The sequence below is a fragment of the Streptomyces sp. CNS606 genome (assembly GCF_000426325.1).
The window spans coordinates 399,545-456,274 of record NZ_KE384521.1 but is presented as its reverse complement, the minus strand read 5'-3'; the positions used below and the strand labels follow the sequence as shown (position 1 = coordinate 456,274).

Genomic DNA, 56,730 nt, shown 5'->3' with positions numbered 1-56,730 from the left:
GCTACACCTCCGTCACCGTCCCCGCCGCCGACGGGCACCCCGCCCGAACCCTGCGGTGGGGGACACAACTGGACGTCCGACCGGTCAAGGCGTTCGGGGACGGCTCGGAACTCACCGAGCAGGCGGTCGCCTCCTACGTCGCCAAGTACGCCACCAAAGCCGCCGAGACCACCGGCACCCTCGACCGCCGCATCGGCGAACTCGCCGAACTCGACCACCACCAGGTGCCCGAGCACACCCGCCGCCTCATCCGAGCCTGCAAGGACCTCGACCCCCTCTACCCGGACCGGCGGCTATGGGCCTGGGCCCACATGCTCGGCTTCCGCGGCCACTTCTCCACCAAGTCACGCCGCTACTCCACCACCCTCGGCGCCCTCCGGGGCGAGCGTGCCGACTACCGCGCCGCCGAACAGTTCGCCGCACTCGGCATCGAGGACCTGGAGCCGGACACCGTCCTCGTCCTCGCCGACTGGCAGTACGCCGGGCACGGCCACACCCCCGGCGAATCCGCCCTCGCCGCCGGCATCGCCAACGACATCCGAACCCACCGCGAAACAGCACGCGAAGCCCTGCAAGACCTACGCGCACAGGAAGGAGATGTTTCATGACCGCCGCCGTGATCGAACGGAAGTGGCACACCACCGCCGAGGTTGCCGAGATGCTCGGATTCGGCCTCTCGAAGACGAAGATGCTCGTTCTCACGGGTGAGATCCGCTCTGTCAAGGTCGGCCGCGCTCGTCGCATCCTCCCGGCTTGGGTCGACGAGTACGTGAATCGCGTCGCCTCGGAAGCTGGCGGGTGGGCGGCATGAGTGGCAAGCGGAGCAACGGCGAAGGTTCGATCTACCCGTACCGGACCGGCTACGCCGCGTACGCCTGGGTCACGAAGCCGGACGGCAAGCGGGCACGGAAGTACGTCTACGGGAAGACCCGCGAGGAAGTGCACGATAAGTGGATCAAGCTCCACGCTGAGGCAAAGCAGGGACCGGTGGCTACCCGACACAGGACGGTTGCGGCCTTCCTGTCGTACTGGCTCGAGTCGATCGTGAAGCCGAACCTCGCGCCTCTCTCGTACGTGTCGTACGAGGGGTACGTCCGGCTCTACATCGTGCCGCACCTCGGCACCAAGCGACTCGACAAGCTCGCGGTGCGTGACGTCCGCGAGTGGCTGACCAATCTGGCGAGCACCTGCCAGTGCTGTGCTCAGGGCAAGGACGCCAGGCGCCCGGCCGCTCGGCAGCGTTGCTGTGCGGTGGACGAATGCTGCGAGTCGTACACCTCTCGTCGGGTGATCCAGGCTGCCCGCGATGCTCTGCGCGCCGCACTGACGCATGCGGTTACGGAAGAGGAGATCACGAAGAACGTCGCCTCGCTGGTGAAGGTGCCAAAGCCTCGGCGTCGCCGGATCAAACCCTGGTCCGTGGCTGAGGCCGGCCAGTTCCTGACGGACGCTGCGGCTCGTGACGACAACCTGTTCGCCGCCTGGGTCCTGGTGCTCTCCCTCGGTCTCCGTCGTGGTGAGGTGCTGGGGCTGACCTGGAAGTCCATCGACTTCGAGGCGGGCGAGTTGTACGTGGATCACCAGATCCAACGAGCGGGCCGTCAGATCCTTCATCGGGAGACGAAGACGGAGGAATCCGAAGACTTCCTGCCGCTTCCCGCCCTGTGCCTCAAGGCGTTGCGGATGCGTCGGGCTCAGCAGGACGGGGACCGGAAGGCGGCCGGGGAACGCTGGCAGGACGACCGCGGCCTGGTCTTCACGACCAAGTACGGCACCGCCATCGAGCCGGGCAACCTGACTCGGATGTTCGCGCTGCGGGCTCGTCGTGCCGGCATTCGGGTGATCCCGTTGCGGAACACCCGGCACACCTGCAGTTCTCTCCTCGTCGCCCTGAAGGTGCACCCGAAGATCGCGCAGCGCATCCTGCGGCACTCGCAGATCGCGATGACGATGGAGGTCTACGCGGCGGCGAGTGACGAGGAGGTTCGGGCCGCGCTCGGCGAGCTGTCGGACGCGATGGGTGGTGCCGGCTGACGCGGTTGCTGTACTTCGCTGCTGTACGGCACCACAAAGCCCCCTCAGGGATGATCCCGAGGGGGCTTTGACCTGGGCGCGCTCGGCAGGATTCGAACCTGCAACCTTCTGATCCGTAGTCAGATGCTCTATCCGTTAAGCTACGAGCGCTTGACGTCCGGCCTCTTCCGTGCCGGTCGGCGTTGCGGGGACAACATTACATGACCGGCGCCGCCAGGCGAAATCCGATTACCGCACCCCTGCCGACCTGCGAAAACAGCCTTCCAGGGCACCTCTCGGGCGCCGTTCTCCCCGGCCCCGGAAACGCAGAAGCCCCGGCGGTCGCCGGGGCTCTTCGTGATCGCTGCGGATCGAGCGGAGGCTGAGGGATTTGAACCCTCGATGGGCTTTAAGACCCAAACCGCATTAGCAGTGCGGCGCCATAGACCAGACTAGGCGAAGCCTCCAGACACACCCGTGACCCACACACGGTGGTCGGGGTATGCGTGCAGATGATGACACAGCCGGGGCCGCGCTCACCAATCGCCCTCCACGGTACTAGGCCCGGGGGCTGCCGGGCAAAGCCTTTGCCCCAGGTCGGAGCGTGACGTTGCCCGCCACCTGAGCGAGATGCCGCCACTCGACGGGGCGATCCGCGTTGAACCGGGAAGAGACGGACATGGCGGTCCGGCCGACGGGTGCTCCGGCCCCCGCACGCCCGGGCCGTCCCTCCGCCCGCCTCGCGCACGCACCCGTGTGCGCGCACGCACGTCCCGGGAGTCCCGCCATGCCTCGCCGTACCGCCCCCACTCTGGCCGCGCTCGCCGGCGCCGCGGCCGTACTGACCACCCTGCTCGGAGCGGGAGCCGCCTCCGCCGCCGCGCCGCAGGAGACCGGCTTCTCGGCCATGCCCCCGGCGCAGGCCGACTACCTGAGCATCACCGTCTCCGGCACCGGCGACGCACGGCACGACGGCACGCGCTCCCTCTTCTGCCACCCCGCGGGCGGCACCCACCCTCGGGCGCAGGCCGCCTGCGAGGCGCTGGACGCCGCCGTCTCCGCCGCGCGTACGGCCGGCCGCGCCCCGGAGGGACCGGTCGGCCGGGCGGGCGACGCACAGCGCGCCCTCCGCGCACCGGCCGCCGGGCCGTTCGCCCCCGTACCGTCCGAGGCGGTGTGCACGATGGTGCACGGCGGCCCTGCTCACGCCCGGATCAAGGGTGTTTGGCACGGTAAGCCGGTGGATGCCCGGTTCGACCGCAGCAACGGATGTGAGATGTCCCGCTGGGACCGGCTCGTCCCCGCCCTTCCCGCGCTGGACTGACCATCCGGTCCGTCGTCCCAACTGGGGTTTCACCGGCAGGTGTTGACCTCACGCTCACGCTTCCCACCCGGCGCCCCCGCGCATCCGCCGCCTGAGGGGGCGCCGGTCCCCGTAGACTCTGCCTCTAGTGACGCCCCGGGGACTGCGGGCAGACTGACGGCCTCGAGCGGGCCGTTCGGCCCCGCCTCCGGTACCAGCGGCAACAGGGAGGAAGCACCGTCGTGAGCAGCAGGCCACCCCGAGGCGCTGCTCGTCTCGCCGCCATACTCGACGCGCTGCCCGATGCACTGCTCCTGGTGAACTGCAACGGCACCGTCGTCAACGCGAACAAGATCGCCCTGGAGGCCCTGGAGGCCCCGGGGACGGCACTGGTGGGCCGCGGGCTGCTCGACCTCCTCCCGGAGTTCGACCCCAACCGCATCCCCGGATCGATGCGCCGGCCGGGCGAGGACGAGGGCGAGGCCCGGACCAAGCCGACGCGCATGACCGCGCGCCGCACCGACGGCAGCGAGTTCCCGGTCGAGGTGACCAGCGCCAACCTGGAGGACGGCCGCAGCACCTACGCCTCCTCCTTCGAGGCCGCCTGGTCCGACCACGGCACCGGCGGCGGGCGCAACGCGCACTACACCGGCGACGAACTGCTGATGCTCGTCGTCCGCGACCTCACCGGCACCCTGGACACCGAGGCCGAGCTCGCCCGGCAGCAGCGGCAGACCGAGATGATCCTGCGCGCCGCCTCCGAGGGCGTCGTCGGCGTGGACACCTCGGGCCGTGTCGTCCTGGTCAACCCGGCGGCCGCGCAGATCCTCGGCTACCGCGCGGGCGACCTCGGCGGCCACGAACTCCACCCGCTGGTGCACCACTCCCGCCCGGACGGCTCGACGCTGCCCTACGAGGAGACCCCGCTCGCCGACACGCTGCGCTCCGGCCGCAAGCACCGCGTCCGCGCGGCGCAGGTGCTCTGGGCGAAGGACGGCAGCCCGGTGCCCGTCGACATGACGACGGCACCGGTACGCGACGGCGACCAGCTCGTCGGCGCGGTGCTGACCTTCACCGACCGGCGCCCGTACGTCGCCCTGCGGGAGCGGCACGAGCAGCTGCGCGCCGTGCTCGACGAGGCGCTGCGCGGGCCGCTGGACCAGCTCCGCGACGAACTCGGCGGCCTCGCCGCCGACCCCGCCGGCCAGCTGTGGCCGGAGGCCAACCAGATCCTGCACCACCTTTCCGCCGGCTACGCGCGCATGACCACGCTGGTCGACAACGTGCTCGCCTTCCAGCGCCTGCAGACCGGCAGGGAGAAGCTGAGCACCGCACGCGTCTCGCTGGACACCGTCGTGGCCGCGGGCGTGGACGGCGCGGTCGAGCTGATCGGCCCGGGGCGCGCGCAGTTCGCCGTGCACGCCCCGCCGATCGAGGCCGAGGTCGACGCGGCGCGGCTCTCCACCGCGCTGGCGCACCTGATCGCGGACGTGGCCGGGGTGGACGCCACCGGCAACCAGTCGCTGACGCCGCCGACCGGCGACTCCACGATCGTGGTCGCGGCCGCACAGCGCGGCGAGGTCGTGCGCATCGAGGTGCGCGGACCGCACCCGGGCGGCAGCCCGGTGCACCAGCCCGTCGTCAGCGGGATCGTGCGGCGGCACGGCGGCGTGCTGCAGACGCACGAGGTGCCGGGCGCGGGCGGCAGCGCATACGTGCTGGAGGTGCCGTGCGCGGCCACCGGCGGCAGCGGAGCGGCCGGCGCAGGCGCGAGCACGGACACGGACACGGGTACGGACGGCTCGGGCGGCTCGGACGGTTCGGCCGGCGCCGGGTTCGGCACCGCCGGAGCGCTCGGTGCCGGCGCGGCCGGTGCCCCGGGCACGGCCGGTGCCGGGGTCCCGGGTGCGGGGACCGACGGGGCGGCCGCGAGCGGCGTGACACAGACCGGGCAGACGGACAACGAGACCACCGTGATGCCCGTCCCGGCCCAGCCCATGCGCGGCACCGAGGCGGCGCCGCACGCCGCGGTACCGGCCGCCCGTACCCCCGAGCCACCGCAGACGGCGCCCCCGGCGGAGCGGGGCGGCGTCCCCGCGCAGGGCGGCCCGTACGTTCCGGAACAGCAGGGCGGGACCCCACCCGGGGGAGAGGGTCCGGCGCCCACCGGGCGCCGCCGGCGCGCACGCGCCGACCACCCCGAGGCCCCGCAGCCGCCGCCCGGCGCCCCGGCGCCCCCAGCGCCCCCGGCGGCCGCAGGCCCCTCACCGGCCGGCGCGCTGCCCGCGCTGCCCGGCCCCGCAGGCCCCGCACCGGCGCAGCCGCCGGGTGGCGGCCAGGCCGGTGGCCAGGGGGGCGGTACGCCCCCGCAGGGCACCGGCCGCCGGGCCCGCCGCACGCTGGCCACCCCGTCCGGGAACGGCCCGTCGGGGAACGGCCCGTCGGGGAACGGCAACGAGGCTGCCGCGGCGACGCACGTACCGGCGGGTCAGCGGGCGCCGGGAAGCATGCCGGCCCTCCCCCCTGCCGCGCCCTCCCCGGCCCCGCCGCAGCAGACGGCCGCAGCGGACGGCGGCACCGTCCCGCACCAGATCCCGCCCGGCACCGGGCGCCGCGGGCGCCGCCCCGCACCTCCCGCGTCCGGGCCCGGCGGCGAGCCGGCTCCCCACGCGGTACCGGAGGAGGCCCTGCCGGAGCACGTGCCGGCCGGCGCCGCCGAGGGCGGCCGCCGCGCCCGCCGCCTCGCCGCGGCCCGCGCACGCGCCGCGGAGCAGGCCGCCGGGCAGGCGCCCTCGCACGAGCCGTTCGCGCTGCCGCCGGCCGAGGCGGACCGCGCCCCCGCCCAGCCCACGTCGAAAGGCACGGGCACCGGCAACGGCTTCCACCCTCCCGGCAACGGTCCCGGCGCCGTCGCCGACCACGCCTCCGCCGCAGCGGGGCGGGCACCGGCCGCGGAGGAGGCACGGGCCGCGCAGCGCGCCGACCACTCCCGGGTCGCGGCCAGCCCGATACTGGGCGGCGGCCACACCCCCGAAGCGGCGAACCGCCCGGCCCGCCGGCCCGGCCTCCCCATGCCCGGAGGCGGCCAGGACGCCCACGCCGCCGAGCAGACCGGCGGCGGCATCAGCGTGCGCACCCTCGGGCAGGGGGTGCCGTTCGCCCAGCGCATCGCGGAGCACGGAAACGGGCAGGCCGCAGGCCACGCCGAGGCACCGCCGTCTCCCGCCCCGGCCATCCCGTCCACCCCCTCCACTCCCGCGCAGGCGACGGGCTCCGGGAGGCGGCGCAAACTGGCCACCCGCGAGGGCGACGCGGCACCCGGTCAGGCGGGCCGGCCCCAGGGGCAGGGACGCGAGTTCGCCATAGGAGCACCGGAAGCAGGAGCCGCCGAGGGCCCCGAACCGCTGGACGGCCCGAACGGCGCCGTCGAGATCACCGACGGCGGCGGCATGACGATGCCGCTGCGGGCCGTCGACGACGAGCTGCCGCCCGAACCGCTGGACAACCCGCGGCGGCTGCTGGTCTGGCCCGAGCCGGACGTCTCCACGCAGCAGGCGCTGTCCGACCGCGGCTACCGGCCGGTCATCGTCAACTCCCGCGAGGAGGTGGACGCCCAGATCGCGGCCTACCCCGCCGCGCTGTTCGTCGACCCCCTCACCGGTCCCATCACGCGCACGGCGCTCCAGTCGTTGCGGCAGGCCGCCGTCGCCGCCGAAGTACCCGTGCTCGTGACCGCGGGGCTCGGCCAGGCGACCCGCGACGCGGCGTACGGCGCCGACCCGGCCGTGCTGCTCAAGGCACTCGCCCCCCGCGACAGCGAGCAGCACCCGCCCCGGGTACTGCTCGTGGAGGAGAACGAGGTCGTCGCCCGCGCGCTCGCGCAGTCCCTGGAACGGCGCGGCATGCAGATCGCGCACGCCCCCTCGGACGCGGACGCCGTCAACGTCGCGGCGCAGATGCAGCCCAACCTCGTGGTGATGGATCTGATGCAGGTACGTCGCCGGCGGGCCGGGATCATCGACTGGCTGCGGGTGAGCGGGCTGCTGCACCGCACCCCGTTCGTCGTCTACACCTCGTCGGGCATCACCCCGGCGGGACTGCCGCACCTCGCCTCCGGCGAGAACCTGCTGTTCCTCGCCGAACGCTCCACCAGCGACGAGGTCCAGTCCCGCATCGTCGACCTCCTCACCAAGATCGGCGCCCACTGATCCCTGCCGAGGGCGGCGCTCCGACGACCGACAGCGCCCGCACGGGTTCGGGGCACCCTCCGTCGTGTGGGCTGCGGCGCGTGCGTCGCCGCAGCCCACGTCACCGCACCTGCCGGCACCGGGCATCGGCGCACGCGGCCTCCCGGAACCGGTGCCGACGGCATCGCCGTGGCGGCGAGGGGTGGGTGCGCGCCACCCCTCGCCCTCGCCGCTGACGGCGGGCGGCCACGAGGCGGCGGGGGCACGCGGCGCGAGGACCCGGCCCGACACACCACGCCCGCCGCCGCCTCCACCGGCCCGGCGCCCGTCCGTGCGCCTACGCGCCGACCGTCGTGATCTCCAGCTCGCGCGCCGCGTACTGCGCGCGCAGCACCTTCTTGTCGAACTTCCCCACGCTCGTCTTCGGCACCTCGCCGATCTGCGTCCACCTCTCCGGCAGCTGCCACCGCGCGATCCGGTCCGCGAGGAAGGCCCGCAGCTCGTCGTACGTCACGTCGGCGCCGCCCTCCGCGAGCACCACCACGGCCAGCGGGCGTTCGCCCCACCGTTCGTCCGGCACGGCCACGACCGCCGCCTCGGCGACCGCGTCGTGCGCCATCAGGTGGTTCTCCAGCTCCACGGAGGAGATCCATTCGCCGCCCGACTTGATGACGTCCTTCGCCCGGTCGGTCAGCGTCAGGTAGCCGTCGGGCGTGATCACCCCGACGTCACCGGTGCGCAGCCACCCGTCGGGGCTGAACTTGTCCTCGGGGCGCTCGGGCTCGCCGTCCGCGCCCCCGTAGTACGCCCCGGCGATCCACGGCCCGCGCACCTCCAGCTCACCGGCCGACTCGCCGTCCCACGGCTTGAAGTCGCCGTCGGGGCCCACCAGTCGTGCCTCGACGCCGGCCGGGAAGCGGCCCTGCGAGATGCGGTACGGCCACTCCTCCTCGGGCGTCAGCCCGCCCGGCGGGTGGGCGAGACTGCCCAGCGGCGAGGTCTCCGTCATGCCCCAGGCGTGGCAGACGCGGATGCCGTACTGGTCCTCGAAGGCACGCATCATCGCGGGCGGGCAGGCCGAGCCGCCGATGGTGACGGTCCGGAGCGAGGTGATGTCACGCGCCTTCTGGGCGAGTTCCGCGAGCAGCCCCTGCCAGATCGTCGGCACCGCGGCGGCGTGCGTGGGCCGTACGGTCTCGATCATCTCCGCGAGCGGCGCGGGCTGGAGGAAGCGGTCGGGCATCAGCATGCCGACGCCGGTCATGAACACCGCGTGCGGCAGCCCCCACGCGTTCACGTGGAACATCGGCACCACCGGCAGCGTGATGTCGGCGTCCGTGAGGCCCATCGACTCCGCCAGGTTGACCTGCATCGCGTGCAGGTAGATGGAACGGTGCGAGTAGACGACGCCCTTCGGGTCCCCGGTGGTGCCCGACGTGTAGCACATCGCGGCGGCCTCACGCTCGTCCAGCTCCGGCCAGTCGTACGTGGTCGGCTTGCCGGCGAGCAGGTCCTCGTACGCGTGCACGGCCGGCCGGCAGCCGTCCAGCACGGACGTGTCGCCGGGCCCGACGACGACCACGTGCTCGACGGTCTCCAGCCGCGGCAGCAGCGGGGCGAGCAGCGGCAGCAGCGTGCCGTTGACCAGCACGACCCGGTCGGCCGCGTGCCCGACGATCCACACCAGCTGCTCGGAGGGCAGGCGCAGGTTCAGCGTGTGCAGCACGGCGCCCATGCAGGGGGCGGCGAAGTACGCCTCGACGTGCTCGGCGTTGTTCCACATGAGCGTGGCCACGCGGTCCCCGCGGCCGACGCCCAGGTCGTCCCGCAGCGCGTGCGCCAGCTGCGCGCTCCGCTCCCCGATCTCGGCGAACGACCGCCTGTGCGGCTCGCCCTCCCCGGTCCACGTGACGACTTCAGACCTTCCGTGGACGGTCGCGCCGTGGCGCAGGATGCGCGTGACGGTCAGCGGTACGTCCTGCATCGTGCTCAGCACCGGGTGCCTCCCCGAGTTACGGCCGGGTAATGGTGCTGCGATTCTGGCCGCATACCGCTCGGTATGTCGACCCCCGCCACCCCGCTTCCTGCCACCGGCCCCCACCGGGGCCGGCCTCGGTCACGCCGCGGCGCGCTCCGTGGCCGGGGACGGGATGGGGACCGCAGCCGGGGTCGGGGTCGCGGCCGGGGTCGGCGAGGGCTCGCCGTGGATGTCGGCGGCGAGCCGGGGGTCCTCACGGAGTTTGGCCAGGGCCCGGGACACCGCGCTCTTGACCGTGCCGACCGACACCCCGAGCACGCGGGCGGTCTGCGCCTCGCTCAGGTCCTCGTAGTAGCGCAGCACGACCATCGCGCGCTGCCGCGCGGGCAGCGCGCACACCGCGCGCCACATCGCGTCGCGGACGGCCTGCTGTTCGGCCGGGTCGGGGCCGGGCACGGGCTCCGGCTCGGGCAGCTCGTCGACGGCGAACGTCTCGACCCGGCGCTTGCGCCACTCGGAGGTGCGGGTGTTGACCAGGGCGCGCCGCACGTAGCCGTCCAGCGCACGGTGGTCCTCGATGCGGTCCCACGCCAGATAGGTCTTGGTCAGCGCGGTCTGGAGCAGGTCCTCCGCGTCACAGGGGTCGGAGGTCAGCGAGCGCGCGGTGCGCAGCAGCACCGGACCGCGGCTGCGCACGTACGACGTGAACGTCGGCGGCGTCACGGTCGTGGCGGCGGCGGAGCCGGGGCGCCTCGCGCTCCGGACGGTCCCAGGCGTGGTCATGGCTCCACGCTAGGAGTGGGGCGGCGCCGGGGGATCGCCCGGAAGTCCCGAAGCGCCCTCCCCCTCAGGGAGTACGCCGCACGGCCGCAGCACTCCCCGGGGTGGAGGGCGGTCCGCCGGGCGTCAGGGTTCCAACCCGCCGGGTGGTGCCGCCGTGTCCGTACGGGCTCCGCTACGGCGTCCGCCGGGCGGCCCGTCGGGGCCGCCCGGCGGGCGGAAGAACGCGGGCGCAGCAGCGCCGGAACGCGGGAACGCCGACGCTAGCCGATCACGGCGACCGGCGCGTCGACCAGGTTGCGGTCGATGTTGACCGTGCGGCCGCCGTGCGTCTCCTTCACGTTGCCGCGGTACTGGTGGATGCGGCGGTGCGGCTGCCAGTCGCCGGCGGACAGCGTGGGCTCGCGGGCGACGTCGGGGCGGTCGTTCCAGCGTGCGAACCACATCACCTCGGGCAGGTCCCGCTCGCCCGCGTCGCGTGCCTGCTGGAGGTGCGTCACACCGGATCCGGCCGAGCTGTAGAAGCCGGGCAGGTAGCCGTGCCGGCTCACCTCGCGGTTCCAGCCCTGCACGAAGGTGAGGGTGACGTCGGCGCAGCGGGCGTCCTTGCGGTCGTACGCCTCCATGTCGAGGTAGAGCGGGCTCGCGGGCAGCATGCCCAGCTCCTCGGCCTGCCGTACGGCGTCCCGGCCCTCCGCGACGCCCATGCGCCACGCACGGTCGGGGTCGATGGCGTAGCGGCGCTTGCGGTCGGAGTGCACGCACGGGGACTGCGAGCCGACGTACAGCGGGAGCAGGTTCCAGCCCATGTCCGTCACGCCGCGCACCCAGTCCGGGGTGAGGTGGTGCTGGTCCGGACAGGCACGGCCGCGGCCCCCGATGTAGACGCCGACGGCCCGGTACGGCGAGTCGGTCCAGGCCGCCATGGTGCCCAGGGACGGCGCCTGGCACGTGTCGAAACCGCGCCCGGTGAAGATCTGCGCGCCGCCGAGGCGCGGGTCCTGGTCCGCGTGCGCCGGTGTCGTCGGGCCGACGACCAGCAGGGAGGCGAACGCGGAGAAGAAGACAACGAATCGTCGCATCATGTGTTTTTTGTGCCGCATGAGGCGAGTGAACGACCGGACTACCCGGCGGGGCCCACGACATGCCGAGCACCTGCTCAGGGCACCGCATACTTCATCCGATCGCAGCAACCGCCCGCCTCCGCGCGCACGCGCCCCCGCGTCCGCCCGTACGTCCACCGCGGGCGCGCCCGCCCGCACGAAGCGAACGCGCACGAACATCCGCGCGCCCGCACCGTCCTGTGCACGACGGTGCGGGCGCGGCGGACGACTACCCCTTCACTCCCCGGAAGACCCCGGTGCGGTGGTGCGGTGCACCCGGTCTCCCGGCCTCCCGGCCTACCAGAGCTCGGAGAAGTTGATGGACACGTTGTCCTGGTCGATCCAGGTCGGCCCGAGGCCGTTCACCCCGGCGTTGTTGGCCTGGTTGCCCGAACCGACCTGCGTGTTGACGATCGTGTTCGCACCGTTGTCGGCCTGTGCCACACCGCCCATCAGGGTGACCGCGAGCGGCAGGGAGGCCGCGGCGGCGATGAGGCGGGCGGTACGGATTCGTGCCATGTCTGTTCCCTCCCAGGAACCAGGTGTCTCGGTGGACTGCGACGTCGCGCCCCGATGCTGCCCGTGCGACACCCCACGAACCCACCCGACCAGCCGATTCCCCCGCAAGAATGACGATCCGCCGATAAACCCCTACGCGCCCCGCGCACGGTCGGGGCCCGGGGCGGCTCCGGCGCCCGGGCCCCCCTCCGGCACGCGCCCAGGCCCGGGTCCCGTGCCCGGCCCGCCGAACAGGCTGACCACCACCGCCAGCACCGCCGCCACCAGCAACGGCGCCGTCACCCCGACGTGCAGCAGCAGCGTCCCCGAGGCCGCGCCCGCGAAGATGCTCAGCACCGCACACAGGTAACGCCACCGGTGCACCGTCGGCGTGGCACCCGGACCGGCCGTGCGCGCGCGGCCGAACAGCAGCGCCAGCGCAGTGGTGACGAGGATCGTCGACATCCCCGGCACGGCGACCCGCTGCGCCGTGGCCGCACGCGCCCCCATGGCCAGCGCCAGCAGCGCCACCACCGCGTAGTGCCGGCCCGACAGCTGCGCCGACTCCTCGGCCGCCAGCCCCCACGAGAGCGCCGACGCCGCGGTCAGCGCCACCGCCTCCGCGCCGATCGCACCGCGGAACCACCGGCGCCCGCGCCGCTCCATACCGCTCAGCAGCAAGTGCCCCAGGCCCAGCCCGGTCGCGAACGACGCCAGCGCCGTCGCCGTGTTGCTCACCGCCAACTGCGGTTCACCGGCCACCGCCAGGCCGAGGAACAGCACGTTCCCGGTCGCGAGCGCGCAGAAGACGCGCCCCAGCGCGATGAAACCGACCGCGTCCACCATCCCCGAGGTGAACGTCAGCACCATCAGCCCGGCGATCTCCCGCGGGGACCGCTCCACGTCCACCCCGTCCGCCTTCCCTCGACACCGACACCTGCCGGTGCAACGGCACGGACGGCCGAGCCGTCACGGTCCCGCCGGCACGGACGGGTCTCACGCGGCGGGCGGCTTCACCGGCGGCGCGGCCGGAGTCAGGGCCCGACCTCCCGCAGCCGCACCGACAGGCACGTCACGCACCCCTCCAGCTTCTCGAACTCCCCGATGTCCACCGGCACCGGCTGGTACCCCATCTCCGCGAACAGTTCCGCGCTGCGCGGCGCACCGGCCGACATCAGCAGCCGGCTGCCGCCCAGCAGCACCACGTGCGCCCCCTCCGGCTCCGGCACCCCACGGAACCGCGGGAACGCCGACGGCGCGTCCACCGCCTCCGGGTGCCCGATCACCGTGCCGTCCGGCAGCGCCGTCACCGCCGACTTCAGGTGCAGCACGCTCGTCACCGGCACCCCGAACACCTGCGCGCCCGCCGGCTCGAACGCCGCCCGCAACTGCCGCAGGCCCTCGGCATTCGTACGACCGCCCTGGCCGACGTAGACGGTGTCGCCCACCTTCAGCACGTCCCCGCCGTCCAGCGTCCCCGGCGCCTCCACCCGCCGCACCGCGTACCCCAGTTCGCGGACGACCGCCTCGCAGCCCGGCACCTCACGACGCCGTTCCTCCGCTCCCGAACGCGCGAGCAGCGCCACGTCCCGGTAGACGACCACGGCGTCCTCCACGAACACCCCGTCCGGCGCCTCCTCCTCCGGCGGCACCTCGACCGTCTCCCAGCCGTTCTCCCGCAGCGCCGCGACGTACCCCTCCCACTGGCGCACCGCCCGTTCCGCATCCACGGGCGTGCGCTCGAGATGCGTGACGATCCCTTCCGCCACACGTCCGCTCGGCCGCCGTACCAACGCCTTCCCCTGCACCGCACTCGCCTCCGTTCGTCACCCCTGCACGCACCTGCCCGGCGGCCGTTTGACCGCCTTCCGGCCAGGGCAGATTGAGTACCCCGGCGGTCCCGCCCGACTCCCCCCATGCCGGATTCCCGACGACGAGGGGGAGTCCATGACCTTAGGCGCCGCCGTCCTGTCGGTTCTGCTCAGCCTGCTGAGCAGTGCCCTCTGGGCGCTCATCGTCTCCGGCGTGAAACGCCTGCGGAACCGCGAGACGACCCCGGCACCCCCACGCGACCCCGTCCCCTTCGCCCCGATCCCCGGAACGCACCCGGGCCTGCGCCGACGGCCCTCCCCCGGCGGGCGCTCCGGCGACGTCGTCCTCTTCCTGTGGCTGACAGGGCTGTGCGTCACCGTCCTCGTGCCGTTCCTCCTGGGCGGCACACTCCTCGCCCTCCTCGACGGCACCGGGGCCGCCCCCGGCTTCATCACCGAGCGCATGCGCGCCGAGGGCGGTCTCGGCTACGTCCAGTACTGGCTGGGCGTCGCCGTCCTCCAGACCCTCGCCGTCGCCCTGCTCTGGCTCCGCCCCTGGCGCGGCCGCACCTTCGGCGTCGCGGCCGGCCTCCCGCTCCTCCTCTGCGTGCTCCTCATGTCCTGGCCCGCCTCCCGCGGCTACGACCTCTTCGACCTCACCCTCTACACCTGACGTCCCCTCGCGACGGCGCAGCGCGGCCACCGCGCGCCCAGGTCGAAGCACAACACGACGCGCGACTTCCGGCGGTCGTCCATAGTCCTTTCGTAGGCACGCGCTTGCGACTTCCTGCGGCGTTCACCGGCACGGCCCCGGGGTACCACACCGCACAGGTGCCGAACCGAACTCCGTTTCCGCGCCGGACCTGAGAAGACCGACCCCACGGCCAGGCACTCACCGCCCGGCCGTCGCCCTCCGAGGAGCCGACTGATGGACATCATCATCCCGATCGTCGTCGCCATGATCATCGCTATCGCCATCACGTCGTCCAGGCGGCGCCGTCGCAAGTGACGCCCCCTGACGGGCCGGGCGGCCACTCCACCTCGTGACCCGCGCGTCCGGCCCGGTGACGTGCCGGACCGAGTACCCGCGCTCACGCGCCACCGCGCCGCCGCGCCGCCGGACCTACGCTGCGGCGACACACGACGAACGGGGTGGGGCATGCGACGTCCGTTCACGGAGCGCCTCCGGAGCCGGCACGCTGCTCGCCCTGATCGCGAAGGCCCGCGTCCTCCTCACCGGCCGCCACCGGCGGTGGGCGGGGAGGGCCGCCGACCGCGTGCACCCGGCGCTGCTCCACCCCTTCGAGGCCACCACGGCCTTCCCCGCGTCCCTCGGCTCGAGAGTCCGGTTCGCCGTCGAGGACGACCCCGACGCGGAGGTGATCCTCGGCTTCGAGCCCCGGGTGATGAAACGCGACCCCGCCTGCTTCGCACGGGAGTTGACGCGGGCCCTCAACTCGGCGCGCGAGCCCTCGCCGACGACTGCGCCATCTGGGATGCCGCCGGGAAGAAGACACCGGCGCCAGGGGAGGGGATGGACGCCGCTGGCCGACGTCCCGTACCCCCTGCGACATGCATGCATCCATCTCTCGGCGCCCATCCTGGCCCGTAGCTGGCCCACAAGCACTGGTCGCAGGCGGGACACCGGCAGCCCAAGGTGAGGCAGGCATGCAGGTCAGCAGGGGTGCCACCGGGCCGGTGGCACCCCTGCTGACCTGCATTGTTGACTACGTGGGCGGAGGCGGTGGGATTTGAACCCACGGTGACATCGCTGCCACGACGGTTTTCAAGACCGTTCCCTTAGGCCGCTCGGGCACACCTCCCGGTGCCGACGCCGGGGCGTCGGCACCGGGACAGCGTAGCCGTTCGGGCCGGGGCGCGGGTGGGCGGGACGATCAGCTGTCGCCCTTGCGGGACCCGAGCGTGATGTCCGTGGTCTGCCGTTCGCCGTCGCGGACGTAGGTGATCTCGACGGTCTCGCCCGGCTCGTGCGCCCAGATGGTCGCGATGAGGGTCGGGCTGCTGTCGATCCGGGTGTCGTCGAACTTGGTGATCACGTCTCCCGGTTCGATGCCGGCCTTGTCGGCGGGGCCGTCGGGGGTGACGGGTTCGCCGTCGCTGACGCGTTCGGCGATGACGGCGCCCTGGCCCTGCTGGCCGGTGGCGACGCGGACGCCGATGACCGGGTAGACGGGGACGCCGGTCTCGATCAGCTGGGTGGCGACGCGTTCGGCCTGGTCGATCGGGATGGCGAAGCCGAGGCCGATGCTGCCGGCCGAGCCGCTGCCCAGGCCGCCGCCACCGCCGGACTGGATCGCGGAGTTGACGCCGATCACGGCGCCGTTGCCGTCGAGCAGCGGGCCGCCGGAATTGCCGGGGTTGATGGAGGCGTCGGTCTGGAGGGCGTTCATGTAGGACGCTTCGCTGCCCTGGCCGTCGCTGGAGGCGACGGGGCGGTTCTTGGCGCTGACGATGCCGGTGGTGACGGTTCCGGAGAGGCCGTACGGGGCACCGATGGCGAGGGTGGTGTCACCGACCTTGATCTTCTCGGAGTTGCCGAGCGGCAGCGGGTTGAGCTCGCGGTCGCCCGCGTCCTCGAGTTTGATCACCGCGATGTCGTAGCCCTCCGCACGGCCGACGATCTCGGCGTCGTACTGCTTGCCGTCGGAGAAGGTGGCGGTGAGGCGTCCGCCGTCGGCGGCGCTGGCGACGACGTGGTTGTTGGTGAGGATGTGGCCCTGTTCGTCGAAGACGAAGCCGGTTCCGGTGCCGCTCTCGCCGCCGCCGGAGGTCTCGATGGTGACGACGCTGGGCAGCGTCTTCTGGGCGATGCCCGCGACGGAGTCGGGGTCGCGGCTCTCCGAGCCGGCTTCGGCGGAGATGGTGGTGGAGGACGGGGAGCTGTCGCTGCTCTCCGCCGCCCAGAAGCCGATGCCGCCGCCGATGCCGCCCGCGACGAGAGCGGCTGCCAGCACGGCGGCGATCACCAGGCCGGGGCCGCGTCGCTTGCCGCCGTGCGGCGGCGGGGCCGGGGGTGCTCCCCACGGGCCCTGCGGGCCGCCGGGCCCGCCGTGGGCTCCGTGAGCGCCGGGACCGGAACCTGCCGCGCCCGCCGGTCCGGGCGGACCGGGCGGGGTGCTGCCGCCGTAGCCACCGCCCGGCGGGGGCGGCGGAGGCGGGGTGCCGTGGCCGGCCGCGGCGTGTGCGGCGGGTGCACCGGCGCCCGGCGCGGCCGGAGGAGCCGCGTGGGGCGGGACGGGCGGGAGCTGCGTGGTGTCGGCGTCGCGCGCCGGGGCCCCCTTGGACAGCGGGTCGGCCGGGGTGCCGCCGGGGGCGGGAGCGGCCGTCGACGCCGGCGGAGGGGCGTCGGGGTCGATGCGCGGCAGGCGCGTGGTGTGCTCGGCGGGTGCGCCGGTTCCGGCGGGGGGCGCCTCCGGGGTGTCGGGGCGGGCCAGCGCGAAGTCCTCGTCCTCGCCGGGAGCGGGGCCCGGGGCGGCGGAAGCACCCGAGGCGGCCGAGGGCTCCGGCGCCGGGGTACCGGCCGGGGTGCCGGGCGCGGCCGCGTCCTGCGTGGGTGGCCCCTCCGCCGGCGTGGCGGCGGCGCCCTCGTTCTCGGTGCTCACAGCTCTCTCCTCAGGTACACGACATCGCCGAGTCGGACGTTCCTGCTCATCGGGTTTCCCCGAAAGCCTCCCCCATGAGCCGTAGGCGGGGCGTAAATCGCGGCGTGTGGCTCGGTCCGCAACACTTACAGCGGGCATTTCCGGCCCCTCGGGCGGCGACGCCGCCCGACGGCGCGCGGTCGGTGGCACGATATCCCGGTGAGGCATGAGATCCGCCGGGCGGTGCGGCCCCTGGCCGCACGTACGGCCGACCGTATCGCCGTCGTGGCCCACCGCGGCTCCTCCGAGGACGCGCCGGAGCACACTCTGGCGGCGTACCGGAAGGCCATCGAGGACGGCGCCGACGCGCTGGAGTGCGACGTGCGGCTCACCGCGGACGGCCACCTGGTGTGCGTGCACGACCGGCGCATCAACCGGACGTCCAACGGCCGGGGCGCGGTCTCCCGTCTCGAACTGGCCGATCTGGCCGAACTCGACTTCGGCTCCTGGAAGCTGCGGCACGGCGGTGCGCGGGCGGGGGAGGAGCCGGGCACCGACCCGTACGAGTCCCCGGACACCGACAGCGGGCCGGACGCGCGCGCCGAGCGCACCGCGGTGCTGACGCTGGAGCGCCTGCTGCAACTGGTCGCGGACGCCGGCCGTCCGGTGGGGCTCGCGGTCGAGACCAAGCACCCCACGCGCTGGGCGGGCCAGGTCGAGGAACGCCTGCTCGATCTTCTCGACCGGTACCGGCTCGACTCGCCGGTGCGGGTGATGAGTTTCTCCGCGCGCTCGCTGCACCGCGTGCGGCTGGCCGCGCCGGAACTGCCCACCGTCTACCTGATGCAGCTCCTGCTGCCGCGGCTCCGCGACGGGCGGCTGCCGGCGGGGGTGCGGATCGCCGGGCCGAGCGTGCGCATCCTGCGCGCGCACCCCGAGTACGTGGAACGGGCCCACCTCGCGGGCAACGAGGTACACGTGTGGACGGTGGACGAGCCCGCGGACGTCGCCCTGTGCGCACGCCTCGGAGTGGACGCGATCATCACCAACCGCCCGCAGCAGGTACGGGAGCAGCTCGCCGCGCTCCGGTGACCCGCCCCCGGGCAACTGCCGGGCGCGCGCAGCGGGTTGCGTACGGCGGGGCGTGCACCGGCGCACTGAGGATGTAGTGGATCACCACGAAAACGTCAAGAGAGGAAGAACGTCCGGTTTCCTGCCGCCCGGCCTTGGGCATCCATCCCTCTGGCATGGCAAAGGAGGTCTCGGGGGTGGCGTTGGTGGTGGCACAGGAGGTGCCTACTTCGTCGTCGACCATGGCCGTGCCTCATGGTCCGGCCGGTGTGGGCACGGCACGGCGCCAGATGCGCGCCGAACTGCGTGCGTACGGGGCACCGGAAGGTCTGGTCGACGACGCCGTTCTGATCCTTTCCGAACTTCTCAGCAACGCGTGCAGACACGCCCGTCCGCTGCGCGCGGGGAGGGCCGAGGAGACCGAGGAGTACGTGCGCGCGGCGTGGAGCTGCGCGCCCGGCGGTGAGCTGACCATAGCGGTCACGGACGGGGGCGGGCCGACACGGCCGATGCCGTCGAAGCCGTCGGTCACGGCACGCGGCGGGCGAGGGCTGGCGATCATCACTTCCCTCGCGCGGGACTGGGGGGTCGACGAGCACCTGAACGTCGCCGCCAGACGGGCTCCCCGTACGGACGGCGTGCTGGGCGCGCGGCCTGCGGGGGTCACGGTGTGGGCGGTGCTCTCGGCCGGGGGCGAGGGGTTCGGCGGGGCCCTGGCAGGGCTGGATCTCACGGACCTGGACGAGGAACTCGGAGAGCTGGGCGGCCTCGGCACGGCGTGAGGCGGACCCGGCACGGCGAACCCGGCGCGGGAGACGGCTCAACGCCGGCCGGCCGCGCGCCGGGAGGACCGGCACGGACCCGGCGCCCGCTGCCGGGTGCGGTTTCGGCCCGGTCCGGCCGCGCGACGTGACGGCCGTCCCTCCCACGGGTGACACGCGCCTTCCCCCGGGAGGGACGCCCTCGCCCCCGAGGGCCGAAACCCGGGGCGCACGCCGTCCGGCGGTACGGCTGGGGCGCGGCGGGGGCTAGGCTCGCGGCGGAAGAGTGACCGTCCGCAGACCGGGAGTACCGCACGCCATGGCCAAGAAGCGCCGCCCCCAGACGAAAGCCGGCACACCGCAGCGCGTGAACGGGGAGATCCCCGTCGTCGGTGCGCGCGAGCCGTGCCCGTGCGGCTCCGGCCGCCGGTACAAGGCGTGCCACGGCCGCGCCGCCGCGCAGGCCGCGACGGAACTGGTCCAGCGTCCGTTCGAAGGGCTGCCCGGCGAGGCGGACTGGGTCGCGCTGCGCGAACTGGTGCCGGCCGCGACGGTGGAGCTGACCCTCAAGGACGGGCTGCCGGAGGGCGTCCCGGCCGTGCGGCTGGCGACCGTGCTGCCGATGGCCTGGCCCGCGCTGCGGCGGGACGACGGCGAGGTGCTGCTCGGCCTGCAGAACGACACCGCCTCCGGCGACCTCAGCCGCGACCTGGCGGACGTGCTGACGCGGGCGCTGGAGGCGGACCCGGGTACGCCGGTGAGTGCGGCGCGGGGGGCGACCGACGGGCCGCGTCTCCAGGACCTCCTCGACGACGAGGCGCCGTTCGTGCCGCAGGTGCACATGGGCTTCGAGTTCTGGATCGACGACGCGGAGAAGGCGACGGGCGAGGTCGCGGCCTCCCTGGAGCGTGCCAACGCCGCGGCCATTCCCACCGCGCGGCTCTCGGGGGTCGAGGGCGCGTACTGGTGCGAGACGCCGGACAAGAACCACCTGCGCTGGGTGATGGCGCACCCGGAGGAGGAGCTGCTCGACGCGCTGGCGCGTCTGCACGCGGCCGGTACGTCCTCGCTGGGTGCGGACACCCGCCTGGTCGGCTCGTTCCGGGCGCACGGGCTGACCGTGCCGGTGTGGGACCTGCCGAGCGCGATGACGGCGGAGGACTGCGAGAAGCCGGCGGAGGAGTTCGCGGAGCGACTGGCCGTGGCGCTCAAGGCGGCGGAGCCGCTGACCGCGCAGGAGCGCAAGGCGCGGAGCGGTCTCACCAACCGCCAGGTCACCCTGAGCTGAGAGCGCCGCACGGCTGGTCGGCCCCGCTCTCCCTGCTCAGGACGCCGCCAAGCGGAATCCGCCCGCCCGCTCGTGGCGGTTCCGTGGCGGCCGCGTGCGGGTTTCGTACGAACCCGGTGGGTGTGCGGCGACCTTCCGTCGCGCCCACCGGCCGTGTACCAGCGAGTAGTTCGCCGTGCGGAGCCGGGGGAGGCGAGTTTGCGTATGGCCGATCTCTTGTTACCGTTCTAAGTGCCCGGTCGCTGGTGCATCCCCCGTCGCCAGCGACCGGGCTCTTTGATGTCCGCGTCACGTAAGCGCTTCCGCGCCGGACGCCCGGCACCCGTACACCGCGACGCCCGGCATCCGTACAGCGCACGGCCGTCCTCCGGTCCGACGCCGCCGGACGTGCCGCCCCCGCACGCCGAGCGCCGGCGGCGGCCCGCGGCCCCCGCCGGTACGCGGCACACGGGCCCGATCCTCAGTACGCCAGTCGGCTGCCGGTGTCCGGCGTCTCGGTGCTCGCCTCGACGAGCGTCTCGACCAGGGTCTCCATCCGCGGCAGCCACGGGGCGGTGCCGTCCGGCTTCCCGCCAGGCGTGCCCGGCTCCGTACCGGGTCGCGCACCGGGCTCCGCGAGGGCTGCCACGGGTTCGGCCTCGGGCGGTCGCACCCAGTGGACGCCGCCGGTGGCCGCCGGTGTCGGCGGCAGCGCCGCATAGCCGCCGTCGCCGTGGAAGCGCAGCGAACTGGGCACCCGGTCCTGGGCGTAGAGGAGTTCGCCGAGTTCTGCGAGGTCGTACGGGCGGACCAGCAGCGCGTACCGGGTGGGCATGGCGATCACCGGTCCGACGCGGACGCCGAGCCGGTCGAACTCCGCGAGCGCGACGCGGGCGGCCGCCGCGGGCAGGCTCAGGGCACACGGGGCACGCCCCGCGCGGGTGGCCGCGCCGGTGGCGAGCAGCAGTGAGGCGTCGGGGCGACGCGTCCACCACCAGTCGACCATCCGGGCGTCGGTGGTCGCGGCCAGCAGCACGGGGTCGAGGGGATGCGCCCCGGGCACCACGCACTCCGGGTCGCCGCAGGAGCAGCCCGCCGTGAGGTCGGCCGTGACGTCGGTGGCGACGTCGGTCGTGAGGTCGGTCGTGAGGTCGGTGGGAGTGGTTTCCGGGGAGCCGGGCGTGGGGGAGCCGGGCGCGAGCGAGGGGGCCGTCGGCCCGTGTCCGCCGTTCAGGCGGATCGACGCGCCGGGGAGCACAGGCCAGTGCCAGCGGGTGGCACAGGTGAGCGCTGCGTTCCGCAGCGATGACCGGGTCATGCGTCGCCTTCCGAGGATCTCGCGCATGAGCGCTCGTTCCTTTCCGTTAACGCCGGATCTTCTCGGTACTTCGGATCGTCGAACCCATCGTTGGCGCGTGGTTCTGGCATCGCTTCACACCCGCATGCGTACGACGGGCGAAAGCGCTGCTTCGGGCGATCACGGGATCATGTCGCCGGACAAGCGTGGTACCTGGCGGGGGGTGGCGCGCACGGGGCGCTCTCCACATCGTGGCTGCCCGCCGCTTCGATGGGGCACGGCCGTCGCGGACTGGGACGCGCGGGCTTCCTCTTGAGTTCCGTACCCGCAACGGACGGGGTGACTCTCCACCCGGGCCGCTCCGCCGCCTCTTTCGGGCCGCGGCGGGAGCCGGGTTGTACTGCTCCGCCCAGTCGACCGTAAAACCTCCGAGCGGGGGTGGTTTTTCAGCCAATCTGAAACGATCTCGGCCTGCCCCCTGTGAGCGAGGGCGTCACAGGGACACCATCGAACCCCTGGGGACAATGCTGGACATCGTCACATCGGTGCGTGTACATCTGGATGCATTCATAGCGGAGCACCATGACATGGGGGTTTGCGATGCTATCGAGAAGAGTGAACTCGGCTGAAAGCCACCACCCATGAGCACCCCACATCTCCCGAAAGTGGCCGGTTTCAGCTCTACACTTTCGCCTCCCTCGCAAACTTCCCCGGTCGACCGCCTCGCCGCGGTCCAGGACCGCCTGGCCGGCTGGATCTCCGACCTCACCACTCTTCACGACCTCACCGAACGCCTCGCCCGCACCGACGAACTCGACGCCGCGCTGCGCGAGACCCTGGCCGCCGGTGCCACGCTGGTGGGCGCCCGCCGCGGCCTGGTCACGCTGGCCCCCGCCGACGGCCTGGGCACCGAGCACACCGTCGGGCTCGGCCTGGCGGCGGCCGATCTCGGCCAGATCGAGACGGTGCCGCGCGCGTCGGCCTCCCGCACCCGGCTGCTCGACGGCCTGGAGGACGGTCTCCCCGGCGGCCTGCGGACCGGACTCGCGAACGACATCCCCCACGGCAGCACCCACAGCAGCCCGAACGACCTGCCGACCGGCCTCGCCGTCGAGGGCCGGCCCGGTACCCGTACCACCGCGGACCTGGGCGGCCACGGGCCGGACACCCCCACCGGCCACGACACCCCCACCGCTCCCGGGGCACCCGCCACCGGCGAGGCCGGCGCTGCGGACGACGTCGAGCCGGAGCCGCAGGCCGACCTCGGCATCGTGCACCCCGACATCCCCGGCGACGAGACCCTCGACCCACGGCACCGCGAGGTCGCGGCCCGCCTCGGCTTCGGCGCCAGCTACGCGCTCCCCCTGAACACGCACGACGGCACCCGGCTGGGCGTGGCCGTCTGGCTGTACGACGAGCCGGCCGAGCCCACCCGCCGCCAGCGCCACCTGCTGGAGCTCTACGCGCGCTGCGCCACCGAGCACCTGGCCCGCAGGCTGGAGCTGGCCCGTGCCCGGGAGGAGGTCGCGACCGTCCGCGAGGAGCTGCTGCCCAGCCGGCTCCCCCGGGTGCCCGGCGTACGGATGGCGGTGCGGCACCGGACCGGGCCGCGCGGCGGCGGCGACTGGTACGACGCGTTGCCGCTGCCCGAGGGAGCCCTCGGCCTCGCCGTCGGCGGCGTCACGGGCGCCGGACCGGGTGCGATGGCGGCGATGGGACGGCTGCGCGCCTCGCTGCGCGCGTACGCGGTGATGGAGGGCGAGGACCCGGTCGCCGTCCTCTCCGACCTGGAGCTGCTGCTCCGCCTCACCGAGCCGGCACGTACGGCCACCGCGCTGTTCGCCTACGCCGAGCCCGCCGCGCGCAGAATCGTTCTCGCAGGTGCCGGGCACTGCCCGCCGCTGATCGTCGGCCCGGACCGCACGGAGTGGGTGGAGACCTCCCTCTCCGCCCCGCTCGGCATGCTGGCCTGCTGGGAGGCGCCGAGCGTGGAGCTGACGGTTCGCGGCGGGGAGACGCTGCTGCTCTACAGCGACGGCCTGCTGCGGCGGACCGGCGAGTCCACCGACCGGGCGTACGCGCGGCTGCACGCGGTGGTGTCCGCGGCGCCGGCCGGCGTCCGCGACGACCCCGAGCTGCTCGCCGACCACGTGCTGCACACGATGCTGCCCGACGGCCGGGACCGTCTGGACGATCCGGAGGACGTCGTCCTGCTCGTGGCACGCTTCTGACCTGGGCGGACATTCCACCGGCCGTCCCGTCCCCGCGGCGCCGGGCCGCTGCCGCCCGCCCGCCGCCCGCCCGCCGCGTGCCCCCGCCGGCCCCGCTGACAGAAACGTCACAGGCTTTTGCCCCTGTACGGCGCGGGCGGCCGCCATACGATGGAGGACGGTCCGGACACCCGCACGAGGAGGAGCGACGTGGCAGCCGCCGAGGAGCACACGGCCGACGAGCACACCACCGACGAGCAGACGGCCGAGGAGCAGCCGGTCAAGCAGCGGAAGAACGGCCTGTACCCGGGCGTCTCCGACGAGCTCGCCGAGAACATGCGCACCGGCTGGGCCGACACCGAGCGCACCGACCTCTCCCCGGTCCCGCAGGCAGGGCGGACCGCCGCCCGCCGCGCCGCGCTGTCGGAGCGTTTCCCCGGCGAGCGGCTGGTGGTCCCCGCGGGCAACCTCAAGGTCCGCTCCAACGACACCGACTACCCCTTCCGCGCCTCCGTCGAGTACGCCTGGCTGACCGGCAACCAGACCGAGGACGGCGTGCTGGTCATGGAGCCGAAGGCGTCCGGCGGCCACGACGCCGCGCTCTACCTGCTCCCCCGCTCCGACCGGGACAACGGCGAGTTCTGGCTCGGCGGCCAGGGCGAGCTGTGGGTCGGCCGGCGCAACAGCCTCACCGAGAGCGAGCGGCTGTACGGCCTGCCCTGCAAGGACGTCCGCAAGGTCGCCGAGGAACTGCGCGAAGCCACCGGCCCGGTCCGCGTGGTGCGCGGACACGACGCGGCCGTCGAGGCGGCGCTCACCGACAAGGTGACCAGGGAGCGCGACGACGAGCTGCGCACCTATCTGTCCGAGGCCCGCCTGGTCAAGGACGACTTCGAGGTCGGCGAGCTGCAGAAGGCGGTGGACTCCACGGTCCGCGGCTTCGAGGACGTGGTGAAGGTCCTGGACCGCGCCGAGGCGACCTCCGAGCGCTACATCGAGGGCACGTTCTTCCTCCGCGCCCGCGTCGAGGGCAACGACGTCGGCTACGGCTCGATCTGCGCCTCCGGCCCGCACGCGACCACCCTGCACTGGGTGCGCAACGACGGCCCCGTCCGCTCCGGGGACCTGCTGCTGCTGGACGCCGGCGTGGAGACGCACACCTACTACACCGCCGACGTGACCCGCACGCTGCCGGTCGACGGCCGTTTCAGCGACCTCCAGCGGAAGATCTACGACGCGGTGTACGAGGCCCAGGAGGCCGGTATCGCCGCGGTGAAGCCGGGTGCGAAGTACCTCGACTTCCACGAGGCCGCACAGCGCGTGCTGGCGACCCGCCTCGTCGAGTGGGGCCTGCTGGAGGGCCCGGTCGGCAAGGTGCTGGAGCTCGGGCTCCAGCGCCGCTGGACGCTGCACGGCACGGGTCACATGCTGGGCATGGACGTCCACGACTGCGCAGCCGCCCGTCGCGAGGCGTACGCGGAGGGCACGCTGGAGCCGGGCATGTGCCTGACCGTCGAGCCGGGCCTGTACTTCCAGCCGGACGACCTGACGGTGCCGGAGGAGTACCGCGGCATCGGGGTCCGCATCGAGGACGACCTCCTGGTGACCGAGGACGGCAACCGGAACCTGTCGGCCGGGCTGCCGCGCACCAGCGGCGACGTCGAGGAGTGGATGGCCCGCCTGAAGAGCTGACCCCGCCTCGGGAGCAGATGCGGCAGCCGCCCGTCCCACCGGCCCGGTGGGACGGGCGGCTGTTCCGCTTTCTGCGTGCCTCCTACAGCCAACTTCGGCCCGCCCGGACGGACTTTCGCCCCACCGCATCCGTAAAAGATGCCTTATGGGAACAATGCCGTCGGGTAATGTGTTGGTCAAAAGTCACCCTCAGGCGGCCCGTGAAGGGGAACGCACCACCGCCTCGTGTCCCGACCCGGGCGGCGTCATACTCGTCCACCGCGGCCACCGGTCCGTACCGCACGGGCGCCGGTGCCGCGCCACGACCGGCACACCGTCACCTGGAGCCCGCCCATGGAGCCCACCGCCCACTCCCGCAAGACCGTTCTCCCCGGGGTCGGCGCCCGGTACGACCTGAACACCGACGCCGGACACCACCTGTCCGTCGTCGCCCATCAGGACGGCCGCCGCATCCTGGCCTTCCACGACCCGGAGGACGACGACGCCTGCAAGGACGCGGCGCCGCTCGAACCCAACGAGGCCACCGCGCTCGCCCAGCTGCTCGTCCCCGACCCCGTCGCCCACATCCACCAGCATCTCGAGCTCGACCTGGTCACCGAACACATCGAGGTGACCAACCGGTCGCCGTACAGCGGCCGCACGCTCGGGGACACCCAGGTCCGCTCCCGGACCGGCGCGTCCATCGTCGCCGTGCTGCGCCGGACCGCCGCAGAGCCCTCGCCCACCCCCGACTTCCGTTTCGCCGCCGGCGACGTCCTCGTCGTCGTCGGCACCCGCGAAGGCGTCGACGCCGTCGCCGAACTGATCGCCGGAGGATGACCCGCCCGTGCACGACACCACCGCCATGCTCATCGAACTGGGCGCCATCATCCTCGGCCTGGGCATCCTCGGCCGGCTCGCGGGTCGCATCGGCTTCTCGCCGATCCCGCTCTACCTGCTGGCCGGCCTGGCCTTCGGCCACGGCGGTGTACTGCCCCTCGGCGCCAGCGAGGAGTTCGTCGCGACCGGCGCCGAGATCGGCGTCATCCTGCTCCTGCTCCTGCTCGGGCTGGAGTACACGGCCAGCGAGCTGGTCACCAACCTGCGCACGCAGTATCCGTCCGGCGTCGTCGACTTCGTGCTCAACGCGCTGCCCGGAGCCGCGGCCGCGCTGATTCTCGGCTGGGGCCCGGTGGCCGCCGTCGCCCTGGCCGGCGTCACCTGGATCTCCTCCTCCGGCGTGATCGCCAAGGTGCTCGGCGACCTCGGACGTCTCGGCAACCGCGAGACCCCGGTCGTCCTCGGCGTGCTCGTCATCGAGGACCTGGCCATGGCGGTCTACCTGCCGATCCTGACCGCCCTGCTGGCCGGTGTCAGTCTGGCCGGCGGCAGCATCACCCTGCTCATCTCGCTGGGCACCGTCGGCGCGGTCCTCTACCTGGCGCTGCGGCACGGCCGCCACATCAGCAAGGCCGTCTCCTCCGACAACCCGGAGATGCTGCTCCTCGTCGTGCTCGGGCTGACGCTCCTGGTCGCGGGCGTCGCGCAGGAGCTCCAGGTCTCGGCCGCGGTCGGTGCCTTCCTCGTCGGCATCGCGCTGTCCGGCGAGGTGGCGGAGGGCGCGCACAACCTCCTCACCCCGCTGCGCGACCTGTTCGCCGCCGTCTTCTTCGTCTTCTTCGGCCTCCACACCGACCCGTCCAAGATCCCGGGCGTGCTGCTGCCCGCGCTGGTCCTGGCCGTGGTGACCGCCTGCACCAAGATCGCCACCGGCTGGTACGCCGCCCGGCGCGCGAACATCAAGACGGCCGGTCGCTGGCGTGCGGGCGGCACCCTGGTGGCCCGCGGCGAGTTCTCCATCGTCATCGCCGGACTGGCGGTGAGCGTGGAGCCGCGGATCGGTCCGCTGGCCACGGCGTACGTGCTGCTGCTGGTCGTCATCGGCCCGCTCGCCGCACGCTGGACGGAGCCGCTGGCCCGCCGTCTGACCGGCGGCGGGAAGCCCGGCAGCGGGAAGCCCGGCCCCACCGAGCCCGCCGGCGCCGCTCCGGTGAAGACCGAGCCGGCGGACGCGACGGCCACGCAGGGCTGACGGTGCGGCGCGGGCGCGGGGTGCGGCGCGCGGGTCAGTGCTTGAGCGCCACCCCGGCCCACAGGCTGACGGCCGCGTCGTCCAGGCTGCCGATGTCCACCAGGCGCTCGGTGTCCGCGTCCGGGTGCCAGCGGTGCGGCACCTCCACGCCCGGCTCGACCAGCTCCAGGCCGTCGAAGAACCGCTCGATCTCGGCGCGGCTGCGCACCTGCGCGTTGCCGCCGTCCGCCTTGTAGACCTGGATGGCGCTCTTCCACTCCTCCGGCGCGAAGTCCGGCGTGCAGTGGGAGAAGACCAGGTACGAGCCGGGGGCGAGCTCGTCCACCAGCGCGCGCACCAGGTCGTAGGGCTGCTGGTCGTCGGTGAGGTAGTGGAAGAGGCCGACCAGGCTCAGCGCCACCGGCTGCGCCATGTCGAGGGTCTCGCGGAGCTGCGGCGAGTCCAGGATGTCGCGCGGCTTCATGATGTCCGCGTCGACATACGCGGTGCGGCCCTCGGGGGCGCTGGTGAGCAGGGCCCGCGCGTGCGCCAGGACGATCGGGTCGTTGTCCGCGTAGACCACCCTGCTGTCGGGGGCGACAGCCTGCACCACCTCGTGCAGGTTGGGGCTGGTGGGGATGCCGGTGCCGATGTCGAGGAACTGGCGGATGCCCCGCTCGGCGAGGTGGCGGGCGGCCCGGTGCATGAAGGCGCGGTTGGTGCGCGCCGCGGTACGGAAGCCCGGGAAGGCGGCGAGCAGCTTCTCCCCGACCTCGCGGTCCGGCGGGTAGTTGGTCTTGCCGCCGAGGAAGTAGTCGTAGATCCGCGCGGAGTGGTGCGTGTCCAGCCCCAGGTCGCGTTCTTCCGCGGCAGGCCCGGCCGCCGGTTCGTGGTCGAGGTTGCCGCCCATGTGTGCCCCTGTCAGGTCGCCGTGGTCACCGTCCGATGCGCGGAATCGTAGTCCCCCGGACCGCGCGGCTTCCGGTCATTCTGCAACGTCAACTTCTCTGCCGGAAAGGGACGTTGAACGATCAGTACAGGTCTCTGCCTCCGAACTCTGGCCGTGCAAGCACGAATGCAATTACAGTTGTGCGCACATCGGTAAGAACACCTGCACTTGCAGCCGCAGTTGCAGCACGGACGTACGGACGCCGTACGCCGGCCCCCTCTGCGAAGGAGACGTCGGGATGCAGATCGACAACGGAGTCCGCGCGGACCGGATCGCCGGAGCCGTGTGGCGCAAGAGCGGACGGAGCGCCCCCGGCGGCAACTGCGTCGAACTCGCGGCCCTCCCCGGCGGCCGGGTCGCCGTCCGCAACTCCCGCTTCCCGTCCGGGCCCGCGCTGGTTCACAGCCGCGAGGAGATCGCCGCGCTGCTGGGAGACATCAAGGACGGCGAGTTCGACGGAATGGTCACCGAGGGCGCCCTCGGCTGAAACGGACGAACCCGTCCGGAAAGCTGTACCTGACACCCCCACAGGTGCGACACTGTGCTATCCACCGGCCACACCTGGGGAGTTGGACATGTCCGCGATGCCGCGGCCGATCGGCGCACCGTCCGGAGGCGACCTTCCCCCGCAGGACGAGGTCGGTCCCACCGCTCTGCGCATTCTGCTCGGCGCGCGGCTGCGCAGGCTCCGTCAGGACCTCGACATCACCCGTGAGGACGCCGGCAGGCACATCCGCGGCTCGCACGCCAAGATCAGTCGGCTGGAACGCGGCCAGGTCGCCTCCAAGCACCGCGACCTGGCCGACCTCCTCACCCTCTACCACGTGCTCGACGAGGACACGCGCACCGAGTACTTCGAGCTCGCCCGCAAGGCCAACGCGCCCGGCTGGTGGCACCAGTACAGCGACGTGCTGGAGGAGTGGTTCGAGCTCCACATCGGTCTCGAGGAGGCCGCGTCCCTCATCCGCACCTACGAGGTGCAGTTCCTGCCCGGCCTGCTCCAGACCGAGGCGTACGCGTACGCCGTCAGCCGGCTCGGCTACCCGAACGCCTCCCCGCGCAAGATCGACCGGCTGGTCGACCTGCGGATGCGCCGCCAGCTGCTGCTGCACCGCGCAGGCGGACCGAAGCTGTGGGCCGTGGTCGACGAGGCCGTCCTGCGCCGTCCGTTCGGCGGCCAAGCCGTCATGCGCGCCCAGCTCGAACACCTGCTGGAGGTCGGCGAACTGCCGCACGTCACCCTCCAGATCGCGCCGTTCGAGGTGAGCGCCGCGGCAGCGGGCTCCCCGATCACCATCCTGCGCTTCCACGAGCCGACGCTGCCGGACAAGGTGTACCTGGAGCACTTGACCAGCGCGGTCTACCTGGACCGGCAGGCGGAGATCGACCAGTACTCGATGATCATGACGCGGCTGCAGGCGCAGGCGTACACCCCGGAGCAGTCGGCGGACTTCCTCCGCGACCAGCTGGGCTGACCCGGCCCCTGCCGACGGGGGCGGGCCCCACGGACCTCCGGACGTCTACGCTGGACGCGCGGCACCCGTACCGTCGCGTCCCCCGCGTCGTCGTGCGGCGGCCGCACCCGTCACGACGCGCCCGCAGCGTCGCCGCACACCGCCGGAGTCCCTGGTCCGCCATGCCCCCTTCCGCCCGCCCCGGAAACGCGCTTCCCTTCCTCCTCCTGTCGGCGTTCCGCGCCCTCATCGACGAACTGCACGTGCGGCTCGCCGAGGCCGGCCACGAAGACCTGCGCCCCGCCCACGGCATGGCGATGCAGATGATCAGCAGGGGCGGCGGCGTCTCCGACCTCGCCCGGCGGCTCGGCGTCTCGAAGCAGGCCGCCAGCAAGACCGTCACCGCGCTCGAACGGCTGGGCTACGCCGAACGCAGACCGGACCCGCGCGACCAGCGCCAGCGCGCGGTCGCCCTGACGGCCCGGGGCGTGGAAGCACTGGCCCTCTCCGGCGACATCCTCAACCGTCTCCGCGACGAGTGGGCCGCGGTGGTGGGACCGGGCGAGATGGACGGGATGGAGGACGCCCTGGCCCGGCTGGGCAAACACGGCGGACACGGCGGACACGGCGGCCTCGACGGGATCGGGGACTGGCTGGGCGCGTGACCTCTGCGCCGGTCGCGGGCCGGCCTCAGTGCTGCGGGTGCCAGGCGAAGGCCCGGAAGGGCTCGTCGACCGGCGCCTCCGTCATGCGGTTCGCGTAGGTCGAGAGGGTGTAGACGCCCAGGCCGAGCACGACCTCCAGGGCGTTCCGGCGCGTGTACCCGGCATCCAGGAAGCCCTGCATGAGGTCCGGCCGGACGCTGCCGCAGCCGGCCATGACGGCGAGGGTGAAGACGCGGAGTGCCTCGAGCCGCGCGTCCTCCAGTGGCCGGCGTTCCCGCAGCGCGTCGACGAGGGAGACGTCCGTGCCCGACCGGGTGAGCATCGCGGAGTGCATCGCCACGCAGTAGTGGCATTCCACCGAGCCGGCCATCGTGAGGATCAGCACCTCGCGTTCGAGCGGGGTGAGCGACGTCGTGTCGAACAGCTTGTTGCCGGTCAGGAACCCTTCGAGCAGTTCCGGCGACTCGGCCATCATCGCGACCGGCGCGGGGACGAAGCCGAAGCCCCGGGCCGTGCTCTCGAGGTGCGGGCGTGCCCCCTCCGGGGCGGACGCGACGTCATGGTGAACGAACATCGTGGTCGGTTCCTCTCTTCAGCCGTGGGCCCGGGTGACGGAGTCGCCTCCCGGTCGGTCGCTCTGTCGGAGGCCTGTGCCAACGCCGTGCAGCACGGCAGCGGCGGCGCGACGGGTGCCGGAGCGCCTCGGGCGGGTGGTCCCGCGCGACGCGCCCGGCACCCGCCCTCCTCCGCCCTTCGACCACGGCCGCGCAGCTCCCCCTCCATTTGGTCAACCAGGTTGACTATATCGGAGGTTCACTCGGTCGCGCAGGGTGTTCTCGGAGACGTGGAGCAGTCAGGCCCCACCCCACGGGCCGGCACGAGGGGCTGCGGCGCGTCTCAGCCGGCGCGGACCAGGGCGTCGTCGCGCCACTTGAGGATCTTGTCGAAGCTCACCACGGCCCCGCCCTGCTGCGGCCTGTTGGCGAAGCGGACGTGGTCCGCGAGCGTCTCGATCAGGTACAGGCCGCGCCCGTCCTCGGCGTCCGCGGCCGCCGCTCCGGGCGGCGGGGGCGCGACCGGACGGCCGGCGCTCGCCGCGGGGAAACCCGGGCCGCCGTCCGTCACCTCGATGTGGCAGGTGTCGCCGTCGATGCACGCCGTCACCCGGTACCCGTCCGCGCCGCCGCTGCCGTGCTCCACGGCGTTGGCACAGGCCTCCGACAGAGCGACCGCGAGGTCGTACGAGATCTCCGGGTCCACCCCGGCCGAGTCCATCGCGCCGAGCAGCATCCGCCGGGCGAGGGGCACCGTGGCCGCCTCGCGACGCAGGTGCAGAGACCACCAGATGCTCATGCTCAGCCTCCAGGCCGCGGCTCGACGTCGGACCACGAGGGTCCGTCCGGCCATACCCGTACCTATTGCCAAGGGGGTCGCCGGATAAGCCCCGACCCTGCGGTACCCCCCGATCGGCGGACGCGCCCGGCCCCCCGCCCGGTGTACGGCCACCCGCACACGCCCCCGCGGCTCGGCGCACGTTCCCCGCCGCGCGCACCGCTCCCGGGCCCTGCCGGGGGCGGGAGGAGGAGCCGGTGAGATGATGACGCCGCCATGACTGCCGGTGCGGATCTCAGACTGCTGCGGGCCGCGGTGTTCACCGCGGTCTGCGTGCTGCTGTCCGCCGCCGGACACTCCGCGGCCGCCGGTACCCCCGTGCCACTGTGGACGCTCGGCGCCGGCTGCGCCGTCGTCCTCGCCGCCGCCGCACCGCTCGCCGGGCGGGAGCGTGCGCTGCCCGGCATCGCCGCCGCGCTCGCCGCGGGGCAGGTCGTGCTGCACGTCCTCTTCTCCGCCGGGCACACCCCGGCCTCGGCCCCGCCCGCCCGGCCGGACGACCACGGTGTGACCGCGCTGGCCCGCACGCTGCTCTGCGGCGACGGCGGACAGGCCCTCAGCGAGGACGAGGCGCGGCGGATCGTCGCCGACGCCGGGCTCCCCAGCGGGCCCGCCGCGCCAGGGGCAGGCGGAGCCCACCCGCACGCGGGCGCCGCGGACGCCGTACCGAACGCCCTGGACGCGGCGCTCGCCCAGCTGTCCCTCCCCATGCTGCTCGGCCACCTCCTCGCCGCCGTCGCGCTCGGCTGGCTGCTGCGCCGCGGCGAAGCCGCCCTGTGGCGGCTGGTGCGCCTGTCCGCCACCACCGCCCGCGCGGCGGAGGAGCTGCTGACCGTACGGGCGCTGCGCGCGGCCGTACGGCTGCTGGGCGCGCTGCGCCGCGGCCTGACCGCCGACGGCGGCCACGGCCCGGACGCCGTACGCCGCGCCGACCGGGACCGGACGCCCGACGGGCCGACCGCGCCGCTGACCGGGGCCGTGACCCGGCGCGGCCCGCCGCGGGCGAAGGACGACCTGCACCTGGCGGCCTGACACCCGCACCCCGGACGGGGGCGCCCGCGCGCAGCTGCGCGCTCCGGCGCAACCGGACGCGCCCGCGCACCGACGCGCCCGGCGGTCCGAAGGCGGTGTCGCACGCTGCCGACCCCCTTCCCCGCCCCCAGCGCCTTCGCGCGCCGGTCCGCGCCTCCGATGCGCCGGACCGTATCCGGCCACGCCCCGCGTGCCCGGGAGTGGGCTCCTTCGCGAGAGGAAAGAACGCCCGTCATGACCACTGCCCCGAACGCCAGTCGCTTCCCCGCCCTCCTCGGCCGCCGCGCCGCCGCCACCGGCGCCCTCACGGCCGCCGCCGTACTGCTCTGCGCCGGCCCGGCCGCCGCGCACGTCACCGTCGACCCCGACCAGGCCGAGCAGGGCGGCTACAGCGTCGTCAACTTCAAGGTCCCCAACGAGCGGGACGACGCCGGCACCGTCAAGCTCGAGGTCAGCCTGCCGCCGGAGCACCCGCTGACGTCCGTGCAGCCGCAGGCCGTGCCCGGCTGGGACGTCGAAGTCACCAAGTCCGAGTTGGACGAGCCGATCGAGCAGCACGGCAAGCAGATCACCGAAGCCGTCACCAAGATCACCTGGAGCGGCGGCGAGATCGAGCCGGGCCGCTTCCAGCAGTTCCCCGTCTCCATGGGCCGGTTGCCTCAGGACGCCGACCAGCTCGCCTTCAAGGCCCTGCAGGCCTACGAGGGCGGCGAGGTCGTGCGCTGGATCGAGGTGCCCGGGGAGGGCGCCGACGAGCCGGAGCACCCCGCCCCCGTCCTCCAGCTCGCACCCGCCGACGAGGCCGGCCACAGCCACGGCGGCGCCGACGAGGCCGCCGACGCGGACGCCCCGAAGGCCGGGGCCGACGGCACGGAGGAGACCGCCGCCGACACCTCCGGCGGCACCGACACCACCGCCCGCGTCCTCGCCGTCGCCGGCATCGTCGTCGGCATCGCCGGAGTCGCGTTCGGCATCCTCGCCGGCCGCCGTCGCGGCGCCTGACCCAGAGAAGGAAGCCAGGTAAGACCGAGTCATGCGCACCACCCGAGTACTGAGCGCGGCCGCCGTCGTCCTGACGGCGGCCCTCGCCCTGACCGCCTGCGGCGGCGACACCTCGACCGGCGGCACGTCCGACGTCGCCTCCGTCGAGGGTGCCGACCAGGCGCGCGGCGGCGTCACCCTCGACACGCCCTTCCCGAAGCCCGACCTCACCCTCACCAGCGACGAGGGCGAGGAGTTCGACCTGATCGAGGAGACGAAGGGCGCCCCGACGCTCCTCTTCTTCGGCTACACCAACTGCCCCGACGTGTGTCCGCTGACGATGAGCAACATCGCCGTGGCCAAGGCCAGGCTCAGCGAGGAGCAGCAGCGGAAGCTGCGCGTCGTCTTCGTCACCACCGACCCCGAACGCGACACCCCGAAGCGCCTCGACGCCTGGCTGGGCATGCACGATCCGTCCTTCGTCGGGCTGACCGGCGACTTCGACACCATCCAGGCCGCCGCCCGCGGCGTCGGCGTCCACGTCGAGGAGTCCTACGAGAAGAAGAACGGCGACGTCGTCTCCACCCACGGCGGCCAGGTCCTCGCCTTCTCGCCGAAGGACGACAAGGGCCACGTGCTGTACACCGAGGGCTCGGCCACCCCGCAGATCCTCGGGAAGGAACTGCCGAAGATCATCAAGGGGGAGACGCCGTGAACGCGACCCGCGCCCGCGACCCGCACCGCCACCACCGCCGTACGGCCGCCGCCGCGTCCCTCGCGCTGACCGGCGCCCTCGCCCTCGGCGCCTGCTCCACCGGCACGTCGGCGCAGGCGGCACACGGGGACGACGCCCGGCACGAGCAGGGCCTCCGGGTCACCGGCGCGTACATGCCGGCGCCGCTCATGACCGACATGGCAGGCGGCTACTTCGTCGTCCGGAACCACGGCGCGAAGGACGACCGGCTGACCGGGGTCACCAGCGGCCTGGCCGAGTCGGTCGACATGCACCGGACCGTCGAAGGGCAGATGCAGCGGGTCGACTCGCTGCCCGTGCCCGCCGACGGGAAGCTCGAACTGCGCCGCGGCGGCAATCACCTGATGTTCCGCGACCTGGACCGGAAGCCCGCCGAGGGCGACACGGTGCGGATCAAGCTGCACTTCGCGCACCACGACCCGGTCGCCGTCGAGGTCCCCGTCAAGGCCACCCACCACGATCCGTCCGCCGCAGACCCCGGTGAATCCGGCGACTCCGGCAGCCACGAGGACGACGGCGGACACGAGGACCACCACTGAGACAGGTCGTGACCATGCCGTCCACCACCGCCCACCGCGGCCGGCGCCGCCGCACCGCGACGCACGGCACGCTCGGCGTGCTCGCCGTCCTCGCGACGCTCTGCGCGTACCTGCTCGGCGCCGCGCCGCCCGCAGCCGCGCACGCCGTCCTCACCGGCAGCACCCCCGCGGCCGGGGCGGTGGTGGACGCGCAGCCCGAGGACGTCGTCCTCACCTTCTCCGAAGCCGTCCAGCTCTCCGACGACTCGGTACGCGTCCTCGCCCCCGACGGCGGCCGCGCCGACACCGGCGAGACGCGCGAGCGCAGCGGCGCGTCCGGCGGCGAGGCCCGGTACGCCACCCCGCTGCGCGACGGCCTGGCCGACGGCACCTACACCGTCGCCTGGCAGGTCGTCTCCGCCGACAGCCACCCCATCTCCGGTGCCTTCACCTTCTCCGTCGGCGCCCCCTCGAAGACCACCGTCGCCCTCCCCGACCAGGAGGCGGGCGGCGGCGCGGTCGGCGTCCTCTACGACCTCGCCCGCTACGTCGCCTACGCCGGGCTCCTGCTGCTCGTCGGCGGCGCCGGATTCGTCCTCGTCTGCTGGCCGCAGGGAACGCGGGTGCGTGCCGTGCAGCGCCTGGTCACCGGCGGCTGGGCCGCCGTGACCGCCGCCACCCTGGCCATGCTGCTGCTGCGCACGCCGTACACCGGCTCCGGCCGGCTCGCCGACGCCTTCGACCTCGGCGGGCTCGCGGACGTCGTCGGCACCGGGACCGGCACCGCGCTGGTCTCCCGGCTGCTGCTGCTCGCCGCGGCCGCCCTGTTCACCGCCGTGCTGTTCGGCACGTACGCCCGGACGGCCGCCGACGGCGACCGCGGGAACGACGACGACCCGGCGCGGCGACGGGACCTGATGATCGGCCTGAGCCTCGGCGGCGGTGTGGTCTCCACCGGCCTGGCCGTCACCTGGGCGGCCTCCGAGCACGCCTCCAGCGGCATCCAGACGGCCGTCGCCATGCCCGTGGACGTCGTCCACCTGCTCGCCGCCGCGGCCTGGCTCGGCGGCCTCGCCACGCTCGCCGTCGCCCTCCGCTCCGGCACCGGCGCCGTCCCCGCGACCGCCGCACGCCGCTTCTCCCGCATCGCACCGGCCTCCGTCGTGGTGCTGGCGCTCACCGGGACGTACCAGTCGTGGCGCCAGGTCGGCTCCTGGTCCGCCCTGACCGGCACCGACTACGGGCGCCTGCTCCTGCTCAAGCTCGCCCTCATCGCGCTCCTCCTCGTCGCGGCATACGGCTCCCGCCGCTGGGTCACCCGCCTGACGGCACCGGACCGCACGACGGCACCGGCACCGGCGGCCGGTAGCCACCGCGCCCAGCCGGACCCGTCGGTGTCGCCAGCGGCGCGGACCGGCGCGAACCGCGCCGTGCACCCCGCCCCGGCAGGCACGTCGGGGGCGGCGCCCGCCACCGCGCCGCCCCCCGGGGCACCGGCTGCCGCACCGGACACCGGCTCGGCACACCCGCCCGGGGAGGCGGTGACCCCACCGCACCAGGCCCCCGCCGACCCCGCGCGGGCGGCGCAACTCGCCCGGCAGCGCGCGGCCGTGGAGGCGGCGCGGCGCCGCCGCGCGCGCGACGCGGACCCGGACCGGCGCGGCCTGCGCCGCACGGTGCTGGTCGAGACCGGCCTCGCGGTCGCCGTGCTGGCCGCCACCACTCTGCTCACCGGCACCGAGCCCGCCCGCACCGCGCAGGCGGCGGACACCGGCGCCGGGCCCCCGGCGACCGCACCGGCCGGGCCGCGCGAGCTGACCGTGCCCTTCGACACCGGGGGCCCGCAGGGGAAGGGGAAGGCGAAGGTGACCCTCGACCCCGGCGGCACCGGCCGCAACACGCTCGACCTGCGACTCACCGACCCGTCCGGGAAGCCGCTGGACGTCCCGGAGGTGCGGGTATCGTTCACGCTCCCCGCCCAGGACATCGGCCCGCTGCGCGTCGCCCCGCGCGAGGACCGCCCGGGCCGCTGGCGCACGACCGGCCTCCGGCTTCCCGTCCCCGGCGCCTGGGAGCTGGCCCTCACCGTCCGGACCTCCGACATCGACCAGATCACCGAGACCCGTACCGTCCGCATCGGCTGACCCACGACAGGCACCGCATCCATGCCCAAGAAAGCCCAGCCCACCGCCTCCGCACCGGCCTCCGCACCGGCCCCCGCCACGAGGGCCGCGCCCGCGCTCTCCCGCCGCCGCATGCTCGGCGCGGCCGGAGCCGCCGGGGCCACCGGCCTCGCCCTCGGCGGCACCACCGGCGCCCTCGCTCACGCCGCCACCTCGGACACCCCACCCACCGCGCTGAACAGCGTCGGCACCGGCCGGGTGGCCTTCCGCGGCACCCACCAGTGCGGCATCACCACGCCGCTCCAGGCGCACGGCCGCCTCGTCGCCTTCGACCTCGCCCCCACCGCGGGACGGGCGGAGGCCGCCGCGCTGCTGCGCCGCTGGTCGGACACCGCCGAACGGCTGATGGACGCCGTCGGCACCGACAGCCCGGCGGACGGCCCGGCGTCCGGGATCGCGCTGGACGCCGGACCGTGCTCGCTCACCGTCACCTTCGGCTTCGGCCGCAGCCTCTTCGTCCGCACGGGTCTCACCGACCGGATGCCGGACGCGCTGCGCCCGCTGCCCCGTTTCACCGCGGACGCGCTCGACCCGGACCGGTCCGACGGCGATCTGTGGGTGCAGATCGGCGCGGACGACCCGCTGGTCACCCTCCACGCGCTGCGCGTGCTCCGCGCCGAGGCCGGTGAGGCGGCCCGGCCCCGCTGGGAGATGGCCGGCTTCAACCGCACCCCCGGCGCCACCGCCCGGCCCATGACGCCCCGCAACCTGATGGGCCAGGTCGACGGCACCAACAACCCCGAGCCCGCCGACGACGACTTCGCGGACCGGATCTTCGTCCCGCGCGGCGGCGAGCCGGACTGGATGGCGGGCGGTTCGTACGCGGTCGTGCGCCGCATCCGCATGCTGCTGGACGACTGGGACGGCACACCGCTGCAGGAGCAGGAGCAGGTGATCGGCCGCCGCAAGTCCGACGGCGCCCCGCTCTCCGGCGGCCCGGACGCCACCGAGGACACCGCGGTGGACCTGGAGGCCCGCGACTCCTCCGGCAGGCCCGCGATCGCCGCCGACGCCCACGTACGGGTGGCCGCGCCGGAGACCAACGGCGGGGCGGCGATGCTGCGGCGCCCCTTCTCCTACCACGACGGGCTGCGCGAGGACGGTGCGCCGGACGCCGGGCTGCTCTTCGTGGCCTGGCAGGCTGACCCGCTGACCGGCTTCGTGCCGGTGCAGCGGAAGCTGGACAGCGGGGACGCGCTGTCCCGGTTCCTCCGGCATGAGGCGAGCGGTCTGTTCGCCGTGCCGGGCGGGCCGGCGCCGGGCGAGTACGTGGGTCAGCGGCTGCTCGAGGGCTGAGACGCGGCAGGTCGCCCCTTTTCGCCGCACTACGCTGTGCTGCATGTCACCGTCACCCGCGAGCCGTTTCACCTATCTCGGTCCCGAGGGGACCTTCACCGAGGCGGCCCTGCGCACGCTTCCCGAAGCCGCGACGCGCGAACTCGTGCCGATGGTCTCGGTCCCGGCCGCACTGGACGCCGTACGCGCGGGTGAGGCGGCGGCGGCGCTGGTGCCGATCGAGAACTCGGTGGAGGGCGGGGTGACCGCCACCCTGGACGAGCTGGCGAGCGGCGAGCCGCTGATGATCTACCGCGAGGTGCTGCTGCCCATCGCGTTCGCGCTGCTGGTCCGGCCCGGCACCACGCTGGACGCGGTGAAGACGGTGACCGGGCACCCGGTGGCGCAGCCGCAGGTGCGGAAGTGGATGGCGCGCCATCTGCCGGAGGCCCAGTGGGAGTCGGCCGCCTCCAACGCAGACGGTGCCCGGCTGGTGCAGGAGGGGCGGTTCGACGGGGCGTTCGCCGGGGAGTTCGCCGCGGCGACGTACGGGCTGGAGCCGCTGGTCACGGACATCCACGACGCGGAGAACGCGCAGACGCGGTTCGTGCTGGTCGGCCGCCCGGCGCGGCCGTCGGCGCCGACCGGGTCCGACAAGACGTCGGTGGTGATGTGGCTGCGCGAGGACCACCCGGGTGCGTTGCTGGAGCTGCTCCAGGAGTACGCGGCGCGCGGAGTCAACATGATGCGCATCGAGTCGCGTCCGACCGGGGAGGGCATCGGCCGGTACTGCTTCTCGGTCGACTGCGAGGGGCACGTGGCGGACCGCCGGGTCGGGGACGTGCTGATGGGGCTCAAGCGGGCCTGTCAGCAGGTGCGGTTCCTCGGCTCGTACCCGCGCGCGGACGAGGTGCGGCCGACGCTGCGGCCGGGGACGACGGACGAGGAGTTCGTGGCCGCCGCCGACTGGCTGACGAGGTGCCTCGACGGCCGTCCGTAGCCGCCCCGGCGCTGCGGCCTGGGACGCGCTGACTTGTCCACAGAGTTATCCACAGGCGGAGTCCGATGCTCCGTTCCGCCTGTGCACAAGTCGACACGCGAATCGGACACTGTCGACAAAACCGCATGGAGACCTCAGAGTCACCCACACGGTGGCACGCGAGCGTACGTCACCTCAATTCCTGTGATCAACCCTCAAGGGTGAGTCAATCCCGCTCGAATGAGTGGGTATCCGGGGTTTGAAACAGGAATTCCACGTGCCCCGGAAGGCGCCGACGAGGGATCTTGAATTGTCCACAGCTCGACCCGTCCCGCCTGTGGACAATTCAGCGAGCACCCCCTCGCGCTGTGGATAACTCAGGGGTGAGCCCGCCCCCGAGAGCCCACTGGGGGGCGGCAGCCCCTGTCGGGAATTCCGCCTCGCCCCACTGCGCGCCACGATTACCGGGATTCCCGAGTTTCCCTATTTGCCCCGAATGGGACATAGCGGGAGGGAAAGGGATTTCAGGTCGATCGCGGGAGGTCGGGCCGGGTAGTCTGACGGCGTGATTGACCTTCGACTGCTTCGCGAGGACCCCGACCGTGTGCGCGCCTCCCAGCGTGCCCGAGGAGAGGACGTCGACCTCGTCGACGCCCTCCTCTCCGCCGACGAGCGCCGCCGGTCCTCCAGCGTCCGCTTCGACGAACTGCGAGCCGAGCAGAAGCAGCTCGGCAAGCAGGTCGCCAAGGCGCAGGGCGAGGAGAAGACCGCCCTGCTGGAGCGCACCCGCGAGCTGTCCGCCGCCGTGAAGGCCGCCGACGCCGAGCAGGACGAGGCCGCGGCCGAGGCCCAGCAGCTGCTGCTGCGCCTGGGCAACCTGGTGCACCCGGACGTCCCGGTCGGCGGCGAGGAGGACTTCACGGTCCTGGAGACCCTCGGCGAGAAGCGCGACTTCGACGCCGAGGGCTTCACCCCGCGCGACCACCTGGAGCTGGGCGGCCTGCTCGGCGCGATCGACATGGAGCGCGGCGCCAAGGTCTCCGGCTCGCGCTTCTACTACCTCACCGGCGTCGGCGCCCTGCTGGAACTGGCCCTGGTGAACGCCGCTCTCACGCAGGCCACCGAGGCCGGCTTCACCCCGATGCTGACCCCGGCACTGGTCAAGCCCGCCTCCATGGAGGGCACCGGCTTCCTCGGCCAGGCCGCACAGGACGTCTACCACCTGGAGCAGGACGACCTGTACCTCGTCGGCACCTCGGAGGTGCCGCTCGCGGCGTACCACATGGACGAGATCCTGGACGGCGGCCGGCTGCCGCTGCGCTACGCGGGCTTCTCGCCGTGCTTCCGCCGCGAGGCCGGCAGCTACGGCAAGGACACCCGCGGCATCTTCCGCGTGCACCAGTTCGACAAGGTGGAGATGTTCTCCTTCGTCGCGCCGGAGGACGCCGAGGCCGAGCACAAGCGCCTGCTGGACTGGGAGAAGCAGTGGCTGACGTCGCTGGGCCTGCCCTTCCAGGTGATCGACGTGGCCACCGGCGACCTGGGCGCCTCCGCCTCGCGCAAGTACGACTGCGAGGCGTGGATCCCGACGCAGGGCAAGTACCGTGAGCTGACCTCGGCGTCCAACTGCAACGAGTTCCAGGCCCGCAGGCTGGCGGTCCGGATGCGCGGCGAGGGCGGCAAGGCCCGCCCGCTCGCCACCCTCAACGGCACGCTGTGCGCGGTGCCGCGCACCATCGTCGCGCTGCTGGAGAACCACCAGCAGGCCGACGGTTCGGTGCGGGTGCCCGAGGTGCTGCGGCCGTATCTGGGCGGACGTGAGGTGCTGGAGCCGGTCGCCACGTGACCGCCTCCCCCACGCCCTTCCCGTACAAGCTGATCGCGACGGATCTCGACGGCACGCTGCTGGGCCCCGACGAGACCGTCTCCCCGCGCACGCGGGCCGCCCTCGAGGCGGCCTGCGCGCGCGGTGCGGCGCACCTGGTGGTGACCGGCCGCTCGGTGCCGTGGACGCGTCCGGTGCTGGAGATGCTGGGTCACGAGGGCCTGGCCGTCTGCGGGCAGGGCGCGCAGCTCTACCACGCGGGCGAACGGCGCATGCTCACCTCGGTCACCCTGGACCGGCGGCTGGCCGAGCTGGCGCTCGCGCGGATCGAGGACGCCGTCGGCCCGCTGGCGCTCGCCGTCTCCCGTGACGGCGTGGACGGCCAGGTGCTGATCGGCCCCGGCTACGGGGAGGGCGAGGGACTGCTGCCGTCCGTGCCGCTGGAGAGCATGGCCCACGCCTGGGCCGAGCCGCTGAACAAGCTGTACATCCAGCACCCGACGCTCAGCGACGACGACCTGGGCCGTGCAGCCCGCGAGGCCGCCGGCGACCTGGTGAGCATCACCGTCTCCGGGCCGCGCATCGTGGAGGTCCTTCCGCTCGGCCTCAGCAAGGCCAAGGGCCTCTCGCTGGCCGCCCGGCGGCTGGGCGTGCACGCCTCGCAGACGATCGCCTTCGGCGACATGCCCAACGACATCCCCATGTTCGGCTGGGCCGCGCACGGCGTGGCGATGGAGAACGCCCACCCGGAGCTGCGGTCCGTCGCCGACGAGGTGACGACGTCGAACGCGGACGACGGCATCGCCCTCGTCCTGGAGAAGCTCCTCGCCCAGTGACGGCGCTTCGCACACGCGCGGCGTAACCGTACGACTGTCCGCTCGTTGCACAGTCTGCGCGGAGGCGACCCGAGTGTGTGGCGACGAGAGTGTGTGAAGTGGCGGTGGCCGGCGGAGGCGGGTTCGAGCCCGTTCTCGCCGGTGGTGCAGTACGTGACCGGATGAGCTGATCTCCGCTCCTGGCTCCTGGATACGGACACCCGAGCGGCCCCCGGGTGAGTGGGGCGTCATCGTCCTGTCCGTACGAGCCCCGGGAGGGGTCGCTTCATGTACTCCGAATCCGTCCTGCTGGAGTCGCGCTCGGCGCGCTCCGGCATGAGCCACCACGTCGAGGTCCTCGACAAGGTGAAGACGCTGGCCCTCGCGCCGGACGGCGTCCACGCGACGACGCGGGACGTCGCCGCGTACTTCGAGGTGAGCGAGAAGGCTGTGTACAACTTGGCACATCGCTTCCGCGATGAACTCTCGGAGAGCGGTCTGAGAGTCCTGCGCGGCTCTGAGCTGCGAGAATATGAGACCTTCAACTTGAAGGTCTCATCCGCAGCCGCAGAAAGTTATCCACAGCAGCGCAACAGCCTGGCTGTGTACACGCGCCGCACGGTGCTCAACGTGGCGATGCTGCTGCGGGACAGCGAGGTCGCGCGGAGGGTCCGCGCGTACCTTCTCGACGTCGAGAAGGCAGCCGTCCCCGGGCCACGTGAGTCCTCCTCCGTCTCCGCCGCGCTGGAACCGCGCGTGGCCAAGCTGGAGTCGGCTGTCGGGGACATCGGCGCGATGTTCCAGGAGCTGGGTCCGGTGATCCACCGCATGTCGGTCCGGATGGAGCGGATCGACCGGCGCATGGTGAACACCGAGCGGCTGGTCTGTGAGATGAGCCGTCGGACCGCCGACATGGGTGAGGAGATGCGCGGCATGCGCACCGACCTCGACCACGTCATGCGCGCCACCGGTGTCGAACCGGTCCGGCGACGCAGGGAGGGCTGACCCCTTCGCGGTGCGGGGCGCGCGGTCCTCAGGGCGCCCCGCACCGCGAATCCCCCGCGTCGGGTGCGAGGCCCCTCCAGCACTCGCACCCCGGCGGCTCACCACGGCGGTTCACGGCGTCACTGCCACCGCGGTCGCCCCGGGCCGGTGGGGTGGATGCCCTTCACACCGGTCACCAGGGAGTAGAGCGAGGTCGTGGCGGTGATGAAAAGCCGGTTCCGCTTCGGGCCGCCGAAGGAGAGGTTGGAGACCGGTTCCGGCACGTTGAGGCGGCCGATGAGTGTGCCGTCGGGGTCGTAGCAGTGCACGCCGTCGCTCATGGCAGCGGCCCAGAGCCGTCCGGCGGAGTCGAAGCGCAGGTTGTCGAACCGCGCGTGCGGCCGCTTCGCCGCTTCGGCGAAGACCTCGCCGTCGGACAGCGAGCCGTCGTCGCGCACGTCGAAGACCCGGATGAAGCCGGCGCGGGTGTCGGACACGAAGAGCCGCCGTTCGTCCGCCGAGAAGACCAGTCCGTTCGGAGCGCCGAAGCCGTCCGCGACTACCTCCACGCCACCCGTCACGGGGTCGATGCGGTAGACGTGGTTCGCGCCGATCTCGCTGTCCGCACGGTGGCCTTCGTAGTCGCTGGTGATGCCGAAGTCGGGGTCGGAGAAGTAGACGGCGCCGTCGGACTTCACCGCAGCGTCGTTGGGGCTGTTGAGGCGCTTCCCCTGCCAGCGGTCGGCCAGCACGGTGAGCGTTCCGTCGTGCTCGGTGCGGGTCACGCGCCGGTTGCCCTGTTCACAGGTGATCAGGCGCCCCTCGGCGTCGAGGGTGTTGCCGTTGGTGTGGCCCGCGTGGCGGCGGAAGACGCCGACCGCGCCGGTCTCCTCGTCCCAGCGGAGCATCCGGTCGTTGGGGATGTCGCTCCAGATCAGCTGCCGCCAGGCGGGGAGGTAGAGCGGGCCCTCGGCCCAGCGGGAACCGGTGTGCAGGACCTCCAGGTCGTCGTCGCCGACCATGCAGCGCCCGGTACGGAAGCGCTCGTCGAGACACTCGTACAGCGGGAGTCGTTCTACCGTCACAGGAGATCCCCTCCGAACCACCATCACCCGATCGTGCGATATGCAGGATGTCATACAGTGAGAGGCGAGGAACACCGAACGGAGAACTGTGGACGAGATGGATCGCGCGCTGCTGACGGAGTTGCAGCGGGACGCGCTGACGCCGTACGCCAAGCTGGGCGAGGCCGTCGGGCTGTCGGCCGGGGCCGCCCACGAGAGGGTGCGCAAGCTGCGCGAGCGCGGCGTGATCCGCCGGACGACGGTCGACGTGGACCCGGAGGCCGTGAACGCCGGCGTGCTGGCGTACGTGATGGTCGAGTCGACGTCCTGGATGGGCGACTCGGCCGAACGGTTCGCGGACGTGCCCGAGGTCCAGGAGGCGCACGTCATCGCGGGCAGCGCGTCGGTGCTGGTGAAGGTGCGCACGGCGTCCACCGGGCAACTGCAGGACGTGCTGCGGCGGCTGTACGAGATCGAGGGCGTCAGCGGCACGCAGGCGACGGTCGTCCTGGAGACGTTCTTCGAACGGCCCGTGCGCGTGAAGTAGCGGGGCCTACCGCAGCGAGCCGAGGAAGCCGTGCCAGGCGTGCGGAGTCAGGCACAGCGTCGGCCCGGCTATGTCCTTCGAGTCCCGGACGTGTACGGCCACTTGGCCCGCCGCGACCTCGACGCACTCGCCGCCGCTGGAGTCGCTGTAGCTGCTCTTCGCCCACTCGACCGCGACTTCCACGCACTCGCCGCCCCCCGAGTCGCTGTAGGTGCTCTTGCGCCAGATCAGCTCGCTCATAGTTCTCCCGCCAACTGCTCGATGAGACTGAGAGATTCCTCCGGTCGGAGGGCTTGCGTCCTGATCATGGCACAACGGCGCCCGAGGACACCGACTTCATCCGACCGAGAGACGAGGTTGCTCCTGTCATTGCCCTCCATGTAGACCAGACGCTCACTGTCGGGAGTCTCGATCAACGTCATCGGTCCACGCAGGCCTGCACTGGCTCCCCTTGCGAACGGCATCACTTGCAACGTCACGTTGGGGCGTTCAGCACATGCAAGCAGATGTGCGTACTGCTCCTTCATCGTTCCAGAACCGCCCAAGTGACGGCGCAGGGTTACCTCGTCGAGCACGACGTCCACGACACAGACCGGCTTCCGTGAGAGGAGAGCCGCTCGCTCCAGACGAGCTGCCGTGAGCACCCCGATCTCCTCCTCATCGAGCGGCGGGAACCCACATCGCAGCACTTCCCTGGCGTAGCCCTCTGTCTGAAGCAGGCCATGGATCACCTGCGTGCACCAGGACATGACGCTCAAGGCGTCCTGTTCGAGTTGCACGAAGCCTTGGAAATACTCGGGATACCGCTCCAGACGGAGATGCTTGCCCGCCGCGCCGATGACGCCTCCGGCGTCCAGGGCGTGTTCGGCGGCATCGATGAAGCCGTCGGTGGCCGGTTTGGCGCAGGTCTCGACCGCGCTGACGGCTGCGCCGGTGTAGTTCATGCGTGTGCCCAGTTCGTTCTGGGACAGGCCGGCCCTGACCCGCAGCAGCCGCACGACCTCCGCGAAGTACTGGCCGGCCGGGGAGACCACCTTCATGCCGGGTGCCATCCGCGCTCACCCCCTTCAACTCGTCTCAACGCCTCTCAACGCGGGCCGGGTCGGGCTCAACGATCGACCCCGTTGACATGCGACTACTACCGAACGTAGCCGCTCGTGGCGAATCTGGTGACATGAAACCGGAAAGTGATGAGACCTCTCCCTCCGTCGCGTCGTTCGTGTGGTGGCGGCGGTATCCGTCGACGCCGCGCAGCGTCACGGCGGCCCGGCATCACGTGGTGGACGTGCTGACGGAGTGGGGCGTGGGGGAAGACGGGGTGGCCTCGGCGGAGTTGGTCGTCTCGGAGCTGGTCACCAACGCCGTGCGGCACGGCCTCGTGCCGGGTCGGCTGGTCGAGCTGCGGGTGACGTACGACCTGGCGAAGTTGCTGACCGTCGAGGTGTCGGACGCGGGCGACCGATGGCCGCCCGCGTCGGCGCCAGAAGACCCGGGCGGCGCCGCCGAGTCGGGGCGCGGGCTCGCGCTGGTGGCCGCGTTCTCCGACGGGTGGGGCGTGCGCGACCGGGAGATCGGCAAGACCGTGTGGGCCCACCTGCGGGCATGGGAGTGATTATCACACTGCGCAACAAGCGGTCATCGCACGGTCACAAGAGGAGGTAGTGTGCCCCTCGACGGGGTCGCCTCGACCGAAAGAGGCGGTCCCCAGCCGGTGTTAGAGCACCGGCTGGGGCCCTACACCCACGAAAGACTTCACAGGAGTCCCTGGATGCTCCGGAATGTTAACGCGCCCCCACGTGCCTTCACGCAGATCCCGCACGCCATCGTGCGCCATCCCCGCCTGTCCCCGGCGGCCAAGACGCTGCTGGCGTGGCAGCTCTCCCTCACGGCCGACGACCGGCAGTGCCTCAGTGAGACGGCTCGTCGGGCCGGTATCCGGAAGACCGCGTTCCAGCGCGCCAAACGCGAGTTGCTGGACGAGGGCTACGTGCACGAGTGGCGGGTGCGGGTCGAGAGTGGCCGGTTCCGGACCGTGCAGCTGGTGTCCAACGTCGTGCTGACACCTGCGGAGGCACTGGCGTTGCGGGACGGTCGGGAGCACGGCGCCGAGCCGTCGCCGCCGGGTGCCGGTTCTCCGACCGTCGGTGAGCCGACGGGCCGGACGGACGGCCGTCAACCAAGGAAGAACATCAGGGAGAACACCACCCGACCCACCGAGCAGGCATCGGGCGAACAGGTACCGGCCGCACGCGAACCGGGACGCAGGCGGCGGGCGGCGGCCGAGGCGTTCCTGCGCACCCTGGTGTTCGCGGACCGCCGGCTGGCGATGCCCGCACGGGTGATCCGCGACCTGGCGCCGCTCCTGGTGCCGTGGCTGCAGAGCGACTTGAGCGCCGAGGAGATCCGCCGGGCGCTGACCGGAGGGCTGGGCGGCGACGTGCGGTCGCCGGTGGGCGTGCTGCGCTGGCGGCTGCGGCATGCGCTGCCGGACGTCCCGCCCGCCGTTCCGGCCGCGCCGCGCCCGGAGCCGAGGGTGGCCCGGATGCGGGAGTGCCGGGGCGAACACACCCAGTCGTTGCTGTTCACCCCGAGGCCGGGCATGGAGGGGGACCTGTGTCCCGAGTGCCGGGCGGAGGGGGCGGCCGTCCCCGCACCGCCGCCCGAGCCCGAACGAGTGGGCTTCGAGCTGTTCCGGGCGAGCAGAAGGCCCCGTGCGGACCGGCCCGCGCGCGCGGAGGAACGGCAGACGCCGGGGCCGCGACGGTGAGGTGTCGCAGTCCCCGGCGTCGGCCGACCGGGAAGGTGCCGGCGGGGGTTACTGCTCGCCCGCGAGGGTGAGGGTGCGGAGCTTCTGCCCCGCCCACCAGGTGCCGCCCACCGTGACGACGGCGAGCAGGATCACCGCGAGCGTCAGGCCGACCTCGGACGTGACGAGGCCTTCGCCGCCGATCTCCTGCGCGACGGCGAGGGACCACTGCTGGACGGACAGGGTGAGGGCGCCGGCGATGATGTTGCCGACGACGGCCTCCCAGACCAGGGCGTAGACCAGGCCGATGACGACGGCGTGCCGGGTGACGACGCCGAGCAGCAGGAACAGCGCGCTGTAGGCGAGGGAGCCGACGGCGGCGGCTACGGCGTACGCGACCGCGAGCTGCTGGCTGTTGCCGTTGAGGACGAAGCCGGCCAGCAGCGTGGGCACCGCCGAGAAGGCGACGGTGACACCGACGGCGACGTACAGCTTGGTCAGGATGATGGTGGAGCGCTTGAGCGGCTTCGCGAGCAGGTAGACGACGGAGCCGTCGTCGATCTCCGGGCCGATGGCTCCGGTGCCGGCGATGACGCCGATGAGCGGGACCATCGCGGAGAGGGCGAAGCCGCCGAGGAGCTCGGCGGTCAGCTGGTCGTCGGCGCCGACCAGGACGCGTACGAGGACGGCGACGAGGAGCAGCAGCGCGGGCAGGGCGGTGAGGATCAGGCCGCGTTTGCGGCCGAGGAGGGCCCGGAAGGTGAGGCGGGCGACCGTGGGGTCGTAGAGGTTGCTCATGTCGTCTGCTCCTTTCAGGCCGCGACGAGGTAGGAGAAGACGCTTTCCAGGGACTCGTCCGAGGGCGAGACCTCCTGGAGCCGGATGCCGTGCTGCCGCGCGACGCGGGGGAGCAGCTCGGTGAAACGGGTGAAGTCGACGGCCTGGATGCGCAGGGCGCGTTCGTCGGCGTCGAACGAGATGCCTGAGGTGCAGCCGTCGGCGATGAGGGCGGCGGCCAGGGCGCGGTCGTCGCTGGAGCGGACGAGGTAGCGGTGCGGGCGGTCGGTCATCAGGCGGCGGATCTTGCGGAAGTTGCCGCTGGCGGCGTGCCGTCCGGCGACCACCACCTCGATGTGCGAGGCCAGTTGCTCGACCTCCTCCAGGATGTGGGAGGAGAAGAGCACCGTGCGGCCCTGGTCGCCCATCTGCCGCAGGAGGGTCATGAGCTGCATGCGCTGGCGGGGGTCCATACCGTTGAACGGCTCGTCGAGCAGCAGCACGGACGGGTCGTGGACGAGCGCGGACGCCATTTTGACGCGCTGCCGCATGCCCTTGCTGTAGGTGCTGATGCGGCGGTCGGCGGCGTGTTCCATCTCCACGGTGGCCAGCGCGTTGCGGGCGGCGGCGCGCGGGTCACGGAGGCGGTGCAGTTCGGCGTTGGCGAGGACGAACTCGCCGCCGGTGAGGTAGTCGTACATGCCCTCGCGCTCGGGGACGAGCCCGATCTCGCGGTAGACGTCCTGGTTGCGCCAGACGGTGGCGCCGTCGAGGGTGACGGTGCCGCTGGAGGGCGGGAGGAAGCCGCTCATCATGTGGATGAGGGTGGACTTGCCCGCGCCGTTGGGGCCGAGCAGGCCGGTGACGCCGGGGCCGATCGTCATGGTGATGTCGTTGACGGCGACGACGTTGCCGTACCAGCGGGAGACGTGGTCGATCTGGAGGGTGGTCACAGCCCGGCCTTTCGGTAGCGGCGCAGCAGGAGGGCGTAGGTGCCGGCGATGAGGACGGCGATGAGCAGCACGTAGCCGGTGCCTTCGGCGGCGGTCAGGTCGACGGCGCCGGGGAAGGCGGAGGGGCCGCCGAGTACGGCCTGCTGGAAGCCGGCCATGAGGGTGCCGGGGGAGCCGAGGCCGAGCCAGCCGATGAGTTCGGGGGCGTTCTGGCCGTAGGCGGTGCCCTGGAGTGCGGAGACCAGCATGTAGGGGATGGTCAGCACGGCGATGACGGTGGCGATGCCGAAGCCGCGGCGCGGGGTGAGGGCGGCGAGGAAGAGGCCGATGCCGGCGTGCAGGGCCGCGAACAGGGCGGAGAACAACAGGCCCTTGGCGAACCCGAGGGTCTGGTCGGTGAAGTCGAGCTCGGCGAGCAGCGCACCGACGTACAGCAGGAGCACCGGGGTGGCCGTGAAGGCGAACAGCGCGGCGGTGAGGGCGGCGTACTTGGCGCTCACGTAGTCGCGACGTTCGATGGGGCGGGAGAAGTACAGGGGTGTGGTCTTGAACCGCAGGTCGAGGGAGACGGCCTGGGGTGCGGCGGCGGCGACGAAGATGCCGACGACGGGCTGCAGGAACAGGGCGTACTCGGTGTAGGCGACGGGGAGTTCGCCGGCGCCCGTGACGACGGTGACGGCGACCATGATGAGGGCCGGGAAGGCCATCGAGGCCGCCAGGATCATCGGCAGGACCTTGGACTTGGCCGTCCGGCCGAGGCCGTAGGCGCCGCGCAGCGAGTGGACGAACAGCGACTGGCGGGCGTAGGCGCGGCCGAGGCGCGGGCCGTCGTAGTGGCGGTAGCCGATGTTGTGGATCACGTCCGCCGCGGGGGCGGAGGCAGGGGCGGAGGCGGGGGTGGGGTTTCGGGTCTCAGGCGACATCGCCGCTGTGTCCTTCCTGCGGGCGGGCCGCCGCGAATTCGGGCGTGCGCGTGTCGGTGCCGGGGGCGGGGCCGGTGGGCTGCCCGGTGTTCCGGCCGGTGTGTGAACCGGGGGGCCCTTCGGCGTGCTGTTCGGGGCTCTCGGTGAAGACCTCGGCGATGCGGTGGCGGCGCTGTTCCATGCGGATCAGGCCGATGCCGAGGTCGGCGACGGCGTCGCGGACGACGTCGTGCGTGGCGCCGTCGACGACGTCGACCTGCAGCAGGTGTCCGCTTCCGGGGGCTCCCGGCGCACCGGGGGCGCGGACGGTGAGTCCGGCCTTGGTGAGGGCGTCGCGGAGTGCGGCGGTGCCGTCGGGGTGGGTGTCGGTGTCGGTGACCTCGACGGCCAGCGAGGCGGTGCTCTGGGTGAAGTCGGCGGTGGAGGAGGAGCGCAGAAGCGTTCCTCCGTCGATGACGACGACGTGGTCGCAGGTGCGTTCCAGTTCGCCGAGCAGGTGCGAGGTGACCAGCACCGAGATGCCGAAGTCGGTGTGGACGCGGCGGATGAGGCCGAGCATGTCGTCCCGGCCGACGGGGTCGAGCCCGTTGGTGGGCTCGTCGAGCAGGACGAGCTGGGGGTCGTGGACGAGTGCCTGGGCGAGTTTGACCCGCTGCTTCATGCCGGTCGAGTAGCCGCCCATGGCGCGGTAGCGCTCCTCGTAGAGACCGACGTGGCGCAGGGTGTCGGCGGTGCGCTCGCGGGCCGCGGTGGCGGGGAGGCCGGACATCCGTGCCATGTGGACGACGAACTCGGTGGCCGAGACGTCGGGCGGCAGGCAGTCGTGTTCGGGCATGTAGCCGACGCGTTCGCGGATCGCGGCGCCCTCGCGGGAGACGTCGAGGCCGAGCACGCTCGCGGTGCCCTCGGTGGCCGGGGCGAGACCGAGGAGGATCTTGATCAGGGTCGATTTGCCGGCTCCGTTGGCACCCACCAGGCCTGTCACGCCCGGTGTGATGTCCATCGTCAGCCGGTCGAGAGCGGTCACCCGTGGGTACCGCTTGGTCAGGCTCTGGGTAGCGATCACAGTCACGGAGACGACGGTAGTGGCGGTGTGGGGCGTGTCACGTCCCCCTGGAGGGCGGGATCGGGGTCGTACCGGAGGCGGACGGCCCACTAGGGGTCTGCTTCCGGGGGAGGGCACCTGCTCGGGGTCCGGTGGGCGGAGGCGCTGGTGTTACCGGCGGTATCCACAGGGTGGGGCGGAGCCTTGACGCAGCCATCGGACGTTGTCACATTCGATGGTGTCAGTTCAGGCGGGGCAGGGAGGGGAAGCCATGGCGCAGGACGGGCAGGACGGGCAGCACGGGCAGGACGCGCTGCGGAGGGCCGGCAACGGGCGGGTCGCCGGGAAGGAGCGGCGGGTCGTGACGCGGGAGGGCGTCGAGCTGGCCGTCGCGGAGCTGGGCGACCCGGAGCTGCCGACCGTCCTTCTGGTGCACGGGTATCCGGACAGCAAGGAGGTGTGGGCGGACGTCGCCCCCCGGCTGGCCGAGCGCTACCACGTGGTGCTGTACGACGTGCGCGGCCACGGCCGTTCCAGCGCCCCGGGGCCGCTGCGCGGGGGCTTCACGCTCGAGAAGCTCACCGACGACTTCCTTGCGGTGGCCGAAGCGGTGAGCCCGGACCGTCCCGTCCACCTGGTGGGGCACGACTGGGGCTCGGTGCAGAGCTGGGAGTTCGTCACGGTGTCGCGGACGCGGGGGCGGGTGGCGTCCTTCACCTCGATGTCCGGGCCCTCGCTCGACCACTTCGGCCACTGGATCAGGCAGCGCGTCGCACACCCGACGCCGCGTCGCGTCGGGCAACTGCTCGGGCAGGGAGCCAAGTCCTGGTACGTGTACCTGCTGCACACCCCGGTGCTGCCGGAGCTGGCGTGGAAGGGGCCGCTCGGGCGGGCCTGGCCCCGGCTGCTCGAGCGGGCGGAGAAGGTGCCGCGCGGGGCCTACCCGACCGCCTCGCTGCCGAGGGACGCCGCGCACGGCGCATGGCTCTACCGGGACAACGTGCGGTCCCGCCTGCGGCGGCCGCGGGAGGACTGCCATGCGCACGTGCCTGTCCAGCTCATCACCCCGACCGGTGACGCCTTTCTCAGCGAGGCGCTGTACGACGGTCTGGAGCGCTGGGTTCCGCACCTGACGCGCCGGACGCTGCCCGCCAAGCACTGGGTGCCGCGCACCCGGCCCGACCGGATCGCCTCCTGGGTGGGGGACTTCGTCGACGCCGTCGAGTCGGGCGGCTCCGTGGAATCGGACGCCTCCGTCGAGTCGGGCGGGGCCGCGCCGTCGGGGGCGATCGCCGCCCGGGGCGGCGCCCGGGCGGGCGTCGTCCCGCGAAGGCGGCGCCCGGCGCCGTACGCCGACCGGTTCGCCGGGCAGCTGGTGCTGGTGACGGGTGCGGGCAGCGGGATCGGCCGGGCGACGGCCCTGGCGTTCGCCACCGCGGGGGCACGCGTGATCGCCGTCGACCGGGACGCGGCCACGGCCGCGCGTACCGCCGAACTCGCCCGGCAGAGCGGTGCCAAGGAAGCGTGGGCCGAGGTCGTGGACGTGGCCGACGGCACGGCGATGGAGGAGCTGGCGGCGAAGACCGCGGCCGAGCACGGCACGGTCGACGTGCTGGTCAACAACGCCGGGATAGGCGTCTCCGGGGGCTTCTTCGACACCGGGGTGGAGGACTGGCAGCGCGTGCTGGACGTCAACCTGTGGGGGGTCATCCACGGCTGCCGGACGTTCGGCCGGCAGATGGCGGACCGCCGGCAGGGCGGCCACATCGTCAACACCGCCTCCGCCGCCGCCTTCCAGCCTTCGCGCGCACTGCCCGCGTACTGCACGTCCAAGGCGGCCGTGCTGATGCTGAGCGAGTGCCTGCGCGCCGAACTCGCCGGCCAGGACATCGGGGTCTCCGCCGTCTGCCCGGGCTTCGTCACCACCAACATCACCGCGACGGCCCGCTTCACGGGCGTGGACGCCGAGGAGCAGGAGCGGCTGCGGGAGCGGACGACACGGCGGTACGCGCGGCGCAACTACCCGCCGGAGCGGGTCGCGTCGGCGGTGCTGCGGGCTGTGGCGGAGAACCGGCCGGTCGTGCCGGTGACTCCCGAGGCGCGCACCGCGCACCTGCTCGCCCGGATGTATCCGCGTGCGCTGCGGGCGATAGCCCGGGTCCGGCCGCTCAAGTGACCGGCGGGAGCGGCAGCGGGGCCGCGAGCGGCGACGGGACGGGATCGGTCGACGAGAAGGCGTCGGCTGCCACCTACCGGATCGAGGACCTGGCGCATCTGAGCGGCGCCACCGTCCGCACCATCCGGTCCTACGCCGACCGGGGGCTGCTGCCCCGGCCCGAGCGGCGCGGCCGGGCAAACCTGTACGGGGACGCGCACCTGCTGCGGCTGCGGCAGATCGCGGAACTCCTGGACAGGGGCTACACGCTGGCCTCGATCCGCGAGCTGCTGGAGGCGTGGGACTCCGGCCGCGGGCTGAGCGGCGTGCTGGGGCTGGCGGCGGAGGTGGCCGGTCCGTGGAGCGACGAGGAGCCGCAGCGGCTCACCCGGCGCGAGCTGGACGCCCTGTTCGGCGGCACGCCCGACGAGGCGGCCGTGCGGGAGGCCGTACGCCTGGGGGTACTGGTTCCCGCCCCGGGGGACGCGGAGGAGGACGCGGGCGAGGACGTGTACGTCGTCCCCAGCCCGCAGGAGCTCGCGGTGGCGGCCGAGCTGCACGCGGCAGGGGTGCCGTTGTCCGCGGTCGCCGGGCACCTGCGGGAGTTGCGCACCCAGGTCGAGCACATCGCCGAGCGGTTCCTGACCTTCGCGGACCGGCACGTCTTCGCCGACTACCTGGCGGGGAGCGGCCCGCCGACGGACGCGGAGGCGGCGGAGGTGGCCGGTCTGGTGCGCCGGCTGCGCCCGCTGGCCCGGCAGGCGGTCGACGCGGAACTCGCCCGCGCCATGCAGGTGCTCTCCGCCCGCACCCTCCGGGCCCACCTGCGGACGGCGACGGGACGGCCGGACGCGGCCGGCCCACCGATGGCGGGCTTCGCGGGGACCGGCGCGGCCGAGGGCGGCGGCCGGACGGAAGCCGACGCCCCACCGTCGTCACGAGAATCACAGGAGCGGGAGCCACAGGAGCGGGAGCCACAGGACGGGCGGACGACACCCGTCCACCTCCCCGCGGCGACGGTCGCCCGCGTCCGCGACCTGGTCGGCGAGGAGAACGCCGCGGCGTTCGTGGCCGCGGCGACGGAACGTGAGGCGGCCGCCCGGATGATGGACGACCTCACGCAGCGACGCCGACACTAGGTGCGTTGTTCCGGCGCGTTGGTGAGCGGCGACGCGCTGCTTGTGGTCTTGCATGAGGTGAGGGCCTTCTGGTTCCGGTGTGGATTATCTACGCCGAACGCCAGGAGGCCCTCGTGCCCCACCGCAACGCCCCGTTGACTCCGACCGGTCGCCTGCGTCTGGCCCGTCGTGTCGTGGACGAGGGGTGGCCGCTGCGGCGGGCGGCGCCACCGTCCCGCAGGCGTACGGGAGCTCTGCCCCGCCGCCCGAGGCGGCGCCCCGCGTCGCCGCCTCGCGCGCCTACGACACGCACGAGCGCGCCCGCGCATGCCCGGTGACGCGCCTTCCCTGCGCTGGGGCAGGGGGCGGCACCGCGCCCCCGGCCCTGCGTCACACGTCGGCGACCAGTGCGTAACGCTCGTCGTCGACCGGACGGCCCCACAGCGCGGCCTCGCCGCTCAGCGGCACCGTCCGGACGGCGGTGACCAACGGGCTGACCGCCTCGGCGAGTTCCTCCGCACCCAGTCCCCCGTGCCACGGCAGCGCCCGCGCCGCTCCCGCGACGTACGGCGCGGCGTCGGTGGCCGCGGACTGCCGCCAGCGGCCCTCGACCAGCACCAGCCGCCCCCCGGGCCGCAGCAGGGAGACCCAGCGCCGCAGCGCCCGGTGCGGGTCGGGAAGCGTCCACACCACGTGCCGCGCCAGCACGGTGTCGAAGGTCCGGTCACCGACCGGGGGGTCGCCCGCCTCGCCCAGCAGGAACCGCGCCCGCACACCGGCCGTCTCCGCCTTCTCCCGGGCCCGCCACACCATCCCCGGCGCCGCGTCGACTCCGGTGACCACATGCCCGGCCTCCGCCAGCAGCAGCGACAGCGAGCCCGTGCCGCAGCCGGCGTCCAGCACCGAACCGGCCGGCCCCGGCACCCACTCCAGGAGCCGCCGCGCCCAGGCATCCCGCGTCCCGGCGTCGCGGAGGCCGTGGTCCGGCTCCTCGTCGTAGGTCGTGGCGGCGGCGTCCCAGTAGTCGGTGATGCGGTCACTGATGCGGTCGGTGACGCGGTCGGTGGTGATGTGTTCGGTGGTCTGGTCGGCGATGACGGCGGCTCGGCTCTCCATCCCCGCATCGTCCCAGCAGCCACTGACATCGGCACGGGACCCCGCACAGCCCGTCCGCCGCCCGGAAAAGCAGGTGCCGGACCGGTTGCGGCACGGCAGGCTGGGGCCGGTGAACCCTCAGCGCGACGTGCGCATCTCGAAGTACCTCTCACGGCATCTGCGCCACGATCCCGGCCGGATCGGCCTCGTCCTCGACACGCACGGCTGGACCCCGGTCGAGGTGCTGCTGCGGGCCGCCGCCGACCACGGTTTCCCCTTCACCCGCGCCGAGCTGGAACACGTGGTGGCCGCCAACGACAAGCAGCGGTTCGCCCTCGACGCCGTCGGCGACCGCATCCGCGCCCAACAGGGCCACTCGGTCGAGGTCGAGGTCGATCTCGGGCTGCCCGACGCCGAGCCACCGGAGTGGCTCTACCACGGCACGGTCGCCCGCTTCCTGGACGCCGTCCGCGCCGAGGGCCTGCGCCCGATGAGCCGCCACGACGTGCACCTCTCCCCGGACCGGGAGACCGCCCAACGCGTCGGTGCGCGCCGGGGCCGCCCGCTCGTGCTGGCGGTGGCCGCTGGGGAGATGCACCGCGACGGCCACACCTTCCGGCTGAGCGGCAACGGCGTGTGGCTCACCGAGGCCGTGCCGCCCCGTTACCTGCGGATGCGCGAGCCCGAAGGGCGGCCGGCACCACCCCGTCAGGCGTGACCCGCGCGCCGGCCGGTCCGGATCAGCCGGCGGGGACGACGTCCTGGATGCGCCGCCAGGGCCGGTCGGCCTCCAGGGCGAAGGCGACGTCGAGCAGGGCGCGTTCGTCGCCCGGCCGGGCGGAGAACATGACCCCGATCGGCAGCCCCTCGTCCGTCGC

The 56,730-nt window shown here is 73.3% G+C and carries 52 protein-coding genes and 3 tRNA genes (2 of these 55 only partly in view); 32 read left to right on the top strand and 23 right to left on the bottom strand.

Annotation, left to right across the window (positions count from 1 at the left end; all coding sequences use genetic code 11):
* The 3 genes in view from repSA to K304_RS0122715 are tightly spaced (each overlapping or abutting the next) and all read left to right on the top strand, a layout consistent with a single transcriptional unit that may run on beyond the window.
* A protein-coding gene (gene repSA, locus K304_RS0122725; RefSeq protein ID WP_051308801.1) for a replication initiator protein RepSA crosses the window boundary here: on the top strand, window positions 1–608 show its end. It extends 757 nt beyond the left edge of the window; the window shows 608 of its 1,365 coding nt (coding positions 758–1,365); its start codon lies off the left edge, out of view; its stop codon occupies window positions 606–608.
* Window positions 605–811: an excisionase family DNA-binding protein gene (locus tag K304_RS0122720; protein WP_027765591.1), complete on the top strand. Its 207-nt coding sequence runs from the start codon at window positions 605–607 to the stop codon at window positions 809–811. The genes repSA and K304_RS0122720 overlap by 4 nt, the downstream gene beginning before the upstream one ends.
* The gene (locus K304_RS0122715; RefSeq protein ID WP_037791756.1) at window positions 808–2,034 is read left to right on the top strand and encodes a site-specific integrase; all 1,227 of its coding nucleotides are present in this window, start codon (window positions 808–810) and stop codon (window positions 2,032–2,034) included. Before K304_RS0122720 ends, K304_RS0122715 begins: the two co-directional genes overlap by 4 nt.
* Window positions 2,035–2,111: 77 nt before the next feature.
* Here K304_RS0122715 and K304_RS0122710 read toward each other — a convergent pair.
* A tRNA-Arg gene (locus K304_RS0122710) sits at window positions 2,112–2,184 on the bottom strand.
* Between the two features lie 205 nt (window positions 2,185–2,389).
* Window positions 2,390–2,480, bottom strand: a tRNA-Ser gene (locus tag K304_RS0122705).
* Between the two features lie 320 nt (window positions 2,481–2,800).
* Between K304_RS0122705 and K304_RS0122700 the strand changes: the two genes are divergently transcribed.
* On the top strand, window positions 2,801–3,337 hold the full coding sequence (locus tag K304_RS0122700) for an SSI family serine proteinase inhibitor (RefSeq protein WP_037791489.1): 537 nt from the start codon (window positions 2,801–2,803) through the stop codon (window positions 3,335–3,337).
* A 221-nt stretch (window positions 3,338–3,558) separates the two neighbouring features.
* Complete coding sequence (locus K304_RS0122695; RefSeq protein WP_027765588.1) at window positions 3,559–7,524, top strand: PAS domain-containing protein; 3,966 nt, start codon at window positions 3,559–3,561, stop codon at window positions 7,522–7,524.
* A 316-nt stretch (window positions 7,525–7,840) separates the two neighbouring features.
* On the opposite strand, the gene K304_RS0122690 is transcribed toward K304_RS0122695, so the two are convergent.
* The 6 genes from K304_RS0122690 to ddaH form a co-directional block, all read right to left on the bottom strand.
* A complete protein-coding gene (locus K304_RS0122690) occupies window positions 7,841–9,499 on the bottom strand; it encodes a long-chain fatty acid--CoA ligase (protein WP_027765587.1) in 1,659 nt (552 codons plus the stop codon).
* Window positions 9,500–9,619: 120 nt separating this feature from the next.
* Entirely contained in the window at window positions 9,620–10,264 is a 645-nt protein-coding gene (locus K304_RS30740; RefSeq protein ID WP_078529553.1) for a SigE family RNA polymerase sigma factor, read from the bottom strand.
* A gap of 260 nt (window positions 10,265–10,524) precedes the next feature.
* Entirely contained in the window at window positions 10,525–11,346 is an 822-nt protein-coding gene (locus K304_RS0122680) for a DUF1906 domain-containing protein (RefSeq protein WP_311672696.1), read from the bottom strand.
* 315 nt (window positions 11,347–11,661) lie between these two features.
* Complete coding sequence (locus K304_RS0122675) at window positions 11,662–11,883, bottom strand: hypothetical protein (protein WP_027765585.1); 222 nt, start codon at window positions 11,881–11,883, stop codon at window positions 11,662–11,664.
* 132 nt (window positions 11,884–12,015) lie between these two features.
* Window positions 12,016–12,771, bottom strand: coding sequence for a YoaK family protein (locus K304_RS30735; RefSeq protein ID WP_051308728.1), 756 nt, complete (start codon window positions 12,769–12,771; stop codon window positions 12,016–12,018).
* Between the two features lie 125 nt (window positions 12,772–12,896).
* Window positions 12,897–13,670: a dimethylargininase gene (gene ddaH / locus K304_RS0122665; protein WP_027765584.1), complete on the bottom strand. Its 774-nt coding sequence runs from the start codon at window positions 13,668–13,670 to the stop codon at window positions 12,897–12,899.
* Between the two features lie 139 nt (window positions 13,671–13,809).
* On the opposite strand from ddaH, the gene K304_RS0122660 reads away from it, so the two are divergent.
* Entirely contained in the window at window positions 13,810–14,346 is a 537-nt protein-coding gene (locus tag K304_RS0122660) for a hypothetical protein (RefSeq protein ID WP_027765583.1), read from the top strand.
* 1,063 nt (window positions 14,347–15,409) lie between these two features.
* Here K304_RS0122660 and K304_RS0122645 read toward each other — a convergent pair.
* A tRNA-Ser gene (locus K304_RS0122645) sits at window positions 15,410–15,496 on the bottom strand.
* A gap of 72 nt (window positions 15,497–15,568) precedes the next feature.
* The gene (locus K304_RS0122640; RefSeq protein WP_027765581.1) at window positions 15,569–17,296 is read right to left on the bottom strand and encodes a trypsin-like peptidase domain-containing protein; all 1,728 of its coding nucleotides are present in this window, start codon (window positions 17,294–17,296) and stop codon (window positions 15,569–15,571) included.
* A gap of 231 nt (window positions 17,297–17,527) precedes the next feature.
* On the opposite strand from K304_RS0122640, the gene K304_RS0122635 reads away from it, so the two are divergent.
* From K304_RS0122635 to K304_RS0122625, 3 genes are all read left to right on the top strand, one after another.
* Window positions 17,528–18,367 carry a glycerophosphodiester phosphodiesterase family protein gene (locus tag K304_RS0122635; protein WP_027765580.1) on the top strand — a complete coding sequence of 280 codons (840 nt, stop codon included), beginning with the start codon at window positions 17,528–17,530 and terminating at the stop codon, window positions 18,365–18,367.
* Between the two features lie 176 nt (window positions 18,368–18,543).
* On the top strand, window positions 18,544–19,128 hold the full coding sequence (locus K304_RS0122630; protein ID WP_027765579.1) for an ATP-binding protein: 585 nt from the start codon (window positions 18,544–18,546) through the stop codon (window positions 19,126–19,128).
* Window positions 19,129–19,426: 298 nt separating this feature from the next.
* Entirely contained in the window at window positions 19,427–20,395 is a 969-nt protein-coding gene (locus K304_RS0122625) for a DUF5926 family protein (RefSeq protein WP_027765578.1), read from the top strand.
* Window positions 20,396–20,855: 460 nt separating this feature from the next.
* Here the strand turns inward: K304_RS0122625 and K304_RS0122620 are convergent, their stop codons facing one another.
* On the bottom strand, window positions 20,856–21,719 hold the full coding sequence (locus tag K304_RS0122620; RefSeq protein ID WP_027765577.1) for a bifunctional DNA primase/polymerase: 864 nt from the start codon (window positions 21,717–21,719) through the stop codon (window positions 20,856–20,858).
* A 593-nt stretch (window positions 21,720–22,312) separates the two neighbouring features.
* On the opposite strand from K304_RS0122620, the gene K304_RS0122615 reads away from it, so the two are divergent.
* The 4 genes from K304_RS0122615 to K304_RS0122600 all read left to right on the top strand — a co-directional run bounded on the left by K304_RS0122615 (window position 22,313) and on the right by K304_RS0122600 (window position 27,644).
* Window positions 22,313–23,902 (top strand): PP2C family protein-serine/threonine phosphatase, encoded by a 1,590-nt coding sequence (locus K304_RS0122615; protein ID WP_027765576.1) that lies wholly within the window; start codon window positions 22,313–22,315, stop codon window positions 23,900–23,902.
* Window positions 23,903–24,091: 189 nt separating this feature from the next.
* Complete coding sequence (locus tag K304_RS0122610; protein WP_027765575.1) at window positions 24,092–25,573, top strand: aminopeptidase P family protein; 1,482 nt, start codon at window positions 24,092–24,094, stop codon at window positions 25,571–25,573.
* A 333-nt stretch (window positions 25,574–25,906) separates the two neighbouring features.
* A complete protein-coding gene (locus K304_RS0122605) occupies window positions 25,907–26,392 on the top strand; it encodes a cation:proton antiporter regulatory subunit (protein ID WP_027765574.1) in 486 nt (161 codons plus the stop codon).
* Between the two features lie 7 nt (window positions 26,393–26,399).
* On the top strand, window positions 26,400–27,644 hold the full coding sequence (locus tag K304_RS0122600) for a cation:proton antiporter (RefSeq protein WP_027765573.1): 1,245 nt from the start codon (window positions 26,400–26,402) through the stop codon (window positions 27,642–27,644).
* A gap of 34 nt (window positions 27,645–27,678) precedes the next feature.
* On the opposite strand, the gene K304_RS0122595 is transcribed toward K304_RS0122600, so the two are convergent.
* Window positions 27,679–28,533 (bottom strand): SAM-dependent methyltransferase, encoded by an 855-nt coding sequence (locus K304_RS0122595; RefSeq protein ID WP_027765572.1) that lies wholly within the window; start codon window positions 28,531–28,533, stop codon window positions 27,679–27,681.
* 277 nt (window positions 28,534–28,810) lie between these two features.
* Here K304_RS0122595 and K304_RS0122590 point away from each other — a divergent pair, with 277 nt between their 5' ends.
* The 3 genes from K304_RS0122590 to K304_RS30730 all read left to right on the top strand — a co-directional run bounded on the left by K304_RS0122590 (window position 28,811) and on the right by K304_RS30730 (window position 30,691).
* Window positions 28,811–29,059 carry a DUF397 domain-containing protein gene (locus K304_RS0122590; RefSeq protein ID WP_027765571.1) on the top strand — a complete coding sequence of 83 codons (249 nt, stop codon included), beginning with the start codon at window positions 28,811–28,813 and terminating at the stop codon, window positions 29,057–29,059.
* 88 nt (window positions 29,060–29,147) lie between these two features.
* Window positions 29,148–30,047, top strand: a complete 900-nt coding sequence (locus K304_RS0122585; protein WP_027765570.1) for a Scr1 family TA system antitoxin-like transcriptional regulator — start codon at window positions 29,148–29,150, stop codon at window positions 30,045–30,047.
* Window positions 30,048–30,208: 161 nt separating this feature from the next.
* Window positions 30,209–30,691 carry a MarR family transcriptional regulator gene (locus tag K304_RS30730; RefSeq protein ID WP_078529547.1) on the top strand — a complete coding sequence of 161 codons (483 nt, stop codon included), beginning with the start codon at window positions 30,209–30,211 and terminating at the stop codon, window positions 30,689–30,691.
* A 25-nt stretch (window positions 30,692–30,716) separates the two neighbouring features.
* Here K304_RS30730 and K304_RS0122575 read toward each other — a convergent pair whose 3' ends face one another.
* Together K304_RS0122575 and K304_RS0122570 are read right to left on the bottom strand one after the other, a co-directional pair.
* Complete coding sequence (locus tag K304_RS0122575) at window positions 30,717–31,265, bottom strand: carboxymuconolactone decarboxylase family protein (RefSeq protein WP_027765569.1); 549 nt, start codon at window positions 31,263–31,265, stop codon at window positions 30,717–30,719.
* Between the two features lie 323 nt (window positions 31,266–31,588).
* Window positions 31,589–32,044, bottom strand: coding sequence for an ATP-binding protein (locus K304_RS0122570; protein WP_027765568.1), 456 nt, complete (start codon window positions 32,042–32,044; stop codon window positions 31,589–31,591).
* Between the two features lie 255 nt (window positions 32,045–32,299).
* Between K304_RS0122570 and K304_RS0122565 the strand changes: the two genes are divergently transcribed.
* From K304_RS0122565 to K304_RS0122520, 10 genes are all read left to right on the top strand, one after another.
* Entirely contained in the window at window positions 32,300–33,115 is an 816-nt protein-coding gene (locus K304_RS0122565) for a hypothetical protein (protein WP_027765567.1), read from the top strand.
* Between the two features lie 234 nt (window positions 33,116–33,349).
* Window positions 33,350–34,117 (top strand): YcnI family protein, encoded by a 768-nt coding sequence (locus K304_RS30725; RefSeq protein ID WP_051308726.1) that lies wholly within the window; start codon window positions 33,350–33,352, stop codon window positions 34,115–34,117.
* Window positions 34,118–34,148: 31 nt separating this feature from the next.
* Window positions 34,149–34,811, top strand: coding sequence for an SCO family protein (locus tag K304_RS0122555; RefSeq protein ID WP_027765566.1), 663 nt, complete (start codon window positions 34,149–34,151; stop codon window positions 34,809–34,811).
* Window positions 34,808–35,389, top strand: coding sequence for a copper chaperone PCu(A)C (locus K304_RS30720; RefSeq protein WP_078529545.1), 582 nt, complete (start codon window positions 34,808–34,810; stop codon window positions 35,387–35,389). The genes K304_RS0122555 and K304_RS30720 overlap by 4 nt, the downstream gene beginning before the upstream one ends.
* 14 nt (window positions 35,390–35,403) lie before the next feature.
* Window positions 35,404–37,512 carry a FixH family protein gene (locus K304_RS0122545; RefSeq protein WP_027765565.1) on the top strand — a complete coding sequence of 703 codons (2,109 nt, stop codon included), beginning with the start codon at window positions 35,404–35,406 and terminating at the stop codon, window positions 37,510–37,512.
* Window positions 37,513–37,533: 21 nt separating this feature from the next.
* Window positions 37,534–38,847, top strand: a complete 1,314-nt coding sequence (gene efeB / locus K304_RS0122540; protein WP_027765564.1) for an iron uptake transporter deferrochelatase/peroxidase subunit — start codon at window positions 37,534–37,536, stop codon at window positions 38,845–38,847.
* 43 nt (window positions 38,848–38,890) lie between these two features.
* Window positions 38,891–39,826: a prephenate dehydratase gene (gene pheA / locus K304_RS0122535; protein WP_037791483.1), complete on the top strand. Its 936-nt coding sequence runs from the start codon at window positions 38,891–38,893 to the stop codon at window positions 39,824–39,826.
* Window positions 39,827–40,370: 544 nt separating this feature from the next.
* Window positions 40,371–41,651: a serine--tRNA ligase gene (serS, locus tag K304_RS0122530; protein WP_078529543.1), complete on the top strand. Its 1,281-nt coding sequence runs from the start codon at window positions 40,371–40,373 to the stop codon at window positions 41,649–41,651.
* Window positions 41,648–42,466, top strand: a complete 819-nt coding sequence (locus tag K304_RS0122525; RefSeq protein WP_027765561.1) for an HAD family hydrolase — start codon at window positions 41,648–41,650, stop codon at window positions 42,464–42,466. The genes serS and K304_RS0122525 overlap by 4 nt, the downstream gene beginning before the upstream one ends.
* Window positions 42,467–42,733: 267 nt before the next feature.
* Window positions 42,734–43,450 carry a hypothetical protein gene (locus K304_RS0122520; protein ID WP_027765560.1) on the top strand — a complete coding sequence of 239 codons (717 nt, stop codon included), beginning with the start codon at window positions 42,734–42,736 and terminating at the stop codon, window positions 43,448–43,450.
* Between the two features lie 119 nt (window positions 43,451–43,569).
* Here the strand turns inward: K304_RS0122520 and K304_RS0122515 are convergent, their stop codons facing one another.
* The gene (locus K304_RS0122515) at window positions 43,570–44,451 is read right to left on the bottom strand and encodes an SMP-30/gluconolactonase/LRE family protein (protein ID WP_486591799.1); all 882 of its coding nucleotides are present in this window, start codon (window positions 44,449–44,451) and stop codon (window positions 43,570–43,572) included.
* Window positions 44,452–44,602: 151 nt separating this feature from the next.
* On the opposite strand from K304_RS0122515, the gene K304_RS0122510 reads away from it, so the two are divergent.
* Complete coding sequence (locus K304_RS0122510) at window positions 44,603–45,040, top strand: Lrp/AsnC family transcriptional regulator (protein WP_027765558.1); 438 nt, start codon at window positions 44,603–44,605, stop codon at window positions 45,038–45,040.
* Between the two features lie 6 nt (window positions 45,041–45,046).
* Here K304_RS0122510 and K304_RS0122505 read toward each other — a convergent pair whose 3' ends face one another.
* Complete coding sequence (locus K304_RS0122505) at window positions 45,047–45,280, bottom strand: DUF397 domain-containing protein (RefSeq protein WP_027765557.1); 234 nt, start codon at window positions 45,278–45,280, stop codon at window positions 45,047–45,049.
* Window positions 45,277–46,092, bottom strand: coding sequence for a Scr1 family TA system antitoxin-like transcriptional regulator (locus tag K304_RS0122500; protein ID WP_051308724.1), 816 nt, complete (start codon window positions 46,090–46,092; stop codon window positions 45,277–45,279). Before K304_RS0122500 ends, K304_RS0122505 begins: the two co-directional genes overlap by 4 nt.
* A 122-nt stretch (window positions 46,093–46,214) precedes the next feature.
* Here K304_RS0122500 and K304_RS0122495 point away from each other — a divergent pair, with 122 nt between their 5' ends.
* Window positions 46,215–46,652: an ATP-binding protein gene (locus K304_RS0122495; protein WP_051308723.1), complete on the top strand. Its 438-nt coding sequence runs from the start codon at window positions 46,215–46,217 to the stop codon at window positions 46,650–46,652.
* A gap of 156 nt (window positions 46,653–46,808) precedes the next feature.
* The gene (locus tag K304_RS30715) at window positions 46,809–47,807 is read left to right on the top strand and encodes a hypothetical protein (RefSeq protein WP_051308722.1); all 999 of its coding nucleotides are present in this window, start codon (window positions 46,809–46,811) and stop codon (window positions 47,805–47,807) included.
* 48 nt (window positions 47,808–47,855) lie between these two features.
* On the opposite strand, the gene K304_RS0122485 is transcribed toward K304_RS30715, so the two are convergent.
* The 4 genes from K304_RS0122485 to K304_RS30710 are packed head-to-tail and all read right to left on the bottom strand — an operon-like array spanning window position 47,856 to window position 51,505.
* Complete coding sequence (locus K304_RS0122485; RefSeq protein WP_027765554.1) at window positions 47,856–48,584, bottom strand: ABC transporter permease subunit; 729 nt, start codon at window positions 48,582–48,584, stop codon at window positions 47,856–47,858.
* A 14-nt stretch (window positions 48,585–48,598) separates the two neighbouring features.
* Window positions 48,599–49,516, bottom strand: coding sequence for an ABC transporter ATP-binding protein (locus K304_RS0122480; RefSeq protein ID WP_027765553.1), 918 nt, complete (start codon window positions 49,514–49,516; stop codon window positions 48,599–48,601).
* Window positions 49,513–50,439 carry an ABC-2 transporter permease gene (locus K304_RS0122475; RefSeq protein ID WP_027765552.1) on the bottom strand — a complete coding sequence of 309 codons (927 nt, stop codon included), beginning with the start codon at window positions 50,437–50,439 and terminating at the stop codon, window positions 49,513–49,515. Before K304_RS0122475 ends, K304_RS0122480 begins: the two co-directional genes overlap by 4 nt.
* A complete protein-coding gene (locus tag K304_RS30710) occupies window positions 50,429–51,505 on the bottom strand; it encodes an ABC transporter ATP-binding protein (protein WP_078529539.1) in 1,077 nt (358 codons plus the stop codon). Before K304_RS30710 ends, K304_RS0122475 begins: the two co-directional genes overlap by 11 nt.
* Before the next feature lie 250 nt (window positions 51,506–51,755).
* Here K304_RS30710 and K304_RS0122465 point away from each other — a divergent pair, with 250 nt between their 5' ends.
* Window positions 51,756–53,660: an SDR family oxidoreductase gene (locus K304_RS0122465; protein ID WP_078529537.1), complete on the top strand. Its 1,905-nt coding sequence runs from the start codon at window positions 51,756–51,758 to the stop codon at window positions 53,658–53,660.
* On the top strand, window positions 53,657–54,778 hold the full coding sequence (locus tag K304_RS0122460) for a MerR family transcriptional regulator (protein ID WP_078529535.1): 1,122 nt from the start codon (window positions 53,657–53,659) through the stop codon (window positions 54,776–54,778). Before K304_RS0122465 ends, K304_RS0122460 begins: the two co-directional genes overlap by 4 nt.
* Window positions 54,779–55,147: 369 nt before the next feature.
* On the opposite strand, the gene K304_RS0122455 is transcribed toward K304_RS0122460, so the two are convergent.
* A complete protein-coding gene (locus tag K304_RS0122455; protein WP_051308721.1) occupies window positions 55,148–55,873 on the bottom strand; it encodes a class I SAM-dependent methyltransferase in 726 nt (241 codons plus the stop codon).
* 109 nt (window positions 55,874–55,982) lie between these two features.
* Here K304_RS0122455 and K304_RS0122450 point away from each other — a divergent pair, with 109 nt between their 5' ends.
* A complete protein-coding gene (locus K304_RS0122450) occupies window positions 55,983–56,570 on the top strand; it encodes an RNA 2'-phosphotransferase (protein WP_027765548.1) in 588 nt (195 codons plus the stop codon).
* Window positions 56,571–56,592: 22 nt separating this feature from the next.
* Here the strand turns inward: K304_RS0122450 and K304_RS0122445 are convergent, their stop codons facing one another.
* Window positions 56,593–56,730 carry the 3' end of an amidase gene (locus K304_RS0122445; protein ID WP_027765547.1) on the bottom strand. The gene runs 1,287 nt beyond the window's last position, so the window shows 138 of its 1,425 coding nt (coding positions 1,288–1,425); its start codon lies beyond the right edge, outside the window; it ends in the stop codon at window positions 56,593–56,595.

Bases quoted from the DNA above. Each gene is read 5' to 3' on its own strand.
- K304_RS0122720 (WP_027765591.1), top strand. From the start codon at position 605: ATGACCGCCGCCGTGATCGAACGGAAGTGGCACACCACCGCCGAGGTT.
- K304_RS0122715 (WP_037791756.1), top strand. From the start codon at position 808: ATGAGTGGCAAGCGGAGCAACGGCGAAGGTTCGATCTACCCGTACCGG.
- K304_RS0122700 (WP_037791489.1), top strand. From the start codon at position 2,801: ATGCCTCGCCGTACCGCCCCCACTCTGGCCGCGCTCGCCGGCGCCGCG.
- K304_RS30740 (WP_078529553.1), bottom strand. From the start codon at position 10,264: ATGACCACGCCTGGGACCGTCCGGAGCGCGAGGCGCCCCGGCTCCGCC.
- K304_RS0122680 (WP_311672696.1), bottom strand. From the start codon at position 11,346: ATGATGCGACGATTCGTTGTCTTCTTCTCCGCGTTCGCCTCCCTGCTG.
- K304_RS0122675 (WP_027765585.1), bottom strand. From the start codon at position 11,883: ATGGCACGAATCCGTACCGCCCGCCTCATCGCCGCCGCGGCCTCCCTG.
- K304_RS0122660 (WP_027765583.1), top strand. From the start codon at position 13,810: ATGACCTTAGGCGCCGCCGTCCTGTCGGTTCTGCTCAGCCTGCTGAGC.
- K304_RS0122625 (WP_027765578.1), top strand. From the start codon at position 19,427: ATGGCCAAGAAGCGCCGCCCCCAGACGAAAGCCGGCACACCGCAGCGC.
- K304_RS0122620 (WP_027765577.1), bottom strand. From the start codon at position 21,719: ATGCGCGAGATCCTCGGAAGGCGACGCATGACCCGGTCATCGCTGCGG.
- K304_RS0122615 (WP_027765576.1), top strand. From the start codon at position 22,313: ATGAGCACCCCACATCTCCCGAAAGTGGCCGGTTTCAGCTCTACACTT.
- K304_RS0122605 (WP_027765574.1), top strand. From the start codon at position 25,907: ATGGAGCCCACCGCCCACTCCCGCAAGACCGTTCTCCCCGGGGTCGGC.
- K304_RS0122595 (WP_027765572.1), bottom strand. From the start codon at position 28,533: ATGGGCGGCAACCTCGACCACGAACCGGCGGCCGGGCCTGCCGCGGAA.
- K304_RS0122590 (WP_027765571.1), top strand. From the start codon at position 28,811: ATGCAGATCGACAACGGAGTCCGCGCGGACCGGATCGCCGGAGCCGTG.
- K304_RS0122585 (WP_027765570.1), top strand. From the start codon at position 29,148: ATGTCCGCGATGCCGCGGCCGATCGGCGCACCGTCCGGAGGCGACCTT.
- K304_RS30730 (WP_078529547.1), top strand. From the start codon at position 30,209: ATGCCCCCTTCCGCCCGCCCCGGAAACGCGCTTCCCTTCCTCCTCCTG.
- K304_RS0122575 (WP_027765569.1), bottom strand. From the start codon at position 31,265: ATGTTCGTTCACCATGACGTCGCGTCCGCCCCGGAGGGGGCACGCCCG.
- K304_RS0122570 (WP_027765568.1), bottom strand. From the start codon at position 32,044: ATGAGCATCTGGTGGTCTCTGCACCTGCGTCGCGAGGCGGCCACGGTG.
- K304_RS0122565 (WP_027765567.1), top strand. From the start codon at position 32,300: ATGACTGCCGGTGCGGATCTCAGACTGCTGCGGGCCGCGGTGTTCACC.
- K304_RS30725 (WP_051308726.1), top strand. From the start codon at position 33,350: ATGACCACTGCCCCGAACGCCAGTCGCTTCCCCGCCCTCCTCGGCCGC.
- K304_RS0122555 (WP_027765566.1), top strand. From the start codon at position 34,149: ATGCGCACCACCCGAGTACTGAGCGCGGCCGCCGTCGTCCTGACGGCG.
- K304_RS0122545 (WP_027765565.1), top strand. From the start codon at position 35,404: ATGCCGTCCACCACCGCCCACCGCGGCCGGCGCCGCCGCACCGCGACG.
- efeB (WP_027765564.1), top strand. From the start codon at position 37,534: ATGCCCAAGAAAGCCCAGCCCACCGCCTCCGCACCGGCCTCCGCACCG.
- pheA (WP_037791483.1), top strand. From the start codon at position 38,891: ATGTCACCGTCACCCGCGAGCCGTTTCACCTATCTCGGTCCCGAGGGG.
- K304_RS0122520 (WP_027765560.1), top strand. From the start codon at position 42,734: ATGTACTCCGAATCCGTCCTGCTGGAGTCGCGCTCGGCGCGCTCCGGC.
- K304_RS0122515 (WP_486591799.1), bottom strand. From the start codon at position 44,451: ATGGTCGGCGACGACGACCTGGAGGTCCTGCACACCGGTTCCCGCTGG.
- K304_RS0122505 (WP_027765557.1), bottom strand. From the start codon at position 45,280: ATGAGCGAGCTGATCTGGCGCAAGAGCACCTACAGCGACTCGGGGGGC.
- K304_RS0122500 (WP_051308724.1), bottom strand. From the start codon at position 46,092: ATGGCACCCGGCATGAAGGTGGTCTCCCCGGCCGGCCAGTACTTCGCG.
- K304_RS0122495 (WP_051308723.1), top strand. From the start codon at position 46,215: ATGAAACCGGAAAGTGATGAGACCTCTCCCTCCGTCGCGTCGTTCGTG.
- K304_RS30715 (WP_051308722.1), top strand. From the start codon at position 46,809: ATGCTCCGGAATGTTAACGCGCCCCCACGTGCCTTCACGCAGATCCCG.
- K304_RS0122485 (WP_027765554.1), bottom strand. From the start codon at position 48,584: ATGAGCAACCTCTACGACCCCACGGTCGCCCGCCTCACCTTCCGGGCC.
- K304_RS0122475 (WP_027765552.1), bottom strand. From the start codon at position 50,439: ATGTCGCCTGAGACCCGAAACCCCACCCCCGCCTCCGCCCCTGCCTCC.
- K304_RS0122465 (WP_078529537.1), top strand. From the start codon at position 51,756: ATGGCGCAGGACGGGCAGGACGGGCAGCACGGGCAGGACGCGCTGCGG.
- K304_RS0122455 (WP_051308721.1), bottom strand. From the start codon at position 55,873: ATGGAGAGCCGAGCCGCCGTCATCGCCGACCAGACCACCGAACACATC.